Genomic DNA, 40,901 nt, shown 5'->3' with positions numbered 1-40,901 from the left:
CTCATATATATAACGTGAGGCACTGCGCATAGTAGAAAGATTCCCCACGACCAAACATACCTCCCACATCAAAAAACTTAATGATGCAAAAAAAGAGCCGCAGAGGGTCTCCTATAAGGAAACCCTCTGCGGCTCTTATGAACATCCGTTCTTTATGAAAGCCCCGGGGTTACCCTTCTGGTAAAAAAGAAAAAGTTAAAAAAATAGATAAAGAAGAATTTCGGATTTCTCATAATTTTGTAATTTTATAGGCTTCTTCCTGGGCTGTCAATAAATGGGTCCTTCCAATATCCATCCTTTTCGATTGAAACCAGGGGGATATGCGAATTGATTCTACCCGTTTTTAATGTTATGCTCTCATAAAAATTACCGGTAAACTTGTAACATACCCTGGTTTACCGGTTTCTAATTAAATACAGGAGGAATTATGAAGCAGCTTAACACCCTCAAAACAGTTCTGCTGGCAGGCGTGCTGCTCATGACAACAACTATGAGTGCAATTGCAATAGATAGAGATTCACTGAAAGACGGGCTTTATGCCCTTATCGATACCAACAGGGGAGAGATTCTTCTTAACCTTGAATTTGAAAAAACTCCCCTGACTGTCATTAATTTTACCGGTCTGGCGGAAGGAAAGATTGAATCAAACCGGAAGGGTAAATACTATGACGGTATTAAATTCCACCGTGTCATTGATAATTTTATGGTTCAGGGAGGAGACCCCACGGGAACAGGTTCCGGCGGCCCCGGATATAACTTCCCCGATGAAATTGATAACTCCCTTCAGTTCAACGGACCCGGAATTCTGGCTATGGCCAATTCAGGCCCGGGAACAAACGGAAGTCAGTTCTTTATAACTCATGTGGAAACATCCTGGCTACAGGGTAAACACACCATATTCGGACAGGTTCTGGAAGGCCAGAAGGTCGTAGACAGCATCAAGGCAAATGACAAGATCAATACGATGGAAATCATCAGGGTTGGAGCATCGGCTAAAGCCTTTAAAAACGACCAGAAAGCCTTCGATGCAGCCCTGGAAGACCTCGCAGGAGCAGAGATGAGAAAGAAAAAAGAAGCTCAGAAAGGTATTCTGGAAGAAATAAGTAAAAGATGGCCCGAGGCCCAGGTTTCTAAATCGGGAATTCACTTTATTGTCGAAAAAGAAGGCAGCGGCGCCAAACCGACAGTCGGTACCAATGTAAAAGTTCATTACACAGGAATGTTTATGGATGGAAAGACCTTTGACAGTTCTGTTGCCCGGGGAACTCCCTTCGAATTTCCTGCCGGAGGCGGACGTGTTATCTCAGGATGGGACGAAACCATTCTTGATATGAAAAAAGGCGAAAAACGAACCATCATCCTACCCCCCGAAATGGCCTATGGCAGCAGAGGAGCAGGCGGAGTGATTCCTCCCGATGCATGGTTGGTTTTTGAAGTGGAACTCCTCGATTTCTGATAAATTTTTTTAATATAATAAAGGCCTGGAGACAAGAATGAAACAGAAAACCCTATGGTTTCTTATATTGATACTGCTGTTAAGTCCCCTGATGCTCACGGCTCAGGAAGACCCCCTTCCTCCGGGTCTTTATGCACGATTCCTCTCCCCAAGTGGTGCGCTCCTGTACCGTCTGGACTATGAGCAGCTTCCCAGGACGGTGTCCAATTTTGTGGCTCTGGCAGAAGGCAAGATGAAAATTGCCGATTCAGAGGGTCCTTACTATACGAATCAAAAGATCTACAGGGAAGTTCAGGGTTATGCCCTCTTTCTGGGAGATCCCGATACTCCCGTGGATTATACCATCCCCCGGGAAAAAGGATCTGTCCTTTCATCCGGAACTCCCGGTTCACTGGTCATGGTCTCCCGTCAGAACGAAGACCAGGGTAGCCAGATTATGATCATGATCAATGGCGATCCCTTTCTGGACCAGAAATATACGACCTTCGGACAGCTTATTACGGGGGAAAAGACTCTCTCCAAGCTGAAAAGAGGGGACATCATCAATTCGGTTGAGATCATAAGGATAGGAAGCAAAGCCGAGTCCTTCAGCCCGGATGATACTGTGGTTCGGGATATGATCATGCAGGCCCGGATTGAATCCAGACAGGCCTTTGCCGATGAATATCCAGAAGTAGCACTGTTACTGGACCAACTGGGCGATGGTGTTGAGGAATCTGAAACAGGAATATTCTTTAAGATCATAAATGAGGGAAAAGGTGGAAAGCCCCGTCCCGGGAATACCGTCCGAATGCATTACTCGGGCCGACTCCTCTCGGGTGAAGAATTTGATAATTCCTATATGAGAGGAGAGCCCTTTCAGTTTGTTATCGGCAGAGACGGAGTCATACCCGGATGGATCGAAACAGCCCTGAGCATGCAGGCTGGAGAAAAGAGAACCATCATACTACCTCCCGCCCTGGCCTATGGTGAAAAGGGTTACGGCCCCATCCCCCCGGGATCCTGGCTTATATTTGATATAGAACTTATAGACTTCCAGTAAGTTCATGGCTAAAAGCAGAAATAAAACGGTTTTCAGCTGTTCCTCCTGCGGTCATGAAGAGCCCAAATGGCTGGGACGATGTCCCGGCTGCGGTGAATGGAACAGCTTCAAGGAAAAATCACTCCCCTCGGCGCCGCAGACTCCTTCCGGATTCTATGCAGAGTCACCGGAACCCCAAAAACTCAGCAGCATTGTCCTGAAGGATGTCACACGACGCTCAACAGGAATACCCGAAGCCGATCAAGTCCTGGGGGGAGGACTGGTGGAAGGGTCCGCTGTATTACTGGGAGGTGAGCCGGGCATAGGGAAATCAACTCTGATGCTTCAGATCGCCCTCATGGCGGCTCAAGACCAGGAAGTGCTCTACATATCGGGTGAGGAGTCTCCCCGGCAGATCAAACTCAGGGCAGAACGCCTGGGAATCAATTCTGACAAGCTCATCCTCTACTGCGAATCCAGGGTAGAGGAGATCCTCACTACCCTGGAACAGAGAAGACCGGGTCTGGTCATCATGGATTCCATACAGACCATTCAATCCCCCTCACAAGGCATGGTCCCCGGCACGGTGAATCAGCTGAAATATGGATGTTTTGAACTGATCAACTGGGTCCGCCGGAGAGATGCCGTACTCTTTCTTATCGCCCATGTGACAAAAGATGGGGCCATTGCCGGACCCAAAGTCATCGAACATATGGTGGATACGGTTCTTTATTTTGACCATTCTGGAAACGAATTGAGGGTCCTCAGGGCCACAAAGAACCGCTTTGGTTCTGTGGATGAAATTGGGCTCTTTCAGATGAGCGCAATGGGCCTGATACAGATCGGTCATCCTGAGGGCCTCTTTCTGGAAAGCAGGGAGGGCGATCTGCCTCCAGGTATTTCTGTGGCACCGGTATTTGAAGGATCCAGAGTCCTGCTGGTGGAAATTCAGTCTCTCACCGTAGCAGCGAAAGGAGCGGTCTCCCGTATTTTCTCAGACAGAGTGGAAAGCAGCCGGGTTTCCCGTGTGGCCGCCATAATGGAAAAACATCTGGGAATAAAATTTTCCGATCAGGACATTTATATCAATGTAGCCGGCGGTATGAAAATTGCCGAAATCGGTATGGAACTTCCCCTGGCCCTGGCCATCTATTCCGCCAGGACAGGGATACAGATTCCCTCAGACCTTATCGCCTTTGGTGAGATGAGCCTCACTGGAGAAATCCGGCCTGTTGCCCAGCTCCGCCGGCGGTTAAAAGCCGCTGAGGAGATGGGTTTCAAAAGGATTCTTATTCCTGAAAAATCTGAAGAGACACGGGACTGGACGGGAGCCCCCCCCATCATAGCGGGGGATATCAAAGACGCCATCCGAAAGGTCTTTTCAGCCCCCCAATAGCATGGAAATACGGGGCAGAGCATAAAATGTACCGATGGAACTGCCCAGAGAAGAGAAGAAAAAAACCAGAAGGATTCTGGAAATTCTATTTCTATACCAACCCCTCAGGCTGGTGACATCATCCTGAAGAGATTCCATGTCGCTAACCCGGGGCTTCCTGAAAAAATATTCCATAATGCCTGAGACCATACCGACACCGATGGTGGGGTTCATACTTGTGATCGGTGCCGCCAGGAAAGATCCAAGTATGGTCAGTGGGTGAGCCAAAGCCAAGATGGCTCCCAGGGCGGCGAGAGTACCGTTCGCCAGAACCCAGACCAGAAGCATGCGGAGACCGACGTCTATACCTGACGTGATAAATCCTGTAACAACAATCGCTAAAATCAGGGCAGGAATAATCCAGGGAAGCATCTTGCTGCCTAATCCCCGTACCGGAAGGGATGAAATTTCTTTTAAATCTGATTCCTTCCTGCCGCTGTGTAGGTCCTCAATCCAGCGGATAATCCCCGGCATATGACCGGCACCAACCACAGCGATGATCTTATTCCCCGGAGCTTCATAGATATTGGTCGCCAGATACTGGTCCCGCTCATCAATAAGAACTTGCTTAACCGAAGGCAGAAAAGTTGACAACTCTTCCATCATATCCTCAAGAGCCCCCTTTTCTTTCAGAGACTCCACTTCTTCGGCATTTACATTTTCAGTGGTAAATACGGAACCGAGCAGGGATGCCAGAAGCTTCATCTTGTTCCAGGGGGTGCTCATTCCCCAGGCCCGCTGAAGAGTCATCTGTACCGGTCTGTCACTGAAGGAATAGGGGATAGAAAGTTCTTCCGCCACTTCGATGGCCATTTTCATCTCTTCACCAGGCTTTATCCCCGTATTCATCCCGACCTTTCTCTGAAAAGAGGTCAGCACAAGATTCGCTAAAAGGAGGAAACCCTTCTTTTGGCGAAAGACCTTTGTCAGGTCCATCTGCTGCCATTTTTCATTCTTAGAGGGAGACTGATACCGCCCGGCATCAATTTCAACACAAATACGGTCGGGAAGTTCTTCCCGTATGGCGTTTGTTACTTCTTCTACACTATCAAGGGAGACATGGGCCGTTCCTAACAGAAGGATCTCCCTATTTGCCAGATGGATACGGCTGACCGTATCCCCTTCATGGTCGATTTTTATTTCTTCACTCATGGATTATTCCTTTCCCAGGCGGCCAGTTCAGATTCAAAGAAGCCTGTGTAATCATCAACCTGCTCATAGCTGGCCAGGGCACTTCTTCTAAGCCCTTGTAGATCATCACGAGCTCCCAGATAAAAATACATCCGGCTGCGTAGGTCTTCATTAGTTTCTTTAGCAATCTTGTCGGTAATAAAATAATTGGAACCCGGCTGGAGATAGTACCTGAACATTTCATATTCAATGCTGTCTCTCGTCACTCGGGGAATAACTTCTTTCAGGAGTTTCTCGGCATTTTTTCGGTCTCCCGATTTCTCCATACAGAGGGCGGCAGCCAACACATACATAACATCCCGGCTTTCAAATTCATAGGCTTGCAAAAAATGATTTTTTGCTTTTTTAAAATCTCCCTTCATATAGGCATATTTTGCCAGGGGTTCATGGGCGTAACCATAGTCTGGACGGGCCCTCAGGATCTTTTCATAATAAACTTCAGCTTCATCATAACGCTGCCACTCATCCAGGACTCCCGCCTTATATATGTTGGCGAAAAGATTGTCAGGATTGATTCTTTCGATCTGCTCCAGATCTTCCCAGGCATTCTCCAGGTCATGAAAATACTGTATGAAAATCCGTGTGCGGTCCAGGTAATGCCACTCCACATCCGGTTCCAGCTCAATCGCTCTTCCATAGTCCTCTTCAGCCTTACCGTATTTTTTAAGCCCTCGAAAAGCCCGGGCTCTATCCACATAAAGGTAGGCGAAATCAGGTTCCAGTTCTATGGCTCTGTTCAGAAGCTTCACAGCTCCCTCCAGATTATCCAGATTCATCTGGGCGGAACCGGCTCCTGAGAGGGCCATAAAATTCTTTGGATTTTTACTCAAGATCCGACTGAAACTCTGATCCGCTTGTTTATAACGCTTGGCTGAAAAATCTATAGTTCCCTTTAAAAGCAGTCCATCTTCATGATCAGGATTTGTTTTGAGAATGGCCCCGATGGTCTCATCCCGGGCTGCATTATCACCTTCAGCATTTTCAAGAAGGGCTAAGTTATAAAGGACATCAGGATGTCCCGGATTCTCCTCCAGCAGCCGGTTTAATTCCTCCCGGGCCTCTTTCCAGTATCCTTCAGAAACCATAAGAGCCGATTTTAAAATCCGTTCTTCCAGGGTCAGAGTCTCAGCCTTTTCCAGAAGAGCAAGATCCTTCTGACCATCCTCAACAGCGTTGAGCTCAGTCAACGACTCTAATAGAGTCGGTTCAGGTTCTACCGGTAGAATTTCTTTCGGTTTTTCAGGAGCATTCCCTGCTTCAGAACTTGAATCACCCTGTTTTTCTGTGACAGTACTGGTGCATGAGAGAGGCAGAAATAGAACAAGTACCAGCAGCAATGTCCCATAAAGAGTCAGTCGGCTCAGATTCATTTTGTCTCCTTATGATGGACTGAAAGGATTCGGAAATGAATGACAACTTTCAGAATTATTGAATGGGGTTGAATATCCTCGGGAAATGACCTTCAGAATACAGTTGATAATATACCTCTGGAAACAGATTTGGACAAGGTTGCATTTTTAGTTTCCTGCTGGTAATATTCGTGCCATATGAAACGAAAATCCGGATCATTTTTGACAATCATACCTGTCTTTTATGCTCTTATAATAATTTTTTTCCTATTCCTCCATTTTTCTCGATATGAAGAAATATCACTGGTTATGGACAATGTCTCCTTTAAAGGAACAAAGACTATGGCCACAGGGTTGTCCCCTGCCAGGATCTCCAGAATGGCGGTATATACAAACGGACTGAAGCTCAGTTTTTCTTCCGCAGAAACTCTTAAAGTCATCACCGAAGACGGCATTGTCAGAGAATTGACTTTGGACCGTCTTGAGAGAACAGATACGGGGGTAGTTCTTCATTTCAAGTATGATATTTCCATCAACATCAGCAGCAAGCCCCAGAGCAGTGACAGTTATATCAACATCACCATTCCTCAGACTATCCCCCCCATCAAAGAGCTGAGAATCAGGGCACAAGCCCAGGACAGCTACCTCTTAAACAAGGATAATGAGGGAAGAATTACCTTGAGCGATGGTACGAGCACCTACTTCATGAACAGTAGCGGAATCCTTGATTTCAAAAGTTCAATCCTATCGATCTCTATGGATGATCGAGTCAGCAATAGAATAACCATGGAAGACGAAGCTCCCGGTTTGGGACGTTCCGTCAGGGAATGGCTGGCAGACAGCGAAAAGATAATCCCTTCAGACAGAGAGACATTGGCTCGGTACTCTGACAAATCCTACTCGGGTTGGAAATCCAGATTTGATAAAAGTACAGGAAACTGGACGATGCCTGAGGGTGCTCCTTCATTTAAAGAAAAAGCTCTGGTTCAGTTTATGGCCGAATCATATAGACGGGGAGAACAGACCCTGACAGCCGCAGATCTGCTGAAGTCTGCCGAGAAAAACATTTCAGCCCTAAGCTGGTACTCCAGTCCTTTCATCGGTGATATTGTCAATCGGACCGCCCCTCTTCTGCGGAGCGGTTATGTCAGTCTTCTGGAAGGAAAAACCTCCCTGAATCTGACCGCCAACCCGGATGTGTCACCCTATAGAGAGATTTTGGAACTCAAAAAATTACTGACCAATTCAGAATCGGAAGACCCGGTTCCCTGGATTGAGGAAAATATCTATCCCCTAATCGTCTGGCTGGAAGAAGGCCTGTACATCCTCCATCCGGACAATCCTGAAAGCAGTACCCTTTTTACTCTGGAAGCCGCCGAACTACTGAAGAGCGCCGCCATCAGAACAGGGGATGAGAACCTTCTTTCTATTTCCTCTAAAATCAGGGCCACCATTCTAAGCCGGGCAGATGAGAATGGAATCCTCCCCGAAAAGATCACCTTTTCAAGAGAGCGGGCCTCATTGGGAGAAGGTGCCATTGTCCCCGAAGATGTATACGGCTTGTACCAGGAGACAGCCTTTGCTCCCAGGTTCATAGATCTGAGCAATGGAAAGGACAAGGAAACCTGGCTCTACACGGCTGCCAGGAGTAGCTCAGTTATAAGTAACGATCAGTTTCTGGAATTGAAGGTTCAATTTCCGAAAGGCCAGATCCATCATCTTGTATTAAAAGGGATAGAGCCCTTTGACCGTGTTTTCCTCCATAATATTCGCTGGAAAAGTGACCCGCGTTTTCAAAGATATTCCGATGGCTGGGTCTATGATGCGGTCAATAAAACCCTGTATGTAAAAATAAAACACAGAGTAGAAGAAGAAATGATTCGGATACAATTTAATCCGGCCGAAGAAGAGGATTCATCTCCAAAAATGGATGTCGATGCTGAGCCCCTCGATAATGGGACAGATTCAGTCGGGGATCTGCCTTCCGGGACTGGTTCAACAAGCCGGGAATCCCTTCCCGGGGCAGAAACAAGTGTGGAGTAAAAATTCACAATACTGATTGTTTTAAAAAAAAGGCAGGAGAAATTTCTTTTGATCCTGTATAATGAGTATGAAATTGTAACTCAGCTTCACGGAGGATCCAATGAAAAGCTGTACCTTTTATGTTGTTAATCGAGAAAACTATGACACCGATCATAATGATTTTTTTCCCTATATATCAGCAGAATATGTAAAAATAGCCAAGAATTTCAAACCTGGTAAAAGATATCCCGTTCTCGCTGTCAAGGACGTAACCATCATTGCTGATGATGATTCGGTCATTGAAACTTCGCAGTTTCTTGTCCCTACAGAAAATCAGAATTTTATGTGGGTACAGTCGGAGATTTTTAAATTCGCAGGAATGAATCCGGAATAAACCATGAAGGTTCTCAGTCCGGATGAAATGCGTCGGATGGATGAGACCTGCATCCGTCAATATAAAATCCCCGCCTTAATCCTGATGGAGAATGCGGCCTCATCCGCTCGGGCCCTCATCCAGAGGGAGTATCCCGATCTTTCTATTTTGATCGTTTGCGGTACAGGGAACAATGGGGGCGACGGACTGGCTTTGGCCCGGCAGCTTCATTCACTGGAAAGAAACACAAAGGTTCTCATCTGTGGAAATCCGGAAAAGTATTCCGCTGAAGCCTCACAGAATTTAAAAGCCCTTCGCAAGACTGATACCCCCCTTTTTCTCAACCCTTCTGAAAAAACGCTCACTCAGATGTTCCATGAAAGGCAACTTATTGTGGATGCTCTTCTGGGTATCGGTCTCAATAGGGATGTGGATGATGAAAGGAGAAGACTGATCAAGCTGATGAATAGCAGCGGAGCACCGATTCTTTCCCTCGATATCCCCTCGGGTCTTGACGGAGAAACAGGCCTCCCCCGGGGAGCCGCGATTCAGGCAGACATGACCATCTGTTTCGGTGCACCGAAAAGAGGAAATTTTCTCAGTCCGGGGTTTTTATATAGCAAAAGAATTTTCTTATCCAGAATCTCGTTTCCTCCGGAACTCTACAGAGACTGGCCCTGTAACTCCAAACTAAATCTGCCCTCCCCTCTGAAAGAAAGAGATCCTCTGGGTTATAAAAATAGCTTTGCCAGAGTTCTCATCATCGGAGGAGGAAAGAACTACCAGGGAGCACCGGCCCTGTCTGCCCGAGCCGCCTACCGTTCAGGGGCCGGCTTTGTGACGGTGGCGATTCCCCAGTCTCAAGTCAGTGGATTTTCAGCCCAATGCCCTGAGGCAGTCATTCAGGGTCTTCTGGAGACAGGAGAAAAAACAATTTCAGAAGAGAATGAAGACCTTCTTCTGTCACTGGCCACAAAGCATGATGCCGTCCTCATAGGCCCGGGCATGACCCGTCATGAGTCTACAGCCTCTCTTATCCGAAAGCTCATTCCCGCCATTAGGGTGCCTCTTGTCGTGGATGCAGACGGATTGAATGCACTGGCCGGATTCTGTGATCTGACAATAAAGAGATCGCCTCTGACGGTACTCACTCCCCATATAGGAGAACAGAAACGTTTACGTTCCGGCCTAGCTCCGGAACAGACGATTGAGGAGGCATACAATGCCCTCTGTATCTATAAGGGACCGCACAGCAGAATCTGCCTCCCCGGAGGGGAGGAGTTTATCAACCTCACCGGAAATGACGCCCTGGGGACCGCCGGCACCGGGGATGTCCTGGCCGGAATGATCTCGGCTCTGATGGCCTCGGAAGAATCAGAGATTCAGGGAGTCAGGAAGGCTGTGCTTCTTCATGGACTGGCAGCGGAACTCTTTCCAGGAGCCCGGGAGAGCTTTACGGCCTCTGATATTATCGAAGCCCTCCCCCGTTGCTTTCAGGAATACAGGAACAACTATATGCAATGGAATGTCGACTGTTATGGTAAAATGGAAACCCTCCCCTGAAAGGGAGAGCTTAAATCAGGATGAATGTGCAGCAAGGAGAAGGAACAATGATTGTTTATTGTGTTGAAGTTAAAGTTATTTCCGGTAAAGAAGGGGTATTTGAACAGGCCTGCCTGGAAAACAGAAAAGGGACGAGAAAGGAAGAGGGGAATCACCGTTTTGATGTGCTCCAGCAGAGTGATAATCCCGGTTCCTTCTTTCTATATGAGGCCTATTCCAGCCCCGAGGCGGTCAAGGCTCACAAGGAAACCCCTCACTACCTGAAATGGAGAGACCTTGTGGCTCCCTGGATGGCAGAGCCCCGGAAAGGGACATCCCATAGGGTCTGCGCTCCTCTTGAGGTTTCCGGGTGGTAGGTTTCTCATTTTCTGCCAATAAAAAAATCCTCTTCGGATGGGGTGAAACTCTTTCTCTTGTTCCCCTTTTAAAAGATCAGAAGGGGAGAGTCTTTTTTATTACCGGAAAATCCGTCAAAAAGAACCCCCTCTGGAAATCTCTGGAACTAGAGCTACGCAGAGAAGGGATCAAGGCTGATTTTGAAGAAATCTCGGGAGAACCCTCACCCGAGGATGTCGACTCTCTCTGTGAACAATACAGATCTTCCCCTCCCGCAGTCGTTGTTGCCCTGGGAGGAGGGAGTGTTCTGGATGCTGGAAAGGCCGTCTCCGCCATGCTGAGAGAAACTGGTTCCGTCATGGAATACCTGGAGGGAGTGGGGACGAAAAAACCGAGCGGTGCAAAAATACCATTTTTTGCACTCCCCACCACGGCTGGAACAGGCAGTGAGTGCACAAAAAATGCGGTCCTCAGCCGTCCCGGAATAAAAGGTTTTAAAAAATCCCTCCGTCATGACAACTACATTCCCGATCTGGCCCTGATTGACCCCCAATGGCTGGAAAGCCTTCCCCGGGAGGTCATTGCATCCTGCGGCATGGATGCCTTCTCCCAACTGCTGGAATCCTATATTTCCACAGAAGCTTCGCCCCTGAGCGATGCTCTTGCCGAAGAGGGACTGACAGAGTTCCTGGAAGCCTTTGGGGTTGTTCTGGAGGGAAATGCAGGAAAAGATGAGTTCTCCTCCATCGCCCTGGGAGCAACCCTCTCCGGCCTCACCCTGGCGAATGCCGGACTTGGTACGGTTCACGGAATAGCTGGAGTATTGGGGGGACTGATAGAGATTCCTCATGGAACAGCCTGCGGTCTTCTCCTCCCTCCGGTCATGAACGGGACCTTTCAGGAACTGCTGAAACTGGATGAAGACCATCCGACTCTCCAAAAAGCAGCAGGACTGGGACAGTTTCTATCGGGAAGGATGGATCTGAAAACTGAGGAATCCATACAGATATTGATGGAAGAATTGGATCGCTGGACGACCCTGGCTGCCCTCCCCGGGCTGAAGACTCTGGGGTTAACAGAAGAACTGCTGGTTCGCACGGCCATGGAATCGGGAAATAAAAATAATCCCTATTCTTTTTCAGAAGAAGAGCGTCTCTCCTTTCTCAGGTCCGTGTATTAAGTGGATTTTTTCACTCCTTCTTCCTAAGCGGATCTATTCGATTCTGGCACCGCCCAGACAGATATTATCTTCATAAAAGACAGCGAACTGTCCTGGTGCAATCCCTTTGTCACCCTCGTCCAGAGTGACTTCCAGTCGATCCGGACTGAGCCATTTGATCCGGCAGTCATGAAGATGGGGCCCATGCCTCAACTTTAGAGAGAGTTCTTCTCCGGAGGGCTTCCTGCTGATCCAATTCGGTTCGCACACCGTAAAAACAGTTCTTTTCCGCTCCAGAACATTCTTGCTGGATGAGACATAGATGATGTTCTTTTCAAGATCTTTGGATGTGACGTACCAGGGACCGTTGCTGAGTCCCAGGCCCTGCCTCTGACCAATGGTGTGAAACCAGAATCCCTTATGCCTTCCCAGGACCTCTTCACTTTCGAGTTCACGGATTTCACCTTCTTTTTCACCCAGGTAGTGTTTAACAAAATCAGAATATTTTATTTTCCCCAGAAAACAGATTCCCTGACTGTCCCTGCGGTCCTTATTGGGCAGATCGTATTTCTCTGCCAAAACCCGGACCTCCTCTTTCATCATTGAACCGATAGGAAACATGATCTTCCGCAGTTGTTCCTGAGAGAGATGAGACAGAAAGTAACTCTGATCCTTGACCGGGTCGGGAGAACGGTGCAGCCAGGTCAGACCATTGACTTCTTCCACAACAGCATAATGACCGGTGGCAACCTTATCGTAGTGTTCGTTGACTTTATCGAAAAACGCACCGAACTTGATTCTCTGGTTACAAAAAATATCGGGACTGGGAGTCCTTCCTTTCTTCAATTCTGAAAGTGTGTAGGATACAACCTGGTCATAATACTCCTGCTGAAGGGGTAAAACCTTCAACGGGACGGATTTTGCATCGCAAACGGCTCTGGCATACTCCAGATCCTCCTCCCAGGGGCAGGTTCCCATAAAGCTGAGCTCATCTTCCAGCCAGATCTTGAGATAATAGGCTGTAATATCTGAATATCCTTCTTCCAGGAGCCGGTACAGAGCGACAGAACTGTCCACTCCTCCGGATAATAATAGTGCTATCTTCATTCCATCCGATTCTTTCAGAGTTGAATCTCTTTGGCAAGATCCTGAGTTCCTCAATCTGACAATACGCGGATAGACAAAACCTCAAAGATCTTCAATAATGACTTATAATCAGCTTTTAATGGACAAAAAGCCTCTTTTTGTCGGAATGAAGACAAGCCGTCCATTACAGCTACAATGTTTGAGGAAGCGTATGAAAAGCATTGGAATCAATATTGGCAGTTCAAGCCTGAAAACCGTCGTTCTTGAAAATGGAAAAGAGATCTGGAGCAATGTTATCCCTCATGAGGGAGACTTCCAGAATGCTGTTGTGACCCTGTTAAGGGACAACGAAATAGAGGAAGGAATTCCCCTTTTAGTGACCGGGACAGATGGACGGTTCCTCTTATCAGCTCATTCCGTCATTGAGCCTGTCTGTATTGAAAAAGCCCTGGAAATAACAGGTCATCAGGTTGATGCAGTGGTCAGTATGGGGGGTGAAGACCTGGTCGTCTATGCTGTGAACAGACAGGGGAAAATCACAAACAATTTTTCAGGCAGCAAATGTGCATCAGGGACAGGAGAATTCTTCAAACAGCAGCTGGCCCGTATGGATATGACCCTGGACAATGTGAACCATGCCTCCCCAGACAGCGTGGTACGTCCCCTTTCTGCCCGATGCTCTGTGTTTATGAAAAGCGACTGTACCCACAAGCTGAACAAAAAAGAAGCCAGTAAAGATGATATTGTCCTGTCCCTTAGTAATGTCATGGCCACAAAGGTCTGCGATTTTCTAAGCCGTGCAAAAATTAGCTCAGGTCTTGTCCTTTTGAGCGGAGGCATCACAAAAAACAAACATATTCTTCGGTTTATGAAAGAAAAAACACCCGGGATTGAATTCATCATACCCAGGGAAGCTACTTATTTTGAAGCCTTCGGTGCCGCTCATCTGGCCATTGAGAACGGATCAGCCCTCCCTTCAGTCGATAAGATACTCAAAGACAGCAGGGTCAAATTTGACCGCTATGATGATCTCAAAAATGCTGAAGGCAAGGTCAAGTATTTCTATTCTGATGTCAAACCCGTCCAAAAAGGACGGGAGTATATCCTGGGAATTGACGGTGGTTCTACAACCACAAAAGCCTGCCTCATTGATATGGAAAACTGTGAAGTTGTAGCTGCCCATTACGGGAGAACCCATGGAGACCCGGTGCAGGCTCTAAAAAACTGTATAATAGAGCTTCGTAAAAAAATCCATAAAGACCTGGGTGATGATTCATCCATAACTATATCACTGGCGGCCACCACCGGATCATCCCGGGAAATTCTGGGTGTGTTTATAGAGACAGAGGCCGTTTACAATGAGATTATTGCCCATGCCTTTGGAACGACCCACTTCAGCAATGATGTGGATACCATCTTTGAAATTGGAGGGCAGGACGCCAAATACGTACTTCTGGAAAACAAGGTCCCCATTGATTATGCCATGAATGAAGCCTGTTCAGCAGGAACTGGATCTTTTCTGGAAGAATCTGCCGCAGGAGACCTGAACATCCCTCATGCACGGGAAATCGGAGAGATAGCCCTCAAGGCGGAGAATCCGCTGAAATTCGGAGAACATTGCAGTGCCTTTATTAATTCGGACATCCGCAAGGCCATCCAGCAGGGAGCAAAGAGAGAAGATATTACCGCCGGTATCGTGACTTCCATTGTCTCCAACTACCTCAACAGGGTCGTCGGAAACAGAACCATCGGGAAGAAGATTTTTCTCCAGGGAGGTGTGGCTAAAAACAAAGCAGTCCCCCTAGCCTTTGCTATGCTCCTGAACAAGGAAATACTGGTGCCCCCGTCTCCTGAACTGATGGGTTGTTTCGGTGTAGGTATTCTGGCACGCCAGAAGCTGCAGGATGGTCTGCTCCAGAAAGGCAGCATTGACCTGGAAGCCATCCTGGATACACAGATAGATTACGAACGTGTATTCGGCTGTAAGTCCTGCGAGAATTTCTGCTCCATCCAGGTTCTCAAGGTAAATGGCCACAAATACATGTTTGGAGGTCGCTGCAGCAAATATACCAACAGCAGCAAAAAGGTAAAATCAGAAGTTCAAATCATAAACTATGTAGATAAACGAAATGAAATGCTCTTTGAGAGTTTTGCTCCTTCTGTTCTGGATTTTAAAAGAAAAAGAGACTTTAGCGTCGGAATTCCAAGATGTTTCTCTGTCCATACCCTGTACCCCCTGTATTCCTGGTTTTTTCATGAACTGGGCATAAAAACAGTCCTCTCCGATGAAATTGCCCCTGAAGGTATTGCCCGTGTGGAAAGTGCCTACTGCTTTCCTGCCGAGATAGCTCATGGAGCGGTCCAGGATATTCTGAATAAGGGAACTGACTATATTTTTGTACCCCATTTCAGAGACATGCCCAGCATGGAAAAAGATGTGCATGCCAACTTCTGCCCCATCACACAAAGCCTTCCCTACTACATCAAAAAAGCATTCCCACAGGTTCCCGAAGAAAAATTCATACCCCTGATTGTGACCTTTAAATTTGGAGAGTCAAAGGCTCTGGAATTCTTTTACGAACTGGGAGAACAGCTGTCCATTCCCGCCGCTGAAATTAAAGCGGCCTTTCATATCGCCATGAAAAAGCAGCAGGACTACCTGATCGCCTCCAAGGTTCTGGGAAAAGAGGCCCTGAAGCTCGCCAAAGAACAGAATCACCCCGTCATTGCCCTTTTGGGCCGCCCCTATAATGCCTTTACTCCTGAAGCGAATATGGGAATACCGCGAAAATTCAGCAGCCGCGGTTATTCGGTGATCCCTTTTGACATCCTCCCCGAAGGGGATGAGGAAATTTACGAAAACATGTACTGGTATTACGGCCAGCTGGACATGAAGACCGCCGCCCGTCTCAAAGACGAGCCCAATGTATATGTCACCTACATTACCAACTTCTCCTGCGCTCCCGACTCCTTTATTCTTCACTACATCAAATGGATGATGGGGACAAAACCCTTCCTGGTTCTGGAGCTGGATTCTCACTCCGCCGATGCAGGAATCGATACAAGAATCGAAGCCTTTCTGGATATTATCACCGGATATCGTTCCCGCCTCACATCAACGAAAGAAGAACGCTATGACAACGGATTACGATTTATTAACAATGGGACAGACCCTCTGCACCTGAAAAATTTAAACACTGGAAAAACCATTCCTGTCAAAGATAATAAAAAGGTCAAGATACTCCTATCCAACATGGGAGACCTGTCTACTGCCATGATGGCTTCCATTATTCGGAACACAGGAATCAATGCCCAGGCTCTTCCAATATCTGATTCTAAAACATTGCAGCTGGCCAGAAGTCATGCGTCAGGAAAAGAGTGTGTCCCCTCTCATCTGGTCCTGGGAAGTGCCTTGAAATTTCTGAATTCTCAGGATTACAGAAAAGATGAAATCTATTTGCTTTTTGTACCTATCACAACCGGGCCCTGCCGCACGGGGCAGTACTTCGTTTTTTATGAGAATCTTTTTAAGGACATGCGCCTGGAAAATATAATTGTCATCACCATGAGTGCCGACAACTCCTATAACGAACTGGGACCGGATTTCAGTAAGAATATGTGGTGGGGCCTTGTGATCGCCGATTATATGAAAGACATTCAGACGACTCTCCGAGCCTGTGCACAGAACCCGGAAGAAGCAATGGTACTATACAGTACGCTCTGGCATGAAATGATCACGGCCATAGAGGATGATTTCAAAAAAGTGTATCCCTCCCTCAGAAAAATTGCCCGGTCTGTTGCATCCATCCCTCTGAAAAAGACAATGAATGAAGTGCCCCGTATTCTGATCGTAGGAGAAATTTATGTCAGACGGGATGATTTTGCCGTAGACGAACTTGTAGATCTGATGAGCCGGAAAAATATCATTGCCAAGGTATCAGGCATTTCAGAATGGATTCATTACCTGGACTTTGTCCGCGATTATGATCTGAAGAAACGCCTCAAACTGACAACCTGGTACAAACGGCCTTTCTCTAAGGAATTGAAGAGCCTTTTGATTCTATATATTGAGATGATCTGGAAGCATTCGGTTGAAAGAGGAGTCAAGACCCGCCTGGATAAATCAGGGCTCATCCCTCATACGCCTTATAATATGAAAAAGATCATGAAAAACAGTTCTGATAATTTTGTGAACCTGGAATTGAACTCGGAAATTGCCATATCCAGCGGAGTTGCGGCCACGGCCATGGAAGAGGGCTACTCAGGAATTGTCAACATTTCCCCCTTTGCCTGCCTTATCGGGCGTGTGATTGAAGGACTGATCACTCCCTGGGCCCGGGAAAAAAACTACCCGGTTTTCTCACTGGAAATTGATGGCAATATTTTGCCCCCCAATATTATAAACAAGCTCAACATTTTTATGATGAATGTCATACGCTTCAAGTCAAATCCTGATTCAGCAACCCTGATAGAAAAGGACAAGCCGGAAGTGAACAGAAAGAACGTCAAAGTATCCGGTGATGATTAATCAGGAGGATTTCCTATGCAGCCCGATGAAATAGACTGGAAAATAATCAACTTACTCAGAGAGAGCTACCAGAATAACAATGCCATTGCCAGGATTCTGGGAATCTCAGAGGGAACCGTCAGGCAGCGCCTGAAAAAATTGAAAGAACTGGAGATCGTCAAGATCAAGGCTCTGATCAATCCAGAGGTCCTAGAGAATCAACAGCTGGCCACAGTGGCTGTTAATGTTGTAGAATCCTCCCAATTGGAGTCTAAGGCTAAAGAAATAGCCGAGCTCCCCAATGTGCTGGATGTGTCCATAACTTCCGGTCGTTTTGATCTGTTTGTTCAGGTCCTGGTAGATTCAAATCATGGTCTGGTCAGTTTTCTGACCAGAGAGCTGGCATTAGTGCAGGGAGTAAGTTCAACTGAAAGCTTCCTGATGCTGAAAAGCTTCAATAAGTTTGTTTAGCTTTTCAAAATTATCATTTGCATTTACAATATTGGAATATTAGAAAAATACTATGTTAAAGTTCCCCCTATTTCACCAACGGGGCAAGGAAAAAAAATGAAGAAAATTCTTGAGAAAAAACAGCTTTCTGCGGATGTCTTCCGAATGAAAATCGAGGCCCCTCTGATTGCGGAAGAAAGACAGGCCGGGCAGTTCCTGATCATTCAGATTGACCAGAACTATGGAGAAAGAATTCCCCTCACAATTGCCAATGCCAATGCCGAAGAAGGTTTTGTTGAAATAATATTTCAGGCTGTAGGGGCAACAACCCAGAAATTAAGCCGCTTGAATGTGGGTGATTTTATTGAAAATGTCCTGGGACCTCTGGGTCAACCTACCCATATAGAAAAGAAAGACGGCCCTGTCGTCTGTGTCGGGGGCGGGATCGGTGTGGCTCCTATGCATCCCATTGTAGAGGCTCATCACAAGGCCGGGAACAAGGTCATTACCATTATGGGAGCCAGAAATAAAGAGCTGCTTATCATGGAAGATGAAATGAGAGCCTTATCGGATGAATTGATTATTTGTACCGACGATGGTTCATACGGGAGGAAAGATCTGGTCACAGTTCCCCTCAAGGAATTGTGTGAATCCGAGAATCCCCCCTCGGAAGTGTTCGCCATCGGTCCGCCCATCATGATGAAATTCTGTGCCGAAACAACGCGCCCCTTTGCTGTGCCGACCATGGTCTCTTTGAACACCATCATGGTAGACGGAACCGGGATGTGCGGTGGCTGCCGGGTTTCCATTGGAAATGAAACTAAATTTGTATGTGTAGACGGACCCGAATTTGACGGTCATCTGGTTGATTTTGATAATATGATGCTTCGTCAGAAAGCATATAAAAAACATGAAGCTCATCGTTGTAATCTGGATGTTGAAGCTGAAAAACTGGAGGCAAAACAGAAATGAGCGAATATAAATCAATCGAAGTATTGAACCAGGAAGCCGAAGAGATCTGGAAAAATCTGAAACCCGCCCAAATGACGGCAAAGATGAGACGGGACATCCCTCAGCAGGACATGCCCGCCCAGGACCCGAAGGTAAGACGGGCCAATATGGGCGAAGTGGCTCTGGGTTATACGGAAAAGCAGGTTCTGGTGGAATCCGCTCGCTGCCTGCAGTGTAAAAACGAGCCCTGTATCAAAGGCTGTCCCGTGAGTATCGATATTCCCCGGTTCCTTCAAAAAGCCGGTGAGGGGAACTTTGGAGAGGCTATCGATGTCATCAAGGAGAGCAGCATGCTCCCCGCCATCTGCGGACGGGTCTGTCCCCAGGAAAAACAGTGCATGGCCGAATGTACCCTCGGTAAGATACTCAAAGATCCCGAGAAATCAGTGGCCATCGGCCGCGTCGAAAGGTACCTGGCCGACTGGGATAGAGAAAACCGGCCCGATGCGGAATTCATACAGCCCGCCCCTTCCGGGAAAAAAGTGGCCATCGTAGGGAGCGGACCTTCAGGGCTGACCGCCGCGGCAGACCTCCGAAAAGCCGGGCATGAAGTCACCATTTTTGAGGCCTTTCACAAACCCGGCGGAGTCACGGTATATGGTATTCCCGAGTTCAGACTGCCCAAAGAAATCGTAAACCTGGAAGTGGAAGGACTGAAAAGGATGGGAGTCCGCTTCGAGACTAACTTCCTGGTCGGACGAACCCGAAAACTGAAGGATCTGATGGAAAAAGACGGTTACAATGCCGTCTATGTGGCCTCCGGTGCTGGACTCCCCAAGTTCATGCATATTGAAGGAGAAAATCTGGTAGGAGTCTTCTCGGCCAATGAGTTTCTGACAAGATCCAACCTGATGAAGGCCTACGATCGGGAAAATGCGGAAACACCGATCTATCAGGCTCGTAGAGTCGCCGTTTTCGGAGGCGGGAACGTGGCCATGGATGCAGCCAGAACTGCCGTACGAATGGGAGCCGAAGAGGTGTACATCATCTACCGACGGACCGAAAATGAAATGCCCGCCCGTGTGGAAGAAGTCCACCATGCCCACGAAGAAGGGGTCATCTTCAAGACCCTGACAAACCCTGTCAGAATATTGGGTGATGAAAATGGGCGCGTTAAGGCCATAGAGTGTCAGAAGTATGAATTGGGAGAACCCGATGATTCAGGCCGCCGCCGTCCTATCGCGATAGAAGGCAGTGAGTTTTTCATTGAAGTAGAAACCTGCATTCCCTCCATAGGGAACTCTTCCAATCCGTTGATCAAACAGACCACACCAGGTCTTGATTTTACAGATTGGGGTACCGTGGTGGTTGATGACAGGCAGAAAACATCTTTGGATGGCGTGTATGCCGGGGGTGATATTTCCCAGGGAGCCGCTACGGTCATCCTGGCCATGGGTGACGGCCGTCGTGCTGCCGCCGCTCTCAATGAAGAATTGAAATAAAGAGGTTGGACTCCTGCTCATCCCTCCGGGCATCTCTACCCGGTAGGGTTCAGGAGTCTCTTTTTTTCAACTCTGCCAGAACATCCATGATGGAGAGTTCTTCATTCTCTAAAAGAACCATCATATGGTAAATCAAGTCGGCAGATTCATAGACTAGGTCTTCTCTTGTTTCGGCCAGAACAAGCTCAATCGCTTCTTCACCGCATTTCTTCTTAATCTTGGCGCTGCCCTTTTCAAAAAGATGAGTTGTGTAGGACCCTGAAGGCATTTCCAAATGCCTTTTCTGGATGGTTCCGGTCAGTGAGACCAGGATCTCTGTGGTACCCCTCTCTTTCAAAGAACCTTCCAGAGCATCATGCTCTTCTATATCTGTTTCTTCGATCAAATCTTCATAGGCTTCCCCGGAGGATCCAGCGGGAAGGAGAGCATAGTAGTGGTTCCTGCGCTTTTCAAGCTTCAGGAATTGTCCCTCTCCGGCAAATGGAAGAATCCGGCCCGTCTCAGGATGGCTGACCCAGAGCTGTCCCTGTTCCCGGCTTTTTGAAAATCCTTTTTCATCCATCAGAGCGGCACTTGTTCCACCCTTTTCGGTCTCAATGATTAATGCCAATACGGTTCCTCTTGTCACCACCCTATCTCCTCATCCCTCTTCTGATAGTCATGAATTGCTTTTTCCAGATCCAGACGTCCTTCATAGTAGGCTTTACCCGTGATAACACCCCTGAGAAGGGGATGTCCCTTTTCAAAAACGGATTTAAAATCGTCTTGACTGCTGATTCCTCCGGAAAGAGTCACGATGATCCCTGATTCTGACGCAATTCTATTGGTATTTTCCAGGTCCGGACCTGCCAGCGTACCATCGCGGTCAATATTGGTATAAATAATATTTGTAATTCCCATGGAAGCACATTTTTCAGCCAGGGCGGTATCCCTCAGAGCCGTTCCTTTTTCCCATCCTGAAACCTTGACTTCCCCATTCCGGGCATCAATACCGGCAATAAACACCTTCCCGAAGGATTGAATCCAGGACTCAACTTTTTCAGGTTCCCGGGCCAGGACGGTACCGACAATAAGCTTGTCGACACCGATCTCCAGGAGTTCTCTCACATCTTCTGCACTCCTGACGCCCCCCCCCAGTTCTATGATCCCCGAAAAAACGGCCCGGATCTTTCGTACTGCGTCTCTATTATGTTGTCCCTCACCCCGGGCTGCGTCCAGGTCGACCAGGTGGAGTCGCTTGATACCCATCTTTTCAAAATCCAATGCGACCCGAGACGGATCCCGCTCATAAGATTTTACTTCACTATAATCGCCCTTATAGAGACGGACACACTCTCCGTTCAGGAGGTCGATTGCCGGTATGATCAGCATATTTCAGTCCTTCAACTTTATTTCTTCTAATCCTTTTCCATGACTTTCCAGGACATCAGTTCCCCTGCCCCCAGTGGGACAGATCCACCGATAAGCGGTGGAACCCGCCAGGATTCTTTTTTCAGGGTCACCGTCACCTGATTCAGTGGCTGTCCGTAAAAATCAGCCCCCCGCTGACTCGTAAAGGACTCCAGCTGAGCAAGAGCACCTTCCCTCTCAAATAAATCCACTAAAAGGGGGAGAGCCACTGTGGCTGTAAAGGCACCGGCACTGCAGCTGCCCCACTCTTTCCGATTTTTTGGATGGGGAGCGCTATCGGAGCCGTAAAACAATTTGGGATGACCAGAGCAGGCGGCTTCTACCAGAGCAGCCCGATCCTCTTTCTTTTTCACAACAGGTTTGCAGAAAAGATGCGGTTTTAGGGCTCCTCCCAGCAGGTCATCAAGGGTATACAACAGGTGATGAGTTGTCACAGTGCCTGCAATATGGCCGGGCATCTCTTCGATAAAGCGGAGGCTTTCCCGGCAGGAGAGATGCTCAAGTACTATCCTCAGCCTTGGATAGTCACGAATAATCATTTCCAGTTCCTTCAGATAGGAAATTTCTCTTTCAAGAACAGGAGCCTCAGGGTGCTCTCCATGGATGCTCAGCACCATCCCGCACTCTTCCATGGCAGAAAGGAGGTCCCGGATCTGCTCATACGAGGAGATTCCATCTTCCGAATTGGTGGTGGTTCCCGCTGGATACAACTTCCCGATCAGGGCTCCGGCCCTCTGCATTTCAAGGATAACCCCGGGAGCCATATCCGGAAGGAGCTTGAAGGCCATCAGAGCCTCCAGTCCGGGAGCCTCTTTTTCAATGGCCGCCTTGTAACTGTGCAATCCGGCGGGATCAATGATAGGAGGCAGAGTATTGGGCATAATCAGAGCCCGGGCAAAGGAACGTTCCGTTTCGCGGGCAAAGTGACCCATTTCCGGTCCCTGTCTTAAATGCAGGTGAAAATCATCAGGCTTTCTTATTGTCAGAGTCTCCATGTCTTTTACTCCTCTTCCTGTTCCGTTCCTGTCCAGACAACGCGGCCTTCACGATCAATATATAAAAGAGTGTTTCCCTCAACCATCAGGGCAAGATCCTTTTTGAAGTTTTCTCCATAGTCAAAGCGGGCATCAATAACGAGTTCTCCTTTTTTATTGATGAAACCCATTTTACCGTCAATCTGAACACGGGCCAGACCCTGGCTGAAATCACTGGCGAAGCTGTATTCCGGAGGAATCACGGTTTTACCTTTTTTATCCATAAAACCGGCCTTGCCCTGGTCAACAAAGAGAGCCAGACCTTCAGAAAATGCTGATGAAAAAGTATATTGATGGGGAATCAGAAGGGTTCCTTTTGTATTGATATACCCCCCCAGGCTCTCTGAAACAACCAGGGCAAGACCCTCGGAAAAATCACCGGCAAACTCATAAACCGGAGGGATAACAACGGTCCCTTTTGTATTGATAAACCCGCAGAGACCGTCTTCAACCACCAGAGCCAGACCATCCTTAAAATCTCCCATATATTCATAGGGCAGTTCCTTCAGGAGCTCCCCTTTTTTGTTGATCAGAAATGTTTTCTTATCCTGTGAAAAAACGGAAGAAACGCCATTGGAAAAGTTGCCGCCCCGCAGATAGACCGGAGGGATGACCTCCTCTCCCTTTCTGTTTATATACCCCACCAGACCGTTCCTCACAACAAGTCCCATACCATCCTGAAAAGACGCAGCCATCTCATAGACAGCAGAATTGATCGATTCCCCTTTTGCATTGATGTAATGGAGACTTTCATTTTCTGAGACAAGAGCCCAGCCTTCTGAAAAATCATCTCCCTTGTCAAAAACAGGGTCCAGTACCATAGAGCCTGTATGGTCGATGTAACCCACCTTCTCATTTTCAGAGACGGGATAGAGGGTTTTGCTACAGGAAACAGTAATTAAGGCCAACAGGAAAACTGCAGGAATGTGTCGATTCATGGGAATCCTTTTACATATAATTTACTCCTATTGTATAGAATCCCCTGGTTTAATGAAATACTAACGGTGAAGGATCCCCCGGAATTCTTAGGCATGGCTATTCCCAATGAAACAGATATAGCATAAAATACTCATCAACAATAAAATGGAGATTCAGATCCCAAAATCGGAGAGATGCCTTGACCAGACATGAAAGCATCCGATACATCCATCTTCGTGCCGAAGAGTGCGGATATACCCAGGACCAGCTCGAGAAGGTCCAGCAGAAACTTGAAGCTCTCCAAGAAGAGGAACTGGATCATTTGAAGCGAATTTCGGAAGTGACTTTTCGAGATTGGTGTAATAAACTTAGTAAGGAACAATCATGAACCAAAAAACAATGCCCTTTTCAAAAAGTGATCTGGAACGGATTTGCCAAGACCATCAGACCCCTTTTCATATATATGATAAAACAGCCATTATGAAAAATGCCAGAGCCATAAATCAGGCGTTTTCCTGGGTCCCCGGTGGTTACACAAACTTTTTTGCCGTCAAGGCACTTCCCAATCCTCATATCATTAAAATGCTCGCCACACTGGGGATGGGAGCGGATTGCTCATCTCTTCCTGAGCTGATTCTTGCAGAAAAAGCAGGTCTAAAGGGTGAAGAAATAATTTTCACCTCCAATGACACACCCATGGAAGAGTATGAAAAGGCCCTTGATCTGGGTGCCATCATCAACCTGGACGACATAACCCATCTGGACTACCTCAAAGAAGGTCCAGGACTTCCCCAGCTGATCTGTTTCCGCTATAATCCCGGTCCATTAAAAAAAGGAAATGCCATCATCGGTTCTCCCGAAGAGGCCAAATATGGCTTTACACGAGAACAGTTGAAGGAGGGGTACAAAAAAGCAGCATCCTATGGTGTGAAACGTTTCGGACTCCATACAATGGTTGCCTCAAACGAACTGAATTCCTCATATTTTGTAGAAACTGCTGTTCTTCTGATCGATCTGGTGAATGAAATATCCCAGGAGTGTGGAATCACCTTCGAGTTCATCAATTTAGGCGGAGGAATCGGAATCCCCTACAAACCCGAAGACTCTCCCGTAGACATTCCCTTCATTGCCACAGAGAGTGAGAAAGCCTACCGTGAAAAACTCAGAGGAACTGTTCATGATGGGAAACTGAGGGTTCTGATGGAGTGCGGACGAGTGATTACGGGACCCTACGGTTACCTTGTAACAAAAGCCATTCATAAGAAAAATACTTATAAAAACTATATCGGTGTCGATGCCTGTATGGCAGACCTGATGAGACCCGGCATGTACGGTGCCTACCACCACATCAGCATTCCCGGAAAGGAATCATATCCGAGTGATCAGGTTTATGATGTGGCGGGATCTCTGTGTGAGAATAATGATAAATTCGCCATTGATAGAAAGCTTCCCGTCATTGAAACAGGAGACTACATCGTGATTCATGATACGGGTGCCCACGGCCATGCCATGGGATTCAACTATAATGGAAAACTCAGACATGCAGAGTACCTTCTGAATGAAGACAAAACAGTCCGGCAAATCAGAAGAAAAGAAACCATCGAGGATTACTTTGCGACCCTGGACTTTTCAGATCTGTAAGCGGGATCGATAGAATGTCCAGCGGCTTGTATATAGAAAAAACGATCCTGAACACTCTGAAACTGACAGACCTTCATCTGAGTGACCATCAGATGCTGATTGTTTCCTCACAGATCGAAGCCAGACAACTCGCCCTGGAGATCAATGAAAGACTCTCCCCTCCCACGTTCATAAAGGCGGGAGAATTGTATATGACTGCCATGCTCATTGATTTCTACAGCCAGGCAGTGAACGAATATATGAAAGCCCTGCGGGGAATACATGGCCCACTGACTCTCAAAGATATGATACCGCCGGAATTCGAGGGAGCCTGGAATGCCCTGCTCAGCAGGATGGATGAAAATTATCCTGCGGGAAAACGCTTTGATCTTTCGACGGACCCCCTTAAACTGGAGAGCCGATTAACGAGTGCCCTTATTCTGAAGCTGTTAAACGGGAATGAGGGCTGCAAGAATCTGAAGCTTCTCTTTCCCGACAAAACACTCCAGGGAAAGGCCTACAATAGCCTTTTAGATAGTCTGATGCAATTTATATCCGCCAGTTCTCTGCCTCTGGACTGGGAAATTCCTCTCACTGAAATACTTCTGACTCCTTCCAGGCTCTATCCGGGTTCTCTGGAAGAACAGATTCGATATATCACAAATAAATATGGATTCATCAAAAATAAAACGGCCTATTTGAGCGCCCTTGATCTCTCTAGAGAGGAGAACAAAATCGGCCTGTCTGGTCCGGGCCCCGTTGAAGGGATCGATTTGTCATTTCATGAAGACGATATAGCTCACTTCAGCATTGACTCCGACTGGATGCCCAACCTGATCCTACTGGCTAAAAACTGCTATGTATGGCTGAATCAATTGTCTGATAAACATAAAAGAGACATCAAGACTCTGAATGATATTCCTGGTGAAGAACTGGATGAAATAAGCCGCAGGGGAATTACAGGCCTTTGGCTCATCGGCATCTGGAAAAGAAGTACGGCAAGCCGGACCATCAAGAGGGTCTGCGGAAACCCCGAAGCCGAGGCCTCGGCCTATTCACTTAAAAATTACACCATTTCCGAAGACCTGGGCGCCAGGGAAGCCCTTCAAGCCTTAACTCAGCGCTGTCTTCAGAAAGGAATACGACTGGCCAGCGATATGGTACCCAATCATACCGGTATTGATTCCGACTGGATGATAGAAAAGCCGGATTACTTCCTGCAGACGAATCAGAGTCCTTATCCGGGGTATACTTTTCAGGGTTTAGACCTAAGCCCCGACCCCAGGATCGGCCTTTTCCTGGAAGACGGCTATTATGATAAAAGCGATGCCTCTGTAGTCTTTATGAGAGAAGACCGGGTCAGAAATGAAAAAAAATACATCTATCATGGAAATGACGGCACCTCCATGCCCTGGAACGATACGGCCCAACTGGATTTTATGAATCCTCTTGTCCGGGAAGAACTCATTAATTTAATTCTTCAGGTTGCTGAACACTTCCCCATCATCCGTTTTGATGCCGCCATGACCCTGGCCAGAAAGCACATACAGCGGCTCTGGTACCCGCAACCGGGAGATGGCGGGGCCATCCCCTCCCGTTCGGCCTACAGCATGACAGAAAAAGAATTCCGGGAGCACATGCCCGAAGAGTTCTGGAGAGAAGTGGTGGACCGGATAAACAGTGAGGCTCCCAACACTCTCCTTCTGGCAGAAGCCTTCTGGATGATGGAGGGATACTTTGTACGGAACCTTGGTATGCACCGGGTCTACAATTCCGCCTTTATGAACCTCCTGAAAATGGAAGAAAACAAGGGATTCCGGAAGCTCTTGAAGGACACGCTGAAATCCAACCCCCGCATACTCAAACGCTTTGTCAATTTCATGAACAATCCCGATGAAGACACAGCTGTAAGTCAGTTCGGAAAGGGTGATAAATACTTTGGAATCTGCACACTCCTGGTTACCCTTCCGGGTCTGCCTATGATCGGTCATGGACAATTTGAAGGCCTTTCTGAAAAATATGGTATGGAATACCGCCGGGCCTACTTTAATGAAGAGCCGGATCAGGAGCTGATGAATCGGCATGAACGTGAAATTTATCCCCTTATGAAAATACGGCTCCTCTTTGCCGGAGCCAGGCAATTTCACCTTTTTGACTTCCTCTCCAGGGACAGTATCAATGAAGATGTCTATGCCTATTGTAACTCCCTGGAAGAGCAGCATGCTCTTGTCCTGTTCAATAACAGCAATACACTGACAGAGGGAACGATACAGAATGAGGTAATAAAAGGAATCAATTCTGAAGGAGGGGAAAGGCTGGGTGAAGTTTCTGACAAGATCGGCTCTATATTAAACCTCAATCCAAACAGCTTCACTCTCCTTTTTGAAACAAAGAAAAGGCTGTGGTACATCCATAGAAACAGGGATATCCTGGAAAGGGGTCTTCCCGTAAAGCTTTATGGATACCAATGCAAGGTTTTCTATCCCATCAGACAGCAGGAAGACGATGAAGAGAGAAGACTGGAAAAGCTGATACTGAAAGTGGGCGGACGGGGAGTCCCCGACTTGAACAGGGCCCTGACCTTTTCAGAACTGGAACCGCTGATCCACATGATGAAAACCTTTCTGGAGTCCCGAGTCATTGATACACCCGTCATGAGTGACCTGATAACCGGACTGTCAAAAAAACTGAATCGCATCAGAAAGATCCTGGACCGGAAGGTAAATCCACGGAATAAAAGAGTCATCAGGAGGGAACAGACTGTACTGGAGGATATAATACGTCCTTCTTTTATGTCTCTCATGCTCTGTGACCTTGATGATAACCGGCTCTTTTACATGGCACGCTTTTATCAAAGGTGGACAGAAGAGGCTATAAGTGACATTGATTCGATCAAGAGGTTCTGGAAGGAAACTCTGAAGAGCTCGGACTTTACCTCCTGGTTCGGAATCAATCAATACAAAGATATCCTGTGGTACAATAAAGAGTGTATGGATGAGGCATTCTGGTGGTTCAGTACACTCAGTTCCCTCAGCTGCCTGGGGCGGAAAAGCTCAGAAAATGATTATGGTTTGATGACCGAGCTTTCGATTTTTTTGAGTGATCTTCAAAAGATTATTTCTGAATCTGAGTATCGGATTTCTCAAATACTGGTATAAGTGAAAACTGATTTGACATGGAGATCATATGAATAAAGCAGTTCTGATAATCGGAAGTGAAACTCTCCTCGGCCGCAAATTGATTGAAGTTTATCTTAATTCCGGCTGGAAGGTCATTGCACCGATTATGACCTCTCAGGAAACAATGAAGGAATCTAAGAAGAAAAATCTTCTGGTCATCCCCTGGAACCGTAGTTCCCTGATTTCGACGAAAACCGTATTTAGAGAAACGGTTCGGGTATTCGGAGACCTGAATAAGGCTATCATTGTCAATCCTGAGCCGACCTCGGCACCCGCCCTGGAAGACACGGAGACCGAAGTGATGGATGAGATTCTCAATACCTATATCCATGGGACTCTGTATCTTATCCGTGAAATCCTCAATTTTTTTAACTCCCGGGAGGCTGGGACTCTCGCTTTTGCTGAAACCGAAAAAGGGCTGACTCCGACAACCGTGCTTCCAGCTATAATCAGCGCCGCCTTCCATAACACCGCGGAGGGTATTCTTCTCTCAAAATTCGAAGGACTGAAACGATGCGGGTTTACATCCCGCTTGACGGAAATGGAAGACTATGCACAATTCATCAAGAGGATTCTAGAATCGGAGGATCCTAAAATCAATGGTGAATGGCTGCAGTATTCAGAGAAGAAAAATATCTTTCAGTCTCTTCCCATCCTTAAAAGAAAATAAACAACTGCCGGTTCTGATTCCGACTTGCTCCTGGAGGCTTTCATGAAACTATGGATGAAATATACATTTTCCGCCTGTTTGGGGATTCTGCTGGCATTTTTTCTGCCTGAAAACCAGATATTAGACATTATTATTCGCGCTGTGGCAGAGTTTTCATTGAGAGCCGGCCGATTCCTGGTCTTTCCCCTTGCATTTTTTACACTGACTGTTTCTGTCTGCCAACTGAGAAGGGATCAGCGCCTTGGCAAAGTCATCCTAAAGCTTTTAGTACTGACGTCGGCAGCGGCCGGGATATATACCCTCCTGGCTGAGGGAATGTCCGTTATTATTCCGGTGAACCGAATTCCCATATTATCCGATTCAACAGGTTGGCTGTCGGGAATTCCTTTCAGAAATGAACAGTTTCATCCGGGATTCAGTGAATATCTGAGACAGCTTCTTCCAGTAAATGCTTTCCAGATTTTTCGTCAATCCGCTGACTTCATCCTTCCGGCGTTGATCTTCGCCTTTATTTTAGGGACTCAGCTTTTTCATGACATGGAAGAAGGCGAACCTGTCTATAACCTCTTTGATTCTTTCAGCCGGATGTTCTACAGGATGAACACCCTGTTTACCAGACTACTTGTCCTGACTCTGTTCAGTCTCAGCTATGAATCATTGAATCATATCCGTAGAATTTCAGACTTCTCTTCTTATTTCAGTCTTATTCGTCTGGTTCTTCTGGCCACCCTCATTATCCTGACAGTGGTCCAGCCTCTGGCTTACTTTATTATCACAAGAAAAAACCCCTTCAGAGAAATGAGAGCCTTCCTTCCCGGAATTATTGTCTCATTATTCAGTGGGGATAATTTTGTAAATATGCTGGTTATGACAAGAGTACTGAAAGAAAATTCCGGCATGAAGAGAAAAGTCAGCGGCCTTGTCCTGCCGTTTTTAACCCTTTTTTCAAGAGCGGGATCAGCCCTGATAGCCGCCATTTCCATGTTGACGATCCTCAAATCTTATTCCAGCCTGGAACTCACGGCTTTTCAGATTTTCTGGGTCATAGGTATATCGATTCTTGTCTCTTTTATACTTTTTTCTCAATCATACATGGGAATATATACAGCCCTGATCACAGCCTGCACTCTTTATGGGAGAGGCCTTCAGGACGGATATGTTCTTATTCTGCCGGTACTGCCATTTCTTCTTTTGATAGCAGGTCTTCTGGATGCATCCAACACAGCCTATCTGACCCTGCTTTTCAATGACGACAGAGAGTTCAGGATTCCCGAAGATCCTGAAGATTTTATCTGATTTATTGAGCCAGAACCCGAATCCCCACCTGAAAATTCAACATCAGGCCATCGGCAAAGGTTAGATCATTGTTGAGCCAGCTGTTGTAAACAGGCAGTCCCAGCTCGATCTTAAAGTTAAAACCAAAGCGCTCTGTCAGAGGATTGTAATACCAGACGGATGTGTTCCAGTAAAGGAATTCTTTAATCAGAGCTGCAAACATGTCTCCCCGGTCATCCTTTCCCGGTCCGAAGAGGGGAACCTGCACATTCAGTGCAGGAGCCATCTGCACCCCAAAGGTATGCCTCTTGGCAATAACCCATCTGTATCCTGCTGCCGGCTGCATCAACAATCCAGTGACCGAGAGTGAATTGATATTGGAATAGTCCACAGGAATTGTATATCCCCGGTCGGGAAGGTATTCCAGTGTCTGACTGTAAATAAAGACAGAGGGTCTGAAAAACCAGTGAGAATCGATGGTAAAGAAGAAAGAGACTCCTGGAATAAATGTCAGCGTATCTGGTCCACTGTCTCCCGGCTCTGTATCATAACCCGTATTATTTTTCCAAAGAAACCCCATTTCACCGTCAATTCCCTGATATGTCAGTTCAAGTGCATCCATAAAAGGTGTCTGAGACATCAAACAGATAAACAATAAAATGAAAGACAATTTCCTCATGACATCAATATATATCGCATCGGGCAAAAAAAAAAGCAGGGAGGAGCCCCCGGCTTTATGACTTACTAAAATTTTCTTATATTTTTTTTTCTTCTCTGATAAAATCCAGGGCAAATGAAAGGGCATCACCCAGAGGAATATTCTTTTTTTCCCCTGTTTTTCTGATCTTTATCTCCACCTCTCCCGCTTCAAGAGAACGGGCCCCTATCACAATCTGAAGGGGGTATCCGATTAGATCGGCATCCTTGAATTTAAAACCCGCCCGTTCATCACGATCATCCAGAGCAACATCAATTCCGGCGGATTTCAGACTCTCATAGAGGGAATTTCCTGCCTCAACAACCTCTTCCTTATTCATCTGCAGGGGAAGAATAATCACTTCAAAGGGAGCAATGGAAACCGGCCAGATAATACCGTCTTCATCATGATTCTGCTCAATAGAAGCCGCCATTGTCCTCCCGACACCAATACCATAGCAGCCCATGACGGCAGGTTGACTTTTCCCATCCTTGTCCAGATAGCTGCACTCCATGGGTATACTGTACTTTGTTCCCAGGAAAAAAACCTGTCCGACTTCAATACCCCGGTGTTCTTCCAGCTTTCCCTCACATTTGGGGCAGAGGTCTCCTTCGGATGCGAAACTCAAATCACCCAGGATATCAGCTTTGAAATCCCGGAGGTAATTCACATTCAGTTTATGGTAATCATCGCGGTTTGCACCACTGACCATATTGAGTCTACCCGTGACAGAATAGTCGGCGACAATCTTTACTTCTTTTTGAAGGCCCACAGGCCCTGCAAATCCGGTTGAGACTCCAGTTACTTCACGGACAACACTATCATCCGCCAGAACGACACCATTGGCGCTACAGAGGGTCTGGAGCTTGGACTCATTGATTTCCAAATCTCCCCGTATCAGAACCAGCACGGCTTCTTCATCAATCATATAGACAATGCTCTTGATAAAATCAGCTCCATCCCGCTTCAGAAATTCCGAAACCTCTTCAATGGTTCTGCTGCCTGGAGTATGGACATCCTCCAGGACTTCCTGCCCTTCTGAAACTGCCTCGGCGGCGGACCGTGGAGTCACTGCTTTTTCCGCATTCGCGGCATAATCACAGCGATCGCAGCTGAGGATCATGTCTTCTCCAGTTTTTGCCAGGACCTGGAACTCGTGGCTCATGTCTCCGCCAATATTTCCTGTAGCAGCATCAACGGCTCTGAAGGTCAGTCCGCAGCGTTTGAATATGGCCGTATAGGCTTCATACATTTTCCAGTATGTTACTTTAGAGCGTTCTTCATCCGTATCGAAGCTATACCCGTCCTTCATGATGAATTCCCGGCCTCTCATAAGACCAAAACGGGGACGGACCTCGTCCCGAAATTTCCCCTGTATCTGAAAGAGGTTCCAGGGCAGTTGTTTATAAGACTTGAGAACCTTAGAGACCATATCCGTAATGACTTCTTCATGGGTAGGTCCCAGACAGAAATCACCGTTTTTTCTGTCTTTGAAGCGAAGCAATTCAGGACCGTAATATCCCCATCGACCACTTTTTTCCCACAGCTCTGCGGGCTGCACGACTGGAAGTAGAACTTCCTGACAGCCCTTTTTCTCCAATTCCTCACGGATGATAGTTTCAATTTTTCGAATACTCTTATGAGCCAGAGGCAGATAATTATACATGCCCGTAGCCAGCTGCTGAATACGTCCAGCCCGAATCATAAGCTGATGACTCGGGATCTGAGCATCCCGGGGGACTTCTTTTTGTGTTTGATAAAAAAGCTGGCTGATTCGCATAGATTCTCCTCGAATATGAACACAGTATTATTGAACTGTTATTGGTCTGACTATTATAGCTAAAGCGGGGAATATCTCAATACGGCAAGGTTTTGAATTTTTCCCAAAAGATAAAAAAACCACCTGTTCAAGGTGGTTTTCAAATACTGAAAGAGAAAAATCAGCGGATTCTGACAGTCTCTACCATATATCTGACATTCAATTCATTATCAATTTTAGAAATAATGATGATAACAGACTGATTTGTCGGATCTGTTAAAACTCGCTCAATTCGATATTCACCAATTCCCTTCCTTTTAAAATCAGGATGCCCAATCACAAAGGGAACTGTGACACCACCCGAACCGGTAAATGTCATTTCAATATAAAAGGATGATTCGAGGGCCAGGCCATCATCATTTCTCTTCAGATCTTGAATCAGTTCCATGGAAAAGCGTGATCCTGTCTCGAAATCTCTGAAATCAAGGACATCGATTGATTCCTCTGTGTCACTGATTCGAATATATAGAGGTCGACCTTTTTTCAGATAATCAATATTGTATTTTTTTCTGGCAGGTATTGCAGTTTCCAGCAGTGAAAAAAGAGCACCGTCCGGAGATTGCCCCGGTTCCAGAGTTCCCTTATATTCGCCTGAAAACACTGCGGCAGGTACGAATTTATTATTTCTTACATCAACCAGAAACAAATCGGCATAGCTCTGTGATTTTTCTGCAGCAAAACCATATTGGCCGAATAAAAAATATTTTCCATCAGGCGAAAAGCCCATGTTTATAAATTCAGCTTTATCTCCTGCATATAATCCTGTTAAAATCAGCAGGATCAGAACCGATAGGGTTAGAAGCTTTTTCTTCATGATTTCACCTCAATAACATTATCGAACGTCTGGAAATATTCTAAAGAAAATTTTTAGAAATATTCTAGAGAAAATTTTTCTTATTTTGACGTTTTAGAAGATTTACGGTTTAATAGAGAATATGATCCTCATATTTAGAAAATACATAGTCCGGATACTCTTAAATCTCTCATTTCTGTTTCTGCTTCTCCTTGTCGCCCTATTTATAGCCACGAAAGGGTCTGGATTTCCTACACCATGGAGTGAGGAGCAGATTTGGTGGTCTCTTTTTTCAAACAGCACCACAGCGGGAATGCTGAAATATATCTCCCTGGGAGGGCAGCTCATCTTCTCATTTCTGGCGGGACTGATCATATCCCGTCAGATTAAGAGAAACCCTTCTGCCGAGTTATCTTTTTTCTATCTCTTCCTTTTTTGTTTTTCTCTCCAGATTTTCAGGATTCCATTTCTCCTGGAAAATCCGTTTCCATTTTTAACAGCATCAGGACTGACAACAAGGATCATATATTTCAGCAGGATTCTAAGCCTGGCCTGTCTCTTTGCGGCATCCCTTTTCAGCTCTGGCCTGCAGATCCAGAAATTTGGAATGGTTCTGCTTATATCCATGCTGATAGCCTTTACTCTTGCCTCATTGATTCCGGTCAACACCAGCATCATCACGGGGGCACTCATTAACAGAATCGCCAGAGAAAAGCACCTGGCTCTCTTCTGCACGACTCTCGAAGTATTAACGGTTCTGAATTACATTGCAGCGGCACAACACCAGGGACGAATCGAATATTACCGTCTGGCCTTTCTCAGCCTTCTGGTCATAACGGGATATGAACTGCTCTTTTTTCTCCATGCTCCCTTTATGATTCCAGGGTTTGCCTGCCTCATTCCGGGAACGATTCTCTTTACGAGGACGAGTCGAAAACTGTTTCTCTGGAGTTAGGTAAATTTAGAAGGCGATAAAATCGGCAATCAGGCCGGTACCGATGGGGATTATAATATTATCAAGATCTTTGGAAGGAAGAGCTTCCAGGATGGTTGCGCCAATAGCGATGATCAGAACAGGCAACAGCTGGTCTGACAAAAAAAGGCCTGCTGTCAGAACTGATAGGAAACAGGTCAAAGACCCTGCCACCGTCTTTCCGCCGGTCCAGGGTATTTTTTTTCCACCAAAGAGCTTCCCCGCCAGACTGGAAAATCCATCTCCAAAAGCCAAAGCATAAATCGCTATGGTTGCCGCAGGATGAGGATACAGAAGAAGTGCTGACAAGGCGCCAATACCGAGAGTGACAGGTCCAAGGACAAAATGACCCTTGTCTCTATCCCGGGAGGCTAATGCAGTAAGTTCAGAAATGATGGGAACGCTCTGCCCTTTTCCTCTTAAAAACTCGGCATATGTGTACACCAGGATTCCAACAATAAGAAGGATGACGGTAAATTGATAATTCCATGCAGCCATAGTGGGAACAAGGGCAATCATTAAATGAATTGATTTTCTGACAAATTCTCTCTGGATGGTATCCAGAAAAAGTCTTTTTGTATCTACCGTTCTATAAATAGGAACCATGTATTGTATTATCTCCTGATATGCTTACATATATGCAATATTCATACCAAACAGATATATTTTTAAAATTTTTTGTTAATTACCTACAATAGTTGTCTTTAGTTATTTCCATAATATATATACATTCCACTTTTTTTGGATGTGTATCCTTTTTTAGACAGGGGGTAGTCAATTATTACTACTATCCAGGGGCAGAATTCCTTTTTCATATCCTGAAAAGGGTACAACAACCCAATGTCTCAAATCGGCCATGTCCGCACTTATCTGTCCAAGATCGACTTTTTTTGTCATTTCAGCGACCACATAGTTTTGTCCATTCAGAGCAAAATGTGCCCCCTCTTTTTCGACAGCCACTGCCGCCAGGGCATGGCTGTATTTCCGTGAAACCATAAGAACTGCGGGAATATCCATGTGATTGAGGAGCATGATGTATACAAGAGCCAGTGCATCGCAGTCACCTCGTTCCTTGAGAAGGCATTCAGTCGGCGTCAGGAGGTCGGAAAAACGGTCAGTACTGCCATATTCAAAATCCTGCAGCCAGGAAAGCAGTGTTTCTGCTTTTTCACGGTTATCCAGAACGTGGAGTTTTTTCTTTAAGCGGGATGACAGATCTTCCAGGTCGGGAGCACTATCCCTGTATATCATCTGATAATACCGTTTCCAGGCCTCATCAAAGAGCTCAGGCTCCTTATAGCCGGAAAGAATGGATGCCTCCCGCTCCACCAGGAGCCTGCTGGCTTCCTCTCGGCCCTGGTTCCACAAGTATGTCAGGTTCTGCCCCTGAAAGCTCAGCAAATCCTCCTGCATCGTCCCCTGACCCGAAGAAATGAGGGCACTCACAGGTCCCGGTTCACACCTCCCGGCCTGATCCGCAGAAAAACCATCAAGACAGGAGAGAATCAAAGGCAGGGATGTCTGATAATCCTCTGGGTTTGTGATCACCGTCAGATAATAGTCAGAATCATCTCTGTCGATAAACAGAAACCAGCCTCTGATCTGCGCCTCCCCGGATTTAAAGAGAATATCCGCCAGAGAACAGGACTTCCCCTGATACAGAAATTGGGAGCGCTCCTCTTCCAGAACATTCAGGGCTGACAGATGATCTTCCATCATACGCATATCAGAATCATAAGTATTCCCGGGATAGAGAGTGACCTGGAATCTGATGCTGTTCTCGGGGTTGGTAAAGGCAATACGCCCCGGCTCATCCTGATCGTAGATCCCCCATCCCTCAGGGAGAAACACCGAGCTTCCGCTGTCTGCCAGAAGCCATTCCCCAGCACTGAGGCTCTGACAGATGAAAATTAAAAGAAGAAGGAGGAACCCCTTTCTGATCATAAAAACAGCCCGGAGCCTACTCGTTTGCGGCTCTTCCATCTAAAGAGAACAAGACAGAACAATCCACTCAGTATCATGGCAAAGCAGAAGATCTGTCCTGTTGTAAAATTGAAGAAGGATGAAAAGACGTAATTAGGACCTGGATTTCCCCATAAGAGAGGAAAGTCCAAACCGGCGTCAGGCTCCCGGAAGTATTCGATAATGAAACGAACAACACCATATCCGATAAGATACCAACCCGTCAGGGCTCCTTCAAATTTCTTACTTTTCCTGATAACAAACCACAGGAGAAACCATAGCAGGATCCCTTCGCCAAAGGCTTCATACAGTTGAGAGGGATGGCGAGGCAGATTAACAGCACTCATTCCGCTGATATCCATCCCGATGACCCGGGCCATTTCCTTAACCCAATCTTCCGCGGGAGAAAATCGTTCAGCATAGGGAAAAACGATACCGACCCGGCTTGTCGTGACTCTTCCGAAGAGCTCCCCGTTGATGAAGTTCCCAAGTCGGCCGAAAGTATATCCCAGGGGAACCCCTAGGATAATCCTATCCGCCAATGCAGGAAAATACCATTTATGCCTGCGGCAGAAGATCATGGCTCCCACCAGAGCACCTATAAGGCCTCCATGATAGGACATCCCCTGAAGACCGACAAACCGACCGCTCATAAAAGGCCAGAAGATCAACCAGGGTTTACTCCAGTAAATTCCGGATGTATCATAGACCAAGGCGGACATCAGACGGGCTCCCAGGATCAATCCCAGAATCCCGGCAAAAAACAGATTAGACACATCGTCATCACTGATATCCAGGGATTCTTCTTTTATCTGTCTTTTAAAAATCAAATAGGTTACACCGAATGCCAGAAGATACATCAAACCATACCAGCGGACAGGAAGTCCGGGGATTATTTCAGGTTTTAGCCATTCAGGAAAATATATATACAGCATTTTTACCTCATTCAGGAAAGGAGCTTTGAACTAATCTTACCCGTTGTTTTTTCAAAATATATCATGATAGACCTGAGTTTTTCTTTTACTTCATAGATTCGCCCATGGCTTTCAAAGATAACCCCAGGGAAAATTGTATCACTGACCTTGATAATGGAATCAAAGTGAACCTCAAATTTTTCTTTGAGAAAAAAGTTTTTAATCCCTTTCTTCTCGAGGACTTTCAGCATCTGGACCTTTTTCTTTCTGAGAGCCATCAGTTTTTTATGATTTCTTTTTTCTTCTGCCATCCTCAGATGGGATTCGATTTCCGGAAGCTGCTGATTTATCTGTTCAATCTCTTTTGTCACAACATTGATCTGATCTTCCACCAGGTAATCCTGACCAAAGGATATAAAGGTTTTTGTCTCCCTTTCAGAACCGATAGAGCCGATGGAAATTCCGCTTTTGACTTTCAGGAATCCACCGATGATACGGGTATTGCCGGAGTCTGACTTAATTTGACCGTTACACTTGACGATGCAGTTCATCAAGGCCTTTTTGACAGTCAAGACGCCACTCACCATAATATTTGTTGCTTCTGCAAAACCCAGGGTAATATTTCCACCCGCACGAAGAACAGCTTTCCGGTCACCCTTCACTCCCTGTCCTATCAGAATGGACCCTCCTGCAGAAAGAAGAGAGGCTTCCAGGACCTCCAGAACAGTCAGATCTTTACCTGCTTTAACAAATATTCCCGACAATACGGAACCGGAAATGGTTATGGATCCAGGAAACTGAACACTTCCGCTTGACCTTGAGACATCTCCCCGGATGGATAGTTTTTCTTTAATGAAGAGACTGTTATTTTCGATACAAAGGAGACCTTTGGCCCCGGCTTTTAAAATTATTTTACCATCCTGTTCTTCCTGAAGAACATTATTTCCCTGTTCTATTCCCTTGTCATTTTCATTGTACAGCCGTTCTCCCAGGACATTAAAACCTGTCGTTTCTCCATCACCCTGCTGCTGCAATTCCGCAATGATATCTCCTTCATCAATGGAAACGCTGTTTTTCGTTCCAGGCTCCAGGTCAACCAGAAATTTGAGGGCCTGTTCTCCCTGGTAGGGAATTTTTCCCTCGGCTACTGGATGGTCTGTGACAATCTTTCCCTCTTCCGCAAGAACACTGATCTTCTGAATTTCTTCTTCCAGAATTCCTTTGACAATGCCTTTCTCTTCCAGGGCGGACCTGATTCGCTCTGTCGTAACATAGTGGCCGCTACCCTGGGGAGAGAGAAAAGAGACATAGGCGGTCATACTGTTATCCGATAGGGACACCACTATTTTGGCATCATCGTGTTCCCTCACCCTGAGGGAGTAGACCATATTTTCACAGGCATAATCCAGAATCCCGTCAATTTTTGATGTGGCTACCTCATCCTGTATAATTATATTCTCATAAATATTCAGGATAGGATCATTTCCTTCAATGCCTTTGATGATATGCCCATAGATATCCTTACCGTCTTTGCCGCCTTTATGTTTTCCCAGTTGAAAAAGCTTCATGCCTTTTTTGACGCGAGACATCTTTTCTATCTTTTCAGCAGGAAAATCTTTAAAAGAGGGAGCCAGCAGCCTAAGATCCTTGATTCTGTTTTTTATGTCTTCTGCTTCCTCAGGGGGTAGATACTCAGCTTCAATGGAGATTTCCCGGTCATCTCCACGCCTGGGATACTGACCGCTTGCAAGAAAAATAGAAATTTCTTTACTCTCAGAGCTATTAAAATCCAGAATTGCCTTTTTAACCCTCTCAGCTTCAAAATTTGCAATTTTGAGCTCCAGGACTCGAGTCCAGGCCTGTTTCATGTCCAGTGCTTTTCCATGTCCTGTTCCTTTATACAGGTGAAGTTGAGCTTCTGTTGAAAGGGAATTGATCTCAATATCGAATGAACCATCCCTGTCTTTTGTCAAACTGTAGGATTGAGCCCCCTCACTGCGGCAGCCGCTAAGTAAAAACTGAATGATTTTCTTATCACTGACCAGAGATTCCTCAGAAAAACCCAATTCCCGAACAGCCTCTTTGACATCTTTTAAAACAGGAGGGGGAGCCGCCTTATGGCCGGCGATGATATCGATAAGACAATCTATTTTATTTTCCCCGAGACGGACGGTCCAGCTATTAATCTTAAATGGTAACAAGTCCAGCCAGTTTTTCCCTTTTCGAACAAATCCGGTTTCCCCGGCAAGAATTTCAGATTTTTCTTTCCGTATATATTTTCCGGGCCAGAAATCTCCTTCAATGACATCGGGTGGAATGAGAACATTGCCTTTGATATCCTTGCCGTTCTTTGCTTCACCCGTGGAAGAACTCATCCTGCAGATGACATCTCCCTCTTCGAAATATCCAATCTCAAGAACTTCTGCAGAGATATCAACCCGGATTTTCTTCTCCTCATCTTCTTCTACGGCAATGATTCTTTCTTTCCCGCCCTTGAAAAGACCCTTATCCCGAACCCTCTTATCTTTAGTGACTTTGACTGAGATGGTCTGGTAAATATCGGGAGCCTTATTCATGTTCCGGATTTTCAATGCGACACTCTGAAGGTTCTCAGGATATTGAAAGGGAGAAAAGTCATATGTCAGCCCCTCTCCTGCCTGAGCCGGTTCACCCGTTGCGACAATATCCGACAGATAAGGTTCCATGGCATCAGAGAACTCTTCTGCTGTTTCTTCCAGTTTTTTATTGTCAATTCCGTAGACAATACCCTCTTTATTTAAGAGGGCCTGAAGACTTTCCAGGTTCTGAGTCTCTGTACTGTTGTCTGGTATAAAGTGAATTTTGGCTGACAGTCTTTTTTCATCAACCTGGACACTTAATTTTCCTCTGAATTCAAAACTCATACCTTATTACACTTGAAATCCCGATTCTGAAGCTTTTAGGAGCTTCGATTTTATAAATCTGTTTTCTTTTTTAAGTTTATCGATCTCATACTGCTGCATGCGGATTGTTTCAATCAGGTCTCCCTGCGTGAGAGCACCGCTATGAAGCAGTTCTTCCAGGGATTGAACCTTGTCATTAAAATCTGACTCGGCTTCTAATTCGGCAGACTGATAAGAATATTCTGCATCCAGGTTCGATAGGTTGATCCTCTCTTCCAGCTTCATTTCCAGGATTTTGTCACAAATCCTGAGAATCCCCAGGGAAACTACAGCCCCCGGCTTATATTTCAAAAC

At 46.3% G+C, this 40,901-nt stretch carries 32 protein-coding genes and 1 pseudogene; 18 read left to right on the top strand and 15 right to left on the bottom strand.

The features are described from left to right. Positions 1-427 precede the first annotated feature (427 nt). The 3 genes from PF479_RS07070 to radA are packed head-to-tail and all read left to right on the top strand — an operon-like array spanning position 428 to position 3,873. A complete protein-coding gene (locus PF479_RS07070) occupies positions 428-1,456 on the top strand; it encodes a peptidylprolyl isomerase (protein ID WP_298004105.1) in 1,029 nt (342 codons plus the stop codon). 37 nt (positions 1,457-1,493) lie between these two features. Further along, the gene (locus tag PF479_RS07065; RefSeq protein WP_298004101.1) at positions 1,494-2,498 is read left to right on the top strand and encodes an FKBP-type peptidyl-prolyl cis-trans isomerase; all 1,005 of its coding nucleotides are present in this window, start codon (positions 1,494-1,496) and stop codon (positions 2,496-2,498) included. Between the two features lie 4 nt (positions 2,499-2,502). Beyond that, the gene (gene radA / locus PF479_RS07060; RefSeq protein WP_298004099.1) at positions 2,503-3,873 is read left to right on the top strand and encodes a DNA repair protein RadA; all 1,371 of its coding nucleotides are present in this window, start codon (positions 2,503-2,505) and stop codon (positions 3,871-3,873) included. Here radA and PF479_RS07055 read toward each other — a convergent pair. Beyond that, on the bottom strand, positions 3,859-5,064 hold the full coding sequence (locus PF479_RS07055) for a TraB/GumN family protein (protein ID WP_298004095.1): 1,206 nt from the start codon (positions 5,062-5,064) through the stop codon (positions 3,859-3,861). The genes radA and PF479_RS07055 overlap by 15 nt on opposite strands. Beyond that, on the bottom strand, positions 5,061-6,473 hold the full coding sequence (locus PF479_RS07050; RefSeq protein ID WP_298004092.1) for a tetratricopeptide repeat protein: 1,413 nt from the start codon (positions 6,471-6,473) through the stop codon (positions 5,061-5,063). The genes PF479_RS07055 and PF479_RS07050 overlap by 4 nt, the downstream gene beginning before the upstream one ends. A 357-nt stretch (positions 6,474-6,830) precedes the next feature. On the opposite strand from PF479_RS07050, the gene PF479_RS07045 reads away from it, so the two are divergent. The 5 genes from PF479_RS07045 to PF479_RS07025 all read left to right on the top strand — a co-directional run bounded on the left by PF479_RS07045 (position 6,831) and on the right by PF479_RS07025 (position 11,926). Further along, positions 6,831-8,495, top strand: a complete 1,665-nt coding sequence (locus tag PF479_RS07045) for a hypothetical protein (RefSeq protein WP_298004089.1) — start codon at positions 6,831-6,833, stop codon at positions 8,493-8,495. 100 nt (positions 8,496-8,595) lie between these two features. Continuing rightward, positions 8,596-8,868 (top strand): hypothetical protein, encoded by a 273-nt coding sequence (locus tag PF479_RS07040; RefSeq protein ID WP_298004087.1) that lies wholly within the window; start codon positions 8,596-8,598, stop codon positions 8,866-8,868. A gap of 3 nt (positions 8,869-8,871) precedes the next feature. Next, a complete protein-coding gene (locus PF479_RS07035; RefSeq protein WP_298004084.1) occupies positions 8,872-10,410 on the top strand; it encodes an NAD(P)H-hydrate dehydratase in 1,539 nt (512 codons plus the stop codon). A 47-nt stretch (positions 10,411-10,457) separates the two neighbouring features. Next, positions 10,458-10,766 carry an antibiotic biosynthesis monooxygenase gene (locus PF479_RS07030; protein ID WP_298004081.1) on the top strand — a complete coding sequence of 103 codons (309 nt, stop codon included), beginning with the start codon at positions 10,458-10,460 and terminating at the stop codon, positions 10,764-10,766. Beyond that, positions 10,760-11,926, top strand: a complete 1,167-nt coding sequence (locus PF479_RS07025) for an iron-containing alcohol dehydrogenase (protein WP_298004078.1) — start codon at positions 10,760-10,762, stop codon at positions 11,924-11,926. The genes PF479_RS07030 and PF479_RS07025 overlap by 7 nt, the downstream gene beginning before the upstream one ends. A 33-nt stretch (positions 11,927-11,959) precedes the next feature. Here PF479_RS07025 and mnmA read toward each other — a convergent pair whose 3' ends face one another. After that, a complete protein-coding gene (gene mnmA / locus PF479_RS07020) occupies positions 11,960-13,012 on the bottom strand; it encodes a tRNA 2-thiouridine(34) synthase MnmA (RefSeq protein WP_298004075.1) in 1,053 nt (350 codons plus the stop codon). A 190-nt stretch (positions 13,013-13,202) separates the two neighbouring features. Between mnmA and PF479_RS07015 the strand changes: the two genes are divergently transcribed. The 4 genes from PF479_RS07015 (at position 13,203) to gltA (ending at position 20,401) form a co-directional block, all read left to right on the top strand. Beyond that, a complete protein-coding gene (locus tag PF479_RS07015) occupies positions 13,203-17,519 on the top strand; it encodes an acyl-CoA dehydratase activase (RefSeq protein WP_298004072.1) in 4,317 nt (1,438 codons plus the stop codon). 15 nt (positions 17,520-17,534) lie between these two features. After that, positions 17,535-17,969 (top strand): Lrp/AsnC family transcriptional regulator, encoded by a 435-nt coding sequence (locus PF479_RS07010; RefSeq protein WP_298004068.1) that lies wholly within the window; start codon positions 17,535-17,537, stop codon positions 17,967-17,969. 96 nt (positions 17,970-18,065) lie between these two features. Next, the gene (locus PF479_RS07005) at positions 18,066-18,920 is read left to right on the top strand and encodes a sulfide/dihydroorotate dehydrogenase-like FAD/NAD-binding protein (RefSeq protein WP_298004065.1); all 855 of its coding nucleotides are present in this window, start codon (positions 18,066-18,068) and stop codon (positions 18,918-18,920) included. Then, positions 18,917-20,401 carry an NADPH-dependent glutamate synthase gene (gene gltA / locus PF479_RS07000; protein WP_298004063.1) on the top strand — a complete coding sequence of 495 codons (1,485 nt, stop codon included), beginning with the start codon at positions 18,917-18,919 and terminating at the stop codon, positions 20,399-20,401. The genes PF479_RS07005 and gltA overlap by 4 nt, the downstream gene beginning before the upstream one ends. Positions 20,402-20,450: 49 nt before the next feature. On the opposite strand, the gene hisE is transcribed toward gltA, so the two are convergent. From hisE to PF479_RS06980, 4 genes are read right to left on the bottom strand one after another with little or no spacing between them, the layout of a single operon-like run. Next, the gene (hisE, locus tag PF479_RS06995) at positions 20,451-21,029 is read right to left on the bottom strand and encodes a phosphoribosyl-ATP diphosphatase (RefSeq protein ID WP_298004057.1); all 579 of its coding nucleotides are present in this window, start codon (positions 21,027-21,029) and stop codon (positions 20,451-20,453) included. Further along, the gene (gene hisA, locus PF479_RS06990; RefSeq protein WP_298004054.1) at positions 21,026-21,772 is read right to left on the bottom strand and encodes a 1-(5-phosphoribosyl)-5-[(5-phosphoribosylamino)methylideneamino]imidazole-4-carboxamide isomerase; all 747 of its coding nucleotides are present in this window, start codon (positions 21,770-21,772) and stop codon (positions 21,026-21,028) included. Before hisA ends, hisE begins: the two co-directional genes overlap by 4 nt. Positions 21,773-21,798: 26 nt before the next feature. Continuing rightward, positions 21,799-22,806, bottom strand: a complete 1,008-nt coding sequence (pyrC, locus tag PF479_RS06985) for a dihydroorotase (protein ID WP_298004052.1) — start codon at positions 22,804-22,806, stop codon at positions 21,799-21,801. A 5-nt stretch (positions 22,807-22,811) separates the two neighbouring features. Continuing rightward, positions 22,812-23,783 (bottom strand): WG repeat-containing protein, encoded by a 972-nt coding sequence (locus PF479_RS06980; protein WP_298004049.1) that lies wholly within the window; start codon positions 23,781-23,783, stop codon positions 22,812-22,814. Positions 23,784-23,962: 179 nt separating this feature from the next. Here PF479_RS06980 and PF479_RS06975 point away from each other — a divergent pair, with 179 nt between their 5' ends. The 5 genes from PF479_RS06975 to PF479_RS06955 are packed head-to-tail and all read left to right on the top strand — an operon-like array spanning position 23,963 to position 30,528. Continuing rightward, positions 23,963-24,151, top strand: a complete 189-nt coding sequence (locus PF479_RS06975; RefSeq protein ID WP_298004047.1) for a hypothetical protein — start codon at positions 23,963-23,965, stop codon at positions 24,149-24,151. Continuing rightward, on the top strand, positions 24,148-25,404 hold the full coding sequence (gene lysA / locus PF479_RS06970; RefSeq protein WP_298004044.1) for a diaminopimelate decarboxylase: 1,257 nt from the start codon (positions 24,148-24,150) through the stop codon (positions 25,402-25,404). Before PF479_RS06975 ends, lysA begins: the two co-directional genes overlap by 4 nt. 14 nt (positions 25,405-25,418) lie before the next feature. Then, a complete protein-coding gene (locus tag PF479_RS06965) occupies positions 25,419-28,541 on the top strand; it encodes an alpha-amylase family glycosyl hydrolase (RefSeq protein WP_298004042.1) in 3,123 nt (1,040 codons plus the stop codon). 28 nt (positions 28,542-28,569) lie between these two features. Then, complete coding sequence (locus PF479_RS06960) at positions 28,570-29,232, top strand: SDR family NAD(P)-dependent oxidoreductase (protein WP_298004039.1); 663 nt, start codon at positions 28,570-28,572, stop codon at positions 29,230-29,232. A gap of 42 nt (positions 29,233-29,274) precedes the next feature. Then, a complete protein-coding gene (locus PF479_RS06955; RefSeq protein ID WP_298004037.1) occupies positions 29,275-30,528 on the top strand; it encodes a cation:dicarboxylase symporter family transporter in 1,254 nt (417 codons plus the stop codon). Position 30,529: 1 nt separating this feature from the next. On the opposite strand, the gene PF479_RS06950 is transcribed toward PF479_RS06955, so the two are convergent. The 3 genes from PF479_RS06950 to PF479_RS06940 form a co-directional block, all read right to left on the bottom strand. Continuing rightward, complete coding sequence (locus tag PF479_RS06950) at positions 30,530-31,129, bottom strand: hypothetical protein (RefSeq protein ID WP_298004035.1); 600 nt, start codon at positions 31,127-31,129, stop codon at positions 30,530-30,532. Between the two features lie 133 nt (positions 31,130-31,262). Continuing rightward, complete coding sequence (locus PF479_RS06945) at positions 31,263-32,984, bottom strand: proline--tRNA ligase (RefSeq protein ID WP_298004033.1); 1,722 nt, start codon at positions 32,982-32,984, stop codon at positions 31,263-31,265. Positions 32,985-33,144: 160 nt separating this feature from the next. Then, entirely contained in the window at positions 33,145-33,837 is a 693-nt protein-coding gene (locus PF479_RS06940) for a DUF2259 domain-containing protein (protein WP_298004029.1), read from the bottom strand. A 121-nt stretch (positions 33,838-33,958) separates the two neighbouring features. Between PF479_RS06940 and PF479_RS06935 the strand changes: the two genes are divergently transcribed. Next, entirely contained in the window at positions 33,959-34,771 is an 813-nt protein-coding gene (locus PF479_RS06935; protein WP_298004026.1) for a hypothetical protein, read from the top strand. A gap of 6 nt (positions 34,772-34,777) precedes the next feature. On the opposite strand, the gene PF479_RS06930 is transcribed toward PF479_RS06935, so the two are convergent. The 5 genes and pseudogenes from PF479_RS06930 to PF479_RS06910 all read right to left on the bottom strand — a co-directional run. After that, positions 34,778-35,395, bottom strand: a complete 618-nt coding sequence (locus PF479_RS06930; protein WP_298004023.1) for a phosphatidate cytidylyltransferase — start codon at positions 35,393-35,395, stop codon at positions 34,778-34,780. 168 nt (positions 35,396-35,563) lie between these two features. Next, positions 35,564-36,733, bottom strand: coding sequence for a transglutaminase domain-containing protein (locus PF479_RS06925; protein ID WP_298004020.1), 1,170 nt, complete (start codon positions 36,731-36,733; stop codon positions 35,564-35,566). Continuing rightward, the gene (gene lgt / locus PF479_RS06920; RefSeq protein ID WP_298004018.1) at positions 36,730-37,686 is read right to left on the bottom strand and encodes a prolipoprotein diacylglyceryl transferase; all 957 of its coding nucleotides are present in this window, start codon (positions 37,684-37,686) and stop codon (positions 36,730-36,732) included. Before lgt ends, PF479_RS06925 begins: the two co-directional genes overlap by 4 nt. A gap of 11 nt (positions 37,687-37,697) precedes the next feature. Then, positions 37,698-40,568, bottom strand: coding sequence for a FapA family protein (locus PF479_RS06915; RefSeq protein ID WP_298004015.1), 2,871 nt, complete (start codon positions 40,566-40,568; stop codon positions 37,698-37,700). A gap of 6 nt (positions 40,569-40,574) precedes the next feature. Then, positions 40,575-40,901: pseudogene (locus tag PF479_RS06910) on the bottom strand (MinD/ParA family protein); the annotation flags it as partial.

This window comes from Oceanispirochaeta sp. (assembly GCF_027859075.1).
GTDB lineage: Bacteria > Spirochaetota > Spirochaetia > DSM-2461 > DSM-2461 > Oceanispirochaeta.
The sequence above is the reverse complement of the archived record's forward strand: the minus strand, read 5'-3'. Positions and strand labels throughout refer to the sequence as shown.

Excerpts from the sequence above, each read along its gene's own strand:
- gltA (WP_298004063.1), top strand. The coding sequence starts at position 18,917 with ATGAGCGAATATAAATCAATCGAAGTATTGAACCAGGAAGCCGAAGAG.
- PF479_RS07035 (WP_298004084.1), top strand. The coding sequence starts at position 8,872 with ATGAAGGTTCTCAGTCCGGATGAAATGCGTCGGATGGATGAGACCTGC.
- PF479_RS06965 (WP_298004042.1), top strand. The coding sequence starts at position 25,419 with ATGTCCAGCGGCTTGTATATAGAAAAAACGATCCTGAACACTCTGAAA.
- PF479_RS06915 (WP_298004015.1), bottom strand. The coding sequence starts at position 40,568 with ATGAGTTTTGAATTCAGAGGAAAATTAAGTGTCCAGGTTGATGAAAAA.
- PF479_RS07045 (WP_298004089.1), top strand. The coding sequence starts at position 6,831 with ATGGCGGTATATACAAACGGACTGAAGCTCAGTTTTTCTTCCGCAGAA.
- PF479_RS06950 (WP_298004035.1), bottom strand. The coding sequence starts at position 31,129 with ATGGATGCACTTGAACTGACATATCAGGGAATTGACGGTGAAATGGGG.
- PF479_RS06925 (WP_298004020.1), bottom strand. The coding sequence starts at position 36,733 with ATGATCAGAAAGGGGTTCCTCCTTCTTCTTTTAATTTTCATCTGTCAG.
- PF479_RS06930 (WP_298004023.1), bottom strand. The coding sequence starts at position 35,395 with ATGGTTCCTATTTATAGAACGGTAGATACAAAAAGACTTTTTCTGGAT.
- PF479_RS07055 (WP_298004095.1), bottom strand. The coding sequence starts at position 5,064 with ATGAGTGAAGAAATAAAAATCGACCATGAAGGGGATACGGTCAGCCGT.
- PF479_RS07070 (WP_298004105.1), top strand. The coding sequence starts at position 428 with ATGAAGCAGCTTAACACCCTCAAAACAGTTCTGCTGGCAGGCGTGCTG.
- PF479_RS06940 (WP_298004029.1), bottom strand. The coding sequence starts at position 33,837 with ATGAAGAAAAAGCTTCTAACCCTATCGGTTCTGATCCTGCTGATTTTA.
- PF479_RS07010 (WP_298004068.1), top strand. The coding sequence starts at position 17,535 with ATGCAGCCCGATGAAATAGACTGGAAAATAATCAACTTACTCAGAGAG.
- lysA (WP_298004044.1), top strand. The coding sequence starts at position 24,148 with ATGAACCAAAAAACAATGCCCTTTTCAAAAAGTGATCTGGAACGGATT.
- PF479_RS06955 (WP_298004037.1), top strand. The coding sequence starts at position 29,275 with ATGAAACTATGGATGAAATATACATTTTCCGCCTGTTTGGGGATTCTG.
- PF479_RS06945 (WP_298004033.1), bottom strand. The coding sequence starts at position 32,984 with ATGCGAATCAGCCAGCTTTTTTATCAAACACAAAAAGAAGTCCCCCGG.
- PF479_RS07005 (WP_298004065.1), top strand. The coding sequence starts at position 18,066 with ATGAAGAAAATTCTTGAGAAAAAACAGCTTTCTGCGGATGTCTTCCGA.
- PF479_RS06980 (WP_298004049.1), bottom strand. The coding sequence starts at position 23,783 with ATGAATCGACACATTCCTGCAGTTTTCCTGTTGGCCTTAATTACTGTT.
- lgt (WP_298004018.1), bottom strand. The coding sequence starts at position 37,686 with ATGCTGTATATATATTTTCCTGAATGGCTAAAACCTGAAATAATCCCC.
- PF479_RS07015 (WP_298004072.1), top strand. The coding sequence starts at position 13,203 with ATGAAAAGCATTGGAATCAATATTGGCAGTTCAAGCCTGAAAACCGTC.
- PF479_RS07065 (WP_298004101.1), top strand. The coding sequence starts at position 1,494 with ATGAAACAGAAAACCCTATGGTTTCTTATATTGATACTGCTGTTAAGT.
- PF479_RS06960 (WP_298004039.1), top strand. The coding sequence starts at position 28,570 with ATGAATAAAGCAGTTCTGATAATCGGAAGTGAAACTCTCCTCGGCCGC.
- hisA (WP_298004054.1), bottom strand. The coding sequence starts at position 21,772 with ATGCTGATCATACCGGCAATCGACCTCCTGAACGGAGAGTGTGTCCGT.
- PF479_RS06935 (WP_298004026.1), top strand. The coding sequence starts at position 33,959 with ATGATCCTCATATTTAGAAAATACATAGTCCGGATACTCTTAAATCTC.
- mnmA (WP_298004075.1), bottom strand. The coding sequence starts at position 13,012 with ATGAAGATAGCACTATTATTATCCGGAGGAGTGGACAGTTCTGTCGCT.
- radA (WP_298004099.1), top strand. The coding sequence starts at position 2,503 with ATGGCTAAAAGCAGAAATAAAACGGTTTTCAGCTGTTCCTCCTGCGGT.
- PF479_RS07030 (WP_298004081.1), top strand. The coding sequence starts at position 10,458 with ATGATTGTTTATTGTGTTGAAGTTAAAGTTATTTCCGGTAAAGAAGGG.
- PF479_RS07050 (WP_298004092.1), bottom strand. The coding sequence starts at position 6,473 with ATGAATCTGAGCCGACTGACTCTTTATGGGACATTGCTGCTGGTACTT.
- PF479_RS07040 (WP_298004087.1), top strand. The coding sequence starts at position 8,596 with ATGAAAAGCTGTACCTTTTATGTTGTTAATCGAGAAAACTATGACACC.
- pyrC (WP_298004052.1), bottom strand. The coding sequence starts at position 22,806 with ATGGAGACTCTGACAATAAGAAAGCCTGATGATTTTCACCTGCATTTA.